Source organism: Bradyrhizobium sp. 153 (genome assembly GCF_023073835.1).
GTDB lineage: Bacteria > Pseudomonadota > Alphaproteobacteria > Rhizobiales > Xanthobacteraceae > Bradyrhizobium.
The window spans coordinates 1-56,893 of sequence record NZ_JADPKH010000037.1; the positions used below are offsets into that span (position 1 = coordinate 1).

General features: G+C 64.3%; 49 protein-coding genes, 1 tRNA gene and 3 pseudogenes (1 of these 53 cut by a window edge). 21 read left to right on the plus strand and 32 right to left on the minus strand.

Translation table 11 applies throughout. The features are described 5' to 3' along the window. Window positions 1-129: 129 nt before the first annotated feature. Together IVA91_RS09825 and IVA91_RS09830 are read right to left on the minus strand one after the other, a co-directional pair. Complete coding sequence (locus IVA91_RS09825; protein WP_247282042.1) at window positions 130-1,044, minus strand: phosphoribosylaminoimidazolesuccinocarboxamide synthase; 915 nt, start codon at window positions 1,042-1,044, stop codon at window positions 130-132. Between the two features lie 63 nt (window positions 1,045-1,107). Beyond that, window positions 1,108-2,025, minus strand: coding sequence for a pirin family protein (locus tag IVA91_RS09830; RefSeq protein ID WP_247282041.1), 918 nt, complete (start codon window positions 2,023-2,025; stop codon window positions 1,108-1,110). Window positions 2,026-2,347: 322 nt separating this feature from the next. Between IVA91_RS09830 and IVA91_RS09835 the strand changes: the two genes are divergently transcribed. After that, entirely contained in the window at window positions 2,348-3,412 is a 1,065-nt protein-coding gene (locus IVA91_RS09835; RefSeq protein ID WP_247282040.1) for a helix-turn-helix domain-containing protein, read from the plus strand. 206 nt (window positions 3,413-3,618) lie between these two features. Further along, a pseudogene (locus IVA91_RS09840) lies at window positions 3,619-5,029 on the plus strand (serine hydrolase). Window positions 5,030-5,245: 216 nt separating this feature from the next. On the opposite strand, the gene IVA91_RS09845 reads toward IVA91_RS09840, so the two are convergent. Continuing rightward, window positions 5,246-6,616 (minus strand): MmgE/PrpD family protein, encoded by a 1,371-nt coding sequence (locus IVA91_RS09845; RefSeq protein ID WP_247282039.1) that lies wholly within the window; start codon window positions 6,614-6,616, stop codon window positions 5,246-5,248. Between the two features lie 122 nt (window positions 6,617-6,738). On the opposite strand from IVA91_RS09845, the gene IVA91_RS09850 reads away from it, so the two are divergent. Next, on the plus strand, window positions 6,739-7,854 hold the full coding sequence (locus IVA91_RS09850; protein WP_247282038.1) for an FUSC family protein: 1,116 nt from the start codon (window positions 6,739-6,741) through the stop codon (window positions 7,852-7,854). Between the two features lie 2 nt (window positions 7,855-7,856). On the opposite strand, the gene IVA91_RS09855 is transcribed toward IVA91_RS09850, so the two are convergent. The 10 genes and pseudogenes from IVA91_RS09855 to rpsT all read right to left on the minus strand — a co-directional run bounded on the left by IVA91_RS09855 (window position 7,857) and on the right by rpsT (window position 20,470). Further along, window positions 7,857-8,339, minus strand: a complete 483-nt coding sequence (locus IVA91_RS09855) for a DUF2867 domain-containing protein (protein WP_247282037.1) — start codon at window positions 8,337-8,339, stop codon at window positions 7,857-7,859. After that, window positions 8,336-9,727 carry an MATE family efflux transporter gene (locus IVA91_RS09860; protein WP_247282036.1) on the minus strand — a complete coding sequence of 464 codons (1,392 nt, stop codon included), beginning with the start codon at window positions 9,725-9,727 and terminating at the stop codon, window positions 8,336-8,338. Before IVA91_RS09860 ends, IVA91_RS09855 begins: the two co-directional genes overlap by 4 nt. Window positions 9,728-9,934: 207 nt before the next feature. Next, window positions 9,935-11,230, minus strand: a complete 1,296-nt coding sequence (gene murA, locus IVA91_RS09865; RefSeq protein WP_247282035.1) for a UDP-N-acetylglucosamine 1-carboxyvinyltransferase — start codon at window positions 11,228-11,230, stop codon at window positions 9,935-9,937. A gap of 117 nt (window positions 11,231-11,347) precedes the next feature. After that, a complete protein-coding gene (locus IVA91_RS36785; protein WP_256464605.1) occupies window positions 11,348-11,470 on the minus strand; it encodes a hypothetical protein in 123 nt (40 codons plus the stop codon). 96 nt (window positions 11,471-11,566) lie between these two features. After that, window positions 11,567-14,002, minus strand: a complete 2,436-nt coding sequence (gene gyrB, locus IVA91_RS09870) for a DNA topoisomerase (ATP-hydrolyzing) subunit B (RefSeq protein ID WP_247282034.1) — start codon at window positions 14,000-14,002, stop codon at window positions 11,567-11,569. A 479-nt stretch (window positions 14,003-14,481) separates the two neighbouring features. Continuing rightward, a complete protein-coding gene (recF, locus tag IVA91_RS09875; RefSeq protein ID WP_247282033.1) occupies window positions 14,482-15,618 on the minus strand; it encodes a DNA replication/repair protein RecF in 1,137 nt (378 codons plus the stop codon). Between the two features lie 89 nt (window positions 15,619-15,707). After that, window positions 15,708-16,072 (minus strand): annotated as a pseudogene (locus IVA91_RS09880) (DUF559 domain-containing protein). A 126-nt stretch (window positions 16,073-16,198) separates the two neighbouring features. Beyond that, the gene (gene dnaN, locus IVA91_RS09885; protein ID WP_247282032.1) at window positions 16,199-17,317 is read right to left on the minus strand and encodes a DNA polymerase III subunit beta; all 1,119 of its coding nucleotides are present in this window, start codon (window positions 17,315-17,317) and stop codon (window positions 16,199-16,201) included. Window positions 17,318-17,564: 247 nt separating this feature from the next. Beyond that, window positions 17,565-18,974 (minus strand): chromosomal replication initiator protein DnaA, encoded by a 1,410-nt coding sequence (gene dnaA / locus IVA91_RS09890; protein ID WP_247282031.1) that lies wholly within the window; start codon window positions 18,972-18,974, stop codon window positions 17,565-17,567. 1,229 nt (window positions 18,975-20,203) lie between these two features. Further along, the gene (rpsT, locus tag IVA91_RS09895) at window positions 20,204-20,470 is read right to left on the minus strand and encodes a 30S ribosomal protein S20 (protein ID WP_027549990.1); all 267 of its coding nucleotides are present in this window, start codon (window positions 20,468-20,470) and stop codon (window positions 20,204-20,206) included. Between the two features lie 402 nt (window positions 20,471-20,872). Here rpsT and IVA91_RS09900 point away from each other — a divergent pair, with 402 nt between their 5' ends. From IVA91_RS09900 to IVA91_RS09910, 3 genes are all read left to right on the plus strand, one after another. Further along, window positions 20,873-21,190 (plus strand): hypothetical protein, encoded by a 318-nt coding sequence (locus tag IVA91_RS09900; RefSeq protein WP_247282030.1) that lies wholly within the window; start codon window positions 20,873-20,875, stop codon window positions 21,188-21,190. A 125-nt stretch (window positions 21,191-21,315) separates the two neighbouring features. Further along, window positions 21,316-21,972: a peptide-methionine (S)-S-oxide reductase MsrA gene (gene msrA, locus IVA91_RS09905; RefSeq protein WP_247282029.1), complete on the plus strand. Its 657-nt coding sequence runs from the start codon at window positions 21,316-21,318 to the stop codon at window positions 21,970-21,972. Window positions 21,973-22,291: 319 nt separating this feature from the next. Beyond that, window positions 22,292-23,038 (plus strand): polysaccharide biosynthesis/export family protein, encoded by a 747-nt coding sequence (locus IVA91_RS09910; protein WP_247458696.1) that lies wholly within the window; start codon window positions 22,292-22,294, stop codon window positions 23,036-23,038. Between the two features lie 163 nt (window positions 23,039-23,201). Here the strand turns inward: IVA91_RS09910 and IVA91_RS09915 are convergent, their stop codons facing one another. The 4 genes from IVA91_RS09915 to IVA91_RS09930 form a co-directional block, all read right to left on the minus strand. Continuing rightward, window positions 23,202-23,684, minus strand: coding sequence for a hypothetical protein (locus IVA91_RS09915; protein WP_247282027.1), 483 nt, complete (start codon window positions 23,682-23,684; stop codon window positions 23,202-23,204). A gap of 208 nt (window positions 23,685-23,892) precedes the next feature. Next, window positions 23,893-24,564 (minus strand): dienelactone hydrolase family protein, encoded by a 672-nt coding sequence (locus tag IVA91_RS09920; RefSeq protein WP_247282026.1) that lies wholly within the window; start codon window positions 24,562-24,564, stop codon window positions 23,893-23,895. Between the two features lie 158 nt (window positions 24,565-24,722). Further along, window positions 24,723-25,064, minus strand: a complete 342-nt coding sequence (locus IVA91_RS09925; RefSeq protein ID WP_247282025.1) for a hypothetical protein — start codon at window positions 25,062-25,064, stop codon at window positions 24,723-24,725. A gap of 25 nt (window positions 25,065-25,089) precedes the next feature. Next, window positions 25,090-25,854: an alpha/beta fold hydrolase gene (locus tag IVA91_RS09930; RefSeq protein WP_247282024.1), complete on the minus strand. Its 765-nt coding sequence runs from the start codon at window positions 25,852-25,854 to the stop codon at window positions 25,090-25,092. 625 nt (window positions 25,855-26,479) lie between these two features. Between IVA91_RS09930 and IVA91_RS09935 the strand changes: the two genes are divergently transcribed. The 3 genes from IVA91_RS09935 (at window position 26,480) to IVA91_RS09945 (ending at window position 30,677) form a co-directional block, all read left to right on the plus strand. Continuing rightward, a complete protein-coding gene (locus IVA91_RS09935; protein WP_247282023.1) occupies window positions 26,480-26,968 on the plus strand; it encodes a (2Fe-2S)-binding protein in 489 nt (162 codons plus the stop codon). Next, on the plus strand, window positions 26,965-29,247 hold the full coding sequence (locus IVA91_RS09940; RefSeq protein WP_247282022.1) for a molybdopterin cofactor-binding domain-containing protein: 2,283 nt from the start codon (window positions 26,965-26,967) through the stop codon (window positions 29,245-29,247). The genes IVA91_RS09935 and IVA91_RS09940 overlap by 4 nt, the downstream gene beginning before the upstream one ends. A gap of 335 nt (window positions 29,248-29,582) precedes the next feature. After that, complete coding sequence (locus IVA91_RS09945) at window positions 29,583-30,677, plus strand: HD domain-containing phosphohydrolase (RefSeq protein ID WP_247282021.1); 1,095 nt, start codon at window positions 29,583-29,585, stop codon at window positions 30,675-30,677. A gap of 63 nt (window positions 30,678-30,740) precedes the next feature. Here IVA91_RS09945 and IVA91_RS09950 read toward each other — a convergent pair whose 3' ends face one another. Together IVA91_RS09950 and IVA91_RS09955 are read right to left on the minus strand one after the other, a co-directional pair. Next, window positions 30,741-32,321: an ATP-dependent acyl-CoA ligase gene (locus tag IVA91_RS09950; RefSeq protein ID WP_247282020.1), complete on the minus strand. Its 1,581-nt coding sequence runs from the start codon at window positions 32,319-32,321 to the stop codon at window positions 30,741-30,743. Between the two features lie 137 nt (window positions 32,322-32,458). Next, window positions 32,459-32,869: a VOC family protein gene (locus tag IVA91_RS09955; protein WP_247282019.1), complete on the minus strand. Its 411-nt coding sequence runs from the start codon at window positions 32,867-32,869 to the stop codon at window positions 32,459-32,461. Between the two features lie 124 nt (window positions 32,870-32,993). Between IVA91_RS09955 and IVA91_RS09960 the strand changes: the two genes are divergently transcribed. The 5 genes and pseudogenes from IVA91_RS09960 to IVA91_RS09980 all read left to right on the plus strand — a co-directional run bounded on the left by IVA91_RS09960 (window position 32,994) and on the right by IVA91_RS09980 (window position 36,063). Continuing rightward, window positions 32,994-33,968, plus strand: coding sequence for a tripartite tricarboxylate transporter substrate binding protein (locus IVA91_RS09960; protein WP_247282018.1), 975 nt, complete (start codon window positions 32,994-32,996; stop codon window positions 33,966-33,968). 146 nt (window positions 33,969-34,114) lie between these two features. Then, window positions 34,115-34,417 (plus strand): DUF3551 domain-containing protein, encoded by a 303-nt coding sequence (locus tag IVA91_RS09965; RefSeq protein ID WP_247282017.1) that lies wholly within the window; start codon window positions 34,115-34,117, stop codon window positions 34,415-34,417. Window positions 34,418-34,501: 84 nt separating this feature from the next. Beyond that, the gene (locus tag IVA91_RS09970) at window positions 34,502-34,960 is read left to right on the plus strand and encodes a metalloregulator ArsR/SmtB family transcription factor (protein ID WP_247282016.1); all 459 of its coding nucleotides are present in this window, start codon (window positions 34,502-34,504) and stop codon (window positions 34,958-34,960) included. 11 nt (window positions 34,961-34,971) lie between these two features. Next, window positions 34,972-35,238, plus strand: a pseudogene (locus tag IVA91_RS09975) (SRPBCC domain-containing protein); the annotation flags it as partial. A gap of 87 nt (window positions 35,239-35,325) precedes the next feature. Continuing rightward, entirely contained in the window at window positions 35,326-36,063 is a 738-nt protein-coding gene (locus IVA91_RS09980) for a DUF899 domain-containing protein (protein ID WP_247282058.1), read from the plus strand. Between the two features lie 78 nt (window positions 36,064-36,141). Here the strand turns inward: IVA91_RS09980 and IVA91_RS09985 are convergent, their stop codons facing one another. After that, window positions 36,142-37,389, minus strand: coding sequence for a serine protease (locus tag IVA91_RS09985; protein WP_247282015.1), 1,248 nt, complete (start codon window positions 37,387-37,389; stop codon window positions 36,142-36,144). A gap of 198 nt (window positions 37,390-37,587) precedes the next feature. Between IVA91_RS09985 and IVA91_RS09990 the strand changes: the two genes are divergently transcribed. The 5 genes from IVA91_RS09990 (at window position 37,588) to IVA91_RS10010 (ending at window position 40,689) form a co-directional block, all read left to right on the plus strand. Then, the gene (locus IVA91_RS09990) at window positions 37,588-38,205 is read left to right on the plus strand and encodes a hypothetical protein (protein ID WP_247282014.1); all 618 of its coding nucleotides are present in this window, start codon (window positions 37,588-37,590) and stop codon (window positions 38,203-38,205) included. Then, window positions 38,192-38,566, plus strand: coding sequence for a transcriptional regulator (locus tag IVA91_RS09995; RefSeq protein ID WP_247282057.1), 375 nt, complete (start codon window positions 38,192-38,194; stop codon window positions 38,564-38,566). Before IVA91_RS09990 ends, IVA91_RS09995 begins: the two co-directional genes overlap by 14 nt. Window positions 38,567-38,593: 27 nt before the next feature. Further along, window positions 38,594-39,382, plus strand: a complete 789-nt coding sequence (locus IVA91_RS10000; RefSeq protein ID WP_247418271.1) for a di-trans,poly-cis-decaprenylcistransferase — start codon at window positions 38,594-38,596, stop codon at window positions 39,380-39,382. Window positions 39,383-39,491: 109 nt separating this feature from the next. Further along, entirely contained in the window at window positions 39,492-40,178 is a 687-nt protein-coding gene (locus IVA91_RS10005) for a DNA-3-methyladenine glycosylase I (RefSeq protein ID WP_247282012.1), read from the plus strand. A 217-nt stretch (window positions 40,179-40,395) separates the two neighbouring features. Beyond that, window positions 40,396-40,689: a hypothetical protein gene (locus IVA91_RS10010; RefSeq protein WP_018319488.1), complete on the plus strand. Its 294-nt coding sequence runs from the start codon at window positions 40,396-40,398 to the stop codon at window positions 40,687-40,689. Window positions 40,690-40,765: 76 nt separating this feature from the next. On the opposite strand, the gene IVA91_RS10015 is transcribed toward IVA91_RS10010, so the two are convergent. Beyond that, on the minus strand, window positions 40,766-42,202 hold the full coding sequence (locus tag IVA91_RS10015) for a HAMP domain-containing sensor histidine kinase (RefSeq protein ID WP_247282011.1): 1,437 nt from the start codon (window positions 42,200-42,202) through the stop codon (window positions 40,766-40,768). A gap of 105 nt (window positions 42,203-42,307) precedes the next feature. Then, window positions 42,308-43,408 (minus strand): DNA polymerase IV, encoded by a 1,101-nt coding sequence (gene dinB / locus IVA91_RS10020; RefSeq protein ID WP_247418284.1) that lies wholly within the window; start codon window positions 43,406-43,408, stop codon window positions 42,308-42,310. Window positions 43,409-43,628: 220 nt separating this feature from the next. Here dinB and IVA91_RS10025 point away from each other — a divergent pair, with 220 nt between their 5' ends. After that, on the plus strand, window positions 43,629-43,838 hold the full coding sequence (locus IVA91_RS10025; RefSeq protein WP_247282010.1) for a hypothetical protein: 210 nt from the start codon (window positions 43,629-43,631) through the stop codon (window positions 43,836-43,838). A gap of 27 nt (window positions 43,839-43,865) precedes the next feature. Here the strand turns inward: IVA91_RS10025 and IVA91_RS10030 are convergent. From IVA91_RS10030 to IVA91_RS10075, 10 genes are all read right to left on the minus strand, one after another. After that, window positions 43,866-43,942, minus strand: a tRNA-Arg gene (locus tag IVA91_RS10030). 60 nt (window positions 43,943-44,002) lie between these two features. Next, window positions 44,003-45,055 carry a diguanylate cyclase gene (locus tag IVA91_RS10035; RefSeq protein WP_247282009.1) on the minus strand — a complete coding sequence of 351 codons (1,053 nt, stop codon included), beginning with the start codon at window positions 45,053-45,055 and terminating at the stop codon, window positions 44,003-44,005. Next, window positions 45,055-48,165, minus strand: coding sequence for an EAL domain-containing protein (locus tag IVA91_RS10040; RefSeq protein WP_247282008.1), 3,111 nt, complete (start codon window positions 48,163-48,165; stop codon window positions 45,055-45,057). The genes IVA91_RS10035 and IVA91_RS10040 overlap by 1 nt, the downstream gene beginning before the upstream one ends. Before the next feature lie 135 nt (window positions 48,166-48,300). Then, entirely contained in the window at window positions 48,301-49,386 is a 1,086-nt protein-coding gene (locus tag IVA91_RS10045) for a branched-chain amino acid ABC transporter permease (RefSeq protein ID WP_247282007.1), read from the minus strand. Beyond that, window positions 49,383-50,393: a branched-chain amino acid ABC transporter permease gene (locus IVA91_RS10050; RefSeq protein ID WP_247282006.1), complete on the minus strand. Its 1,011-nt coding sequence runs from the start codon at window positions 50,391-50,393 to the stop codon at window positions 49,383-49,385. Before IVA91_RS10050 ends, IVA91_RS10045 begins: the two co-directional genes overlap by 4 nt. Then, window positions 50,390-51,112, minus strand: a complete 723-nt coding sequence (locus IVA91_RS10055; RefSeq protein ID WP_247282005.1) for an ABC transporter ATP-binding protein — start codon at window positions 51,110-51,112, stop codon at window positions 50,390-50,392. The genes IVA91_RS10050 and IVA91_RS10055 overlap by 4 nt, the downstream gene beginning before the upstream one ends. Next, the gene (locus tag IVA91_RS10060) at window positions 51,109-51,885 is read right to left on the minus strand and encodes an ABC transporter ATP-binding protein (protein ID WP_247282004.1); all 777 of its coding nucleotides are present in this window, start codon (window positions 51,883-51,885) and stop codon (window positions 51,109-51,111) included. The genes IVA91_RS10055 and IVA91_RS10060 overlap by 4 nt, the downstream gene beginning before the upstream one ends. A gap of 172 nt (window positions 51,886-52,057) precedes the next feature. Beyond that, complete coding sequence (locus IVA91_RS10065; RefSeq protein ID WP_247282003.1) at window positions 52,058-53,242, minus strand: substrate-binding domain-containing protein; 1,185 nt, start codon at window positions 53,240-53,242, stop codon at window positions 52,058-52,060. A gap of 240 nt (window positions 53,243-53,482) precedes the next feature. Beyond that, window positions 53,483-55,216 carry an EAL domain-containing protein gene (locus tag IVA91_RS10070; protein ID WP_247282002.1) on the minus strand — a complete coding sequence of 578 codons (1,734 nt, stop codon included), beginning with the start codon at window positions 55,214-55,216 and terminating at the stop codon, window positions 53,483-53,485. Between the two features lie 318 nt (window positions 55,217-55,534). Next, window positions 55,535-56,500, minus strand: a complete 966-nt coding sequence (locus tag IVA91_RS10075) for a sensor histidine kinase (protein ID WP_247282001.1) — start codon at window positions 56,498-56,500, stop codon at window positions 55,535-55,537. Between the two features lie 180 nt (window positions 56,501-56,680). Here IVA91_RS10075 and IVA91_RS10080 point away from each other — a divergent pair, with 180 nt between their 5' ends. Continuing rightward, window positions 56,681-56,893: the 5' portion of a glucose 1-dehydrogenase gene (locus tag IVA91_RS10080; protein WP_247282000.1), read on the plus strand. 627 nt of this gene lie beyond the right edge of the window; 213 of the gene's 840 nt are visible here — the first part of the coding sequence; the start codon lies at window positions 56,681-56,683; the stop codon falls past the right edge of the window.

Here is a 56,893-nt window from a genome sequence, read left to right on the forward strand (position 1 = left end):
TGCAGATAGTTGCGCTCAATCGTCCGGTCATAGCTGTTGTCGCGCATCGGATCGTCCTCCGCTGGAGCGATCCAATCAGCGAATTAGTGAACATGCACAGCAATGACGGAGCTGCGGTAACAGTCCCGCCTAAATCTTCAGCTCTTTCCCCGTCACGCGCCGATACGCTTCCAGATATCGCTTGCTGGTCGCCTCCACCACGCTCGCCGGCAGCGGGGGCGGTGGGGCGTCGCCGTTCCAGCGGCCGGCGCGGCGCTCGACGTCGAGATAGTCGCGCAAGGGTTGCTTGTCGAAGCTCGCCTGCGGCTGGCCGGGCTTGTAGGTATCGAGCGCCCAGAAGCGCGAGGAATCCGGCGTCATGACTTCGTCGATCAGGATGATGCGGCCGTCCTTGTCGCGGCCGAACTCGAACTTGGTGTCGGCGATGATGATGCCCTGCTCGCGGGCCAGCTCCTCGCCGAGCGTGTAGATCGCGCGCGTCATGCTCTCCAGCGTGTAGGCAACCTCGTCGCCGACCACCGCGCGCATCCTCGCGATGGTGATGTTCTCGTCATGGCCGCTCTCGGCCTTGGTTGCCGGGCTGAAGATGGCAGGCTCCAGCTTCTCGCTCTCGACGAGCCCCGTCTTCAGCTTCTCGCCGGCCAGCGTGCCGCTCGTGGCATATTCCTTCCAGGCCGAGCCCGAGAGATAACCGCGGATCACGCATTCGATCGGGAACACGGTGGTGCGCTTGCACAGCATGGCGCGACCGAGAATCTCGGCGCGGTGGGGCATCAAGGCCGGCACGGCCGAGATGATCGCGTCGGTGTCGGCGCTGATCATGTGATGCGGCACCACGCCCTCCAATTCGTTGAACCAGAACGCGCTGATTTGAGTCAGCACCGCGCCCTTCATCGGGATGGTCTCGCCCATCACGACGTCGAAGGCGCTGATGCGGTCGGTGGTGACGAGCAGCAGACGGTCGTCGTCGACGGCGTAGATGTCGCGCACCTTGCCGCGTCCGATCTTGGGGAGCGGCAGGTCGCTTGAGAGCATGGTGGTCATCGGCAAAGCCTTCGCACAAGGAATCCGGCCGCGGCTGACAGCGCGGCCGGAAACCGGGATAGCCTATTCCGGCAGCGGAATGAACTCATGTTCCTGCGGAACTGCGGCGAAGCGGCCGGTTTTCCAGTCCTGCTTGGCCTGCTCGATCCGCTCCTTGCTGGAGGAGACGAAATTCCACCAGATATGGCGCGGGCCCTCCAGTGCATCGCCGCCCAGAAACATCATCCGCGTGGCCTTCAGGGCCTTCACCGTAATGCGGTCGCCGGGGCGGAAGATTAAGAGCCGCGGCCCCTCGTAGCGCTCGTTCGCGATCTCGACCTCGCCGTCGACCACGTAGATCGCGCGTTCCTCGTGATCGGGATCGAGCGGCACGCTCGCGCCCGCTGCCGCCGTGACCTCGGTGTAGAACCAGGGCGACACCATCGTAACAGGCGAGGCGATGCCGAATGAGGAGCCCGCGATCACCCGCGCGGTGAAGTCGCGCTCGGAGACCATCGGCAGGTCGCCGGCGGCATAGTGCTGGAATGACGGCGCGATCTCTTCAGATCCGGCCGGCAGTGCGATCCAGCTTTGCAAGCCGAGCATCTTCTGACCCGAGGCGCGCTGCGCGTCGGGCGTGCGCTCGGAATGGGCGATGCCGCGCCCTGCGGTCATGAGGTTCATCGCGCCAGGCGCGATCTCCTGGACATTGCCTTCGCTGTCGCGATGCATGATCGCGCCGTCGAACAGATAGGTGACGGTGGCAAGCCCGATGTGCGGATGCGGCCGCACGTCCATGCCCTTGCCGGAGACGAACTGCACCGGCCCAAAATGATCGAAGAAGATGAAGGGCCCGACCATCTGCCGCTTGCCATGCGGCAATGCGCGCCGCACCGCGAATCCGTCGCCGAGATCGCGCGTGCGCGGCACGATGACGAGATCGAGCGCATCGCAGGACATGGGATCGCCGAGCACGGGATCATTGGAGGGTTGCCAGCTCATGGGTGGGCTCCTTTTGACTTTCTTCGGCGCGATCGTAGCACGATTTCGCATCGCCGTCGCGTCAGAGCCTGCTGTCATGCCCCGCGAAGGCGGGGCATCCAGTGCGCTGCAGCCTTTCGGTTGAATCGCAACCGTCTCGGAGTACAGGATCGCCCGGTCCCGTCTCCGCAACGCTGCGCCGGGCCCACAGCAATGCTCGGCCGGCGAAGCTGGAGCGAAGACGGCAAGCCGGCCGATGACAATTGTGGTGCGAATGGTCCTTGAAAAAATATGCCTGACGAAAGATGTTCGCCTGATTTCAACCGCGACCGTCGCATCGCCGATGACATTTACCGCAACAGAACTAGCCTTTTGCGCCGCGTCCGTGGCGCTGCTGCTTGTGCTTGGGGCCTCGCTCGTCGCGGATTTCCGCAACGTCCTCGCGGCCCGGCTTGGCGCGGCCTTCGCGCTTGGATCGGCCGCGCATGCGGCGAGCTATTCGGTCGGCGTGTCGTCGCTGGCGCCGGCCTCGCATGCGCCGCTGATTGCATTGTCGACGGGCAACATCGTGGTGTTCTGGCTGTTCACGCGCGCGCTGTTCGACGACGAGTTTCGCCTGCGCTGGTGGCACGGATTGATCTGGGGACTGGTGACCGCGTTCAGCTTCGCTAACTGTCTCTGGATCGTAGCGGGCGGAAGCGTTCGGCTCGCCGTCACCATTGTCAATCTGATCGTGCTCGGTTTCATTGCGCTCGCGGTGGTGCAGACGATCAATTCGTGGTCGACCGATCTGGTCGAGCGCCGTCGCCGCGTTCGCGTCTTTATCGTCTGCGCGGCCGCGCTCTATGGCGGGGTGAACGCGCTGCTCCAGATTGGCGTGGCCGGCACGGAGGTTGGCGATATCGCCGACACGGTCAATGCGGGCGTGCTCGCCTGCATCGTTGCGGCCATCGCCTATGCGATGATGCGCGTCGATGGCGCCGGCCTGTTTCCTCTTGCCGCTGAAACAGCGCGGCCGATTATTTTGAGCCAATCCCCAGCGGCAGAGCAAGCCTCCGACCAGAAGCTCATCGATGCCCTGATGCGGCTGATGGCGGACGAGCGGATCTATCGCCAGGAGAACGTCACAATCGGCGCGCTGGCGAACCGGCTGAAAATTCCCGAATACCGGCTGCGCCGGCTGATCAACCAGCGGCTCGGCTATCGCAACTTCAATGTATTCCTGAATAATCATCGGATCGAGGAAGCCAAGGCCGCGCTCGCCGATCCCGCCCAGGCCGAGGTCCCCGTCATCACCATCGCCATGGATGCCGGCTTCCAGTCACTCGGTCCCTTCAACCGCGCCTTCAAGGCGGTGACCGGCGTGACCCCGACGGAATATCGGCGGCTCAAGGCCAGCCCGGCGTGATGGGCTCTTCGCCTCTCCCCGCAAGCAGGGCGAGGGGACTGAGCGCCGTTGCCGCAGCATTCCCTATAATTCTGAAATAGCTCACTTATTTCAAAATCGGCCAGCCCATGCGCAATTCCGGCGAGGTCGTTTTCCAAATCCGGCGAGCAGTCCTCCCACGCCTCCTGCTTCGTCTCCGGCACACGCCCCCAAGCCGGAGACAGCCCGTGACCTGCCGCCACAACATCGTCCTCCTCACCACCATCGCCTGTGCCGGCCTCGCGCTCGGTGCTGCGCGCGCCCGCGACGTGCCGAAGGTCGCCACCGGCTTTGTCGCCGGCATCCTGTGCTCTGAGACCTTCGTCTCCGACCTCGATCCGCGGCGCACCTTCACCGAAACCAACGATGCGATGCCCGGGACCGGCCTGATCAGCTGGGCGATGGACTACCGGATCGATCGCGTGCGCAAGGACGTTACGGTGACACTGTTTGGCCTCGGCCGCAGCCATGCCGTCTATCGCGAGGGGCTCGGCTGCACGCTCGCGCATGGCGAGCCGCTCGCCGAAGTCATGCCGCCGCTGGACGACAGGCAGCCCGCGCTGCTTCCAGAGATCGCCGGCCCCGCGATCGTGCCGCCGCAAAGTCCCGAGGTTGCTGCCGCGCTCGACCGCGCCTTTGCCGAGCCGGCGCAGCCGCCCTATCGCCGCACCCGGGCGGTCGTCGTGGTGAAAGCGGGCCGCGTCATCGCCGAGCGTTACGCCGACGGTATCGGACCGGAGACGCCGCTGCTCGGCTTCTCCATGACCAAATCGGTGATATCGGCGCTCACGGGCGTACTGGTGCGCCAGGGCAAGCTGAAGCTCGACGGACCTGCGCCGGTCGTCGCCTGGAACGATCCGGATGATCCGCGCCATGCCATCAGCGTGGATCAATTGCTGCGCCACACCGCAGGGCTCGCGCTCGGCAGTTCGTTGCAGGCCTCGCTCGGCTCCGCCTTCGAGCCGGTCAACCGCATGAAGTTCGTCGAAGGCGACATGGCGGCCTATGCCGCGAGGATGCCGCTGGCAACCACGCCGGGCGCGGCGTGGAATTATCACGACGGCAACACCATGCTGCTCTCGCATCTGATCCGCAACGCGGCCGGTGGAACTCCCGCAGATGCACTGCGCTTCGCGCGCCGCGAATTGTTCGTCCCGCTCGGCATGCGCCATGTCACGCTCCAGCTCGACGGTGCCGGTACAATCGAGGGCTCGAGCGAGATGCTGGCATCGGCGCGGGACTGGGCGCGCTTCGGCCAGTTCTATCTCAATGACGGCATCGCCGGCGGCCAGCGCATCCTGCCCGAGGGCTGGGTGAGCTATTCGTCCTCGCCCACGCCGAAGGCCTGGGTCGGCATCGGCGCCGGCTTCTGGACCAACCTGGGCGACAGTTTCGGCGCGAAGTTTCGCATCGAGCGCGGCTGGCCGCGCGATGCCTTTTTTCGCCAAGGGCACGATTGGGCAGTACACCATCGTGATCCCCTCGGAGCGGCTGGTCATCGTGCGGCTCGGACGTTCGCCGAACTGGCCGCCAGAAGCGGATCGCGTGTTCGACCTCGTGCGCGACGTGGTGGACGCAACGCGCGAGAAGGGAAGGTAGCCGGGATGAATTGATGAAAGCAGAGCGAAGTGCCGCCTTTTCTTCCTTCTCCCCTTGTGGGAGAAGGTGGCGCGAAGCGCCGGATGAGGGGTCTGCATCCGCGAGTTCAACTGCTGAAGAGTTTGCGGAGGCAGACCCCTCACCCGTCTCGCCGCCGTCGCGGCGAGCCACCCTCTCCCACAAGGGGAGAGGGTGCAGCGTTCGTGTGGCGAGAGCTTACGACCTCCCCAGCTCGGTCGCCTTCGCCACCCGGTCGAACCGCTCCAGCGTCATGATCGCATCCGCAAACTTCTCCGCCCGTGCGTTCAGCACGGGCCGCGCCAGCGTCAAAAACTTCTGCTGCATCGCCTGCGTGTCGGGAAACGAATTCGGTTCGCCCGACGGGTCGGCATACAGTCGCTCATGCACGCCATCGTCCGTCGTGATGCTGACGCGGGCGCCGAACGGATGGGTGCGGCCGATTTCGAGCCGGTCGTCCTGCACGACGTCGAACCTGTCGGCGAGCGCGTCGATGGCGGCATCGCCCAGGCGGCTGTAGTCGTCCCAACCAAATGAGCCCTGGTCCAGCGCGAGCGCGCCGGTGAAGAACATCGAGAACTGACCGCCGACGATCGAGGTCGGATGCCGCTTGGTGGCGGCATCGCCGGTCAGCGTGATGCCGTTGCGATGCAGGCCGATCTCGACGCGCTTGACCTGGTCCGGCGTCAGATTGTGCTCGCGCCGCATCGCGATCAGCGCGTCGATCGCGGCATGGGTGTAGCGGCAGCTCGGATAGGGTTTGACGCCGATCTTCATGGTCTCGTAGCTCTTGCCGAGCTCGGCGACCGCCTTGCCCGGATGCGCGTCGTCAGTGTAGCCGGCGAGCAGGCCGTGCCTGCCCTCGACCGATTCCGTCGCGCCGACGAAATCGTTGCGCGCCAGTGTCGCGGCGATGACGCCGTTCATTGCGGCGGCGCCGACCTGGTAGCGCTTGTTCCAGGCGCCGTTGACCAGGAATTGCAGCGATCCGGCGGCCTGGCTGCCCGAGACGCCGAAGGCGGCGATGATCTGTTGCTCGGAGAGGCCGAACAGTTTTGCGGCGGCCGCGGCCGCACCATAGGTGCCGGCGGTCGCAGTCGGATGGAAGCCGCGCGCATAATGCGAGGTCGAATCGAGCGCATTGCCGAGCCGGCAGCAGACCTCATAGCCCGCGACGATCGCCGTCAGCACGTCGCGGCCCGACGCGCCGACCATCTCGCCGACCGCGAAGGCGGCCGGCACCACCGGAGCGCTCGGATGCAGCGAGGAATCGGCGTGGGTGTCGTCGAAATCGAGCGAATGTCCCAACGCGCCGTTGAGCAGGGCCGCCACCGCTGGCGTCCAGGTCTTGCTGTCGCCGAATACGGTGGCCTCGCCCTTGGTGTCGAGCGCGAGGGCTTCTAGCGTCTTCAGCATCGACGGGGTCGATTCCGCCTCGTTGCGGGCGCGGATGGCGCTGCCGAGGAAATCCAGCGTCAGCACTTTGGCGCGATCCAGCACCTCCGCCGGAATATCCTGGTATTTCAGATTGAAGACATAAGCGGCGAGCGTTGCGGTTTCGTGGGCCATCGTGTTTCCTCGTTTTGGCCGGCAAGTTAGGCGGGCTGATTTCGCCTTTCAAGCGGCCATGCCGGGGCGGGCATCAGCCATGCTTTTGCCTGGCTCAAGAGGATCTGACCGGGACGTTGACGATGACACGCGTAAGAGAGCTGTTCGACCAGATCCGGGCGCGACGGACGCAACTGGGGCTGGCGATCCGGGTCACCGTGGCGGCCGTCGCGGCCTATGCCATCGCCACCGCGCTGCATCTGCTCTTGCCGCTCTGGGCAGTGCTGACCTCGCTGATCGTGACCCAGATGAGCGTCGGCCGCTCGCTGAAGGCGACGCGCGACTACATGCTCGGTACCATCGGCGGCGCCATCTATGGCGGCGCCATCGCGATCCTGATCCCGTACTCCAGCGAAGCGGGCCTGTTGGGGCTTCTGGTGCTCTCGGTCGCCCCGCTCGCCTTCATCGCCGCGATCAATCCGAGCCTCAGCGCCGCGACGGTCACGGCCGTGATCGTGCTTCTGGTTCCGACCATGCATCACTCCGATCCCATGACCTCGGCGATCGATCGCGTCAGCGAGGTCGCGGTCGGCGCCATCACGGGGCTGCTCGTTTCGTTTCTGCTGCTGCCGTCGCGCGCGGTGCGGCAGATCCGCGCCAGCGCAGCAAAACTGCTCGAGCTGATCGCCGATGCCTTTACCGAGCTGCTCGCGGGCCTCACGCGCGGGCGCGACAACGATGCGCTGCACCGGATCCAGGACGGCATCGGCGCTGCCATGGTCAGCCTCAACGCGATTGGCGCCGAAGCCGAGCGAGAGCGCGCCGCGCGCCTGTCGAGCGGGCCGGACACCGGTCCCTTGCTGCGAACCATCCTGCGGTTACGGCATGACGTCGTGATGATCGGCCGCGCCACCGTGGTGCCGCTGCCAGCCGAAGTGCAGACGCGGCTCGCAGCCCCGCTGACGGAGGTCTCGACGGTGATCGCGCGTTTCCTGCGCTCGGCCGCCGCAGCCTTGCGGGAGGGCGCCGGTGCGCCGCCGATCCATCCCGTTCACGTCGCGCTCCAGCACTACGCCGAGGCCGTCGCCGCCGTTCGTCACGACGGTCTGATCCGCGGCCAGCCCAGCGACACCGCCGAGCGCTTCTTCGCGCTCGGGTTCTCGCTGGAGCAGATGCACCAGAACCTCTGCGACCTCGATCGCGTCGTCGGCGAATGGTCGGAAGCGGCGGCCGACAAGCCGGCGCGGTTGGCGGAGTGAAGCTAGCGCGTCACGATCCGTCCCATCATGCTGCGGACCACGAGCTTGTGAAAGGGCATGATGAGGCCGAGATAGGTCCTGCCCAGGAGATTATGCGTCCGCACCAGCGTTGTGGATGTTACCCACCGGCCGTCGGCATCGCAGGCAACATCGACCACGATACGGAAGTCGAGATGATGATCGTTGAAGCCAGCGATCAGCCGCTCCGGTGTTTCGCTCAGCACCGGAAAAAGGCCGATCATCCCGTGCGGTGCCGGTGCGCCTTCGCCGGATGTTTTCAGCCCGAACGGCGTCACCAGGATGTTGCGCAGGCGAATCAGCACATCGATCCAGCGCGGCCCGTGCAGCACCATCCGCATGCAGGCCTCACGGGCATTCACGGTCGCAGCGCCGATCTCGACGCGAAACGCGTCGACGAACTGCGCGCCTGCTAGCAGCGTGCCGGCATCGACATTGGGGGTGACTTCGCGGACGGTCCCGATCATTCCGCCAATCTGCGCGTCAGCGTGCGGAAGCGCAAGATCAGGAGACCGGCGTAGACGAAGGTCCCGACCGAGAAACCGATCCAGACGCCGACTGCGCCAAGGGCGGCGTTGAAAGCCAGCAGCCAGGCGATCGGGAAGGCGACGCACCAATAGCCGATCACCGCGAACAGCAGCGTCATCTTGGTGTCGTTGATGCCGCGCAGCGCGCCGCCCATGATGGTCTGGAGGCCGTCGGCGATGAAGAAGGTCGCGCCGACCACCAGCAGTGTCGCCGTCAGTTCGACGGTTGCCGCGCTTGCCTCGCTGCTGCCGAAGAACAGCCGTCCGAGCTGGTAGCGGCCGAGGATGATGGCGACCGTCAGCGCGGAGATCAGGACGATTCCGAGCACGGCCGCGACCAGCCCTGCGCGTTTCACTGCGGCCGGCTCGTTGCGACCGAACGCGTGGCCGACCCGTACGGTGGCGGCCATGCCGATGCCGAGCGGCACCATGAACAGCACGGCGGTGACCTGGAGCGCGATCTGATGCGCGGCGAGCGCGGTGGTCGAGATCAGCCCCATCAGCAGCGCCGCCGAGGAGAACAGGCCGTATTCCATCAGCAGCGCGAACGAGATCGGCGCGCCGATCGCGATGAGCTGGCGCATCAAGGGCCAGTCGATCCGCCACAGTCGGGCGAGCGGTTGATAGTTCGCGAACGGTTTTCGCCATGCGGCAATGGCGAGCGCGGCGAGGAAGGTGCCGAGATTGACCAGCGTGGTCGCAAGCCCCGCGCCGAACAGGCCGAGCTTCGGCAGGCCGAACAGACCGTGGATCAGGACATAGACCAGTGCGGCATTGGCGGGGATCGCGGCGAGCGTGATCCACAGCGGCGCCTGCGGCCGGTTCACCGCGCTCATCATGCTGCGCAGCGCGATGAAGCCGAGCGCCGGCGCAATGCCCCAGGCCAATCCGTTGAGGTAGCGCTGCGCCAGCGCGGCCGAGTCCGGCGCTTGCCCGAGCGCGAGCAGGATGTGCTCGCCATAAAGCGGCGAGGCCATCATCGGCAGCGAGATCAGCAGCGCGGCCCACAGCCCGACGCGCAAGGAGCGGCGTATCAGCCTGACGTCGCCGGCGCCAAACGCCTGCGCGGCGAGCGGCGACACCGCCGACATCAATCCGAGCCCGAAGGTGAAGCTGACGAAATAAACCGTATGCGCGAGCGCCGCCGCGGCCACGGCGTCCTCGCCAAGCCGGCCGATCATCGCGAGATCGGTCGTGATCATCGCGATCTGCCCGAGCTGGGTCAGCATCAGCGGAACAGCCAACCGCAGCGTCTCGGCGAATTCCACGGCGAGATGATTTGACGGCACGCCGGCTTGCGGCTGCGAATGATGGACGGTGTCGAGCATGGCCGGTCCTTAGCACAGCCACACGTCGAAAACATGGCCTGCGTTTTTCCCCTCTCCCCTTGTGGGAGAGGGTGGCTCGCCGCGATAGCGGCGAGACGGTGAGGGGTTCTCTCCGCGAATTCAAATCAGAGCTTAGTTCGCGGATAGAACCCCTCATCCGGCGCTTCGCGCCACCTTCTCCCACAAGGGGAGAAGGGAAGAAAAAACTCACCCCTTCCGTTCCGGCACGCGCTTGATCTTCGCGCCCAGCGCGTTCAGGCGTTCCTCGATGCGCTCGTAGCCGCGCTCGATCTGGTCGGCGTTGTTGATGGTGGAGGTGCCCTCAGCGCAGACGGCCGCGAGCAGCATGGCCATGCCGGCGCGGATGTCGGGCGAGATCATCGATGCGCCGCGCAGGCGGCTAGGACCGGCGATGATGGCGCGGTGCGGATCGCACAGCACGATGCGCGCGCCCATCGCGATCAGCTTGTCGACGAAGAACATCCGCGATTCGAACATCTTCTCGAACATCAGGATCACGCCCTCGCATTGCGTGGCGGTGACGATCGCGATCGACATTAGATCGGCCGGGAAGGCCGGCCAGGGCTGGTCCTCCAGCTTGGGCACGTGGCCGCCGAAATCGTCCTGGATCTTCAGCGTCTGGTTCGAGGGCACGATGAGGTCGTCGCCCTCGACGCGGCAGAGGATGCCGAGCCGCTCAAACCCCATCCGGATCGAGCGCAGATGCTCGACGCCGGCGCGGGTGATGCGTAAGGGCGAGCGCGTCACCGCCGCAAGCCCGATGAGCGAGCCGACCTCGATATGGTCGGGCTGGATCCTGTAGGTCGCACCGCCCAGCGTGGCCTGACCGTGCACGACCATGGTATTGGTGCCAATGCCCTCGATCTTTGCGCCGAGCGCGACCAGGAAGTTGGCGAGGTCCTGCACATGCGGCTCGGACGCGGCATTACGCAAATAGGTGACGCCGCCGGCGGCGACCGCCGCGACCAACGCGTTCTCGGTCGCGGTGACGCTCGGCTCGTCCAAAAATACGTCCGCACCGGCGAGCTTTGGCGCGCGGAATTCGAGCCGGTCGGTTGCGGTCACCTTGGCACCGAGCTGTTCCAGCGCCAGCACATGGGTGTCGAGCCGGCGCCGGCCGATGACATCACCGCCGGGCGGCGGCAGCATCACTTCGCCGCAGCGGGCGAGCAGCGGACCTGCGAGCAGGATCGAGGCGCGGATGCGCACGCACAGCTCCGGGTCGAGATCGGCGGCACGGATGCTCTTGGCGTGGATGTGCAGCGTATTGCGCTCGGTCCACTCCGCCGCGGCGCCGACCGAGCGGACCAGCTCGACCAGTGTCTCGGTGTCGCGGATCCGCGGCACGTTCTGAAGCGTCACCGGTTGTTCGGTGAGCAGCGCGGCCGCAATGATCGGCAGCGCCGAGTTCTTGTTCCCGGACGGCTCGATCGAGCCCGAGAGCCGGTGACCGCCCTCGACGATGTATTGGATGGGCGCCAAATGGGGTCTCGCTGTCTTGTTGGTGGGGGTGGTTTTCGAGCCGGAAACTACAGAGAATTGAGTGCGGGAGCAATTGCGCTTGCTGCCGCTGACGTCCGTCCGTCAGCCCCGAAAGGCTCAAAGCAGGCCGATGATATTGCCGACCACATGGAGAATTGCGATCAGGATCAGCGCGCCGATCACGACGAAGGAGATCTCGATCGCAATGGCGCCGGTGCCGAGAATGGCCGAACCGGCCAACGGGGTTCATGCCACTTCGTCGCGATGGCGGTTGGGCAGGTTCACCTTTCCCGCCGGGGAGAGGTGAGCCCGCAGAGCGCCAAAGCGCAGCACGCCTCAGATATCGATCGTCGCGCTGAGCGAATGTTCCTGGATAAAGTCGCGGCGCGGCTCGACCACGTCGCCCATCAGCTTGGTGAAGATATCGTCGGCCTCGTCGACTTCCTTGACCTTCACCTGGAGCAGCGAGCGCCCGTCGGTGTTCAGCGTCGTTTCCCAGAGCTGTTCCGGGTTCATCTCGCCAAGGCCTTTGTAGCGCTGGAGCGTGATGCCCTTGCGGCCGGCGTCGGTGACGGCCTCGAACAGATCGACCGGACCGTAGACCATGTGCTCGACATCTCTGCGCCGCAGCTTGCCTGGGCGGGCATAAACGTCTTGAAGCTTTACCGTGTACTCGTCGAGCTTGCGGGCCTCGGCGGACCCCAGGAAGGCGTCGTCGATCACAGCGGCCTCCTTGACGCCGCGCACCGTGCGCTCGAACTGAAAGCCCTGGCCCTCGACATATTGCCCGACCCAGCCGCGCTCGACCTCCTCGGCTTGGTTGTCCAGCCGGCCTGCGATGTACTGCGCCGCAGCCGCGGCCTTCTCGGGATCGCCGTAGATCGCCTTGTTCAGCACGCCAGTGATGGCGGCCTGCTCGATGACCTTGCGGTTGTAGCGGCTGTGCAGGTTGCGCAAAATACTGCGGACCACGCGGGCGTCGTCGACCAGCGAGCGCAGGTCGCGGCCCGTACGGTCGCCGCCGGTTCCGGGAACGAAGACGCAATCATCGAGACCGGTGTCGATCAGATAATCCTCCAGCGCGCGTTCGTCCTTCAGATATTGCTCGGACTTGCCTCTGGAGACCTTATAGAGCGGCGGCTGGGCGATGTAGAGATAGCCGCCGTCAATGATGTCGCGCATCTGCCGATAGAAGAAGGTGAGCAGCAGCGTGCGGATGTGGGCGCCGTCGACGTCGGCGTCCGTCATCACGATGATCTTGTGATAGCGCAGCTTCTCGATCGAGAACTCGTCGCTGATGCCGGTGCCCAGCGCGGTGATCAGCGTGCCGATCTGCTCCGACGACAGCATCTTGTCGGGACGCACGCGTTCGACGTTGAGGATCTTGCCGCGCAGCGGCAGCACCGCCTGGAACTCGCGGTTGCGGCCCTGCTTGGCGCTGCCGCCTGCCGAGTCACCCTCGACGATGAAGAGTTCGGATTTGGCCGGGTCCTTTTCCTGGCAGTCGGCGAGCTTGCCGGGCAGCGAGGAGACCGACAGCGGGCTCTTGCGTGTCAGCTCGCGCGCCTTTCGCGCAGCCTCGCGGGCCGCGGCCGCCTGGATCACCTTGCCGACGATCACCTTGGCTTCGCTCGGGTGCTCCTCGAACCAGGCCTGGAGCGCCTCGTTGAGGATGTTCTCGACCACGGGACGCACCTCCGAGGACACCAGCTTGTCCTTGGTCTGCGACGAGAATTTCGGGTCGGGCACCTTCACCGACAGCACGGCGGTGAGGCCTTCGCGGCAATCGTCGCCGGTCAGCGCGATCTTTTCCTTCTTGGCGTTGGCCTCGGCATAGCCGTTGACCTGGCGCGTCAGCGCGCCGCGGAAACCGGCCAGATGGGTGCCGCCGTCACGCTGCGGGATGTTGTTGGTGAAGCACAGCACATTCTCGTGGTAGCTGTCGTTCCACCACAGCGCGGCCTCGACGCCGATGCCGTTGGCTTCCGCGCGCACCATGATCGGCGCCGGCACGATCGCCTTCTTGTTGCGGTCGAGATATTTGACGAACTCCTCGACGCCGCCGGAATAGTGCATCTCCTCGCGCTTCTCGACCGCGTGGCGCATGTCGGAGAGGGCGATGTTGACGCCGGAATTGAGGAAGGCGAGCTCGCGCAGCCGGTGCTCGAGCGTGGCGAAATCATATTCGATGTTCTTGAACGTCTCGGTCGAGGCGAGGAACGTCACCTCGGTGCCGCGCTTGCCCGGGGCATCGCCGACGACCTTGAGCGGTGCGACGGCATCGCCATGGGCGAACTCGATATAGTGCTCCTTGTTGTCGCGCCAGATCCGCAAGCCGAGCTTGCTGGACAGCGCGTTGACGACGGAGACGCCGACGCCGTGCAGGCCGCCGGAGACTTTGTAGGAATTCTGGTCGAACTTTCCGCCGGCATGGAGCTGGGTCATGATGACCTCGGCCGCCGAGATGCCTTCGCCCTTGTGGATGTCGACCGGAATGCCGCGGCCGTCGTCGCGCACCGTGACGGAATTATCGGCATTGAGGATGACGTCGACGCGCGTCGCGTGGCCCGCGAGTGCCTCGTCGATCGCGTTGTCGACGACCTCGTAGACCATGTGGTGCAGGCCCGAGCCGTCGTCGGTGTCGCCGATATACATGCCCGGGCGCTTGCGGACGGCGTCGAGACCCTTGAGCACGCGGATCGATTCCGCGCCGTAATCGCTCGCGTTGGAGAGCTCGTTTTCGGCAGCGGGCTGCCGAGCAGGTTCTGTCATGAGAGGCCTTCGAGATGTCGCCCGAATCAGCGGCGCAAAAGGCGCTGATTTGCAGGCTATTTGTGCCATGAAAGAGAGTTTGCGCCTAGCGCAAAGTATCTCCTTGCAACCCTTTGGGAAGATAGGGTTTTTGGACCGATTTTCAAGGCTTCCGAAAGCCGATTCACGGCGGTGCAAAAAGCGCGATTCGAAGGCGCGTTTTGGGTCTCGAAGCCCTGGTTTTCGCGGCTTGGAGGAGTGGTTCCGGGGCGTCTTGGAGTTGCTTCGAAATGGCTCGGTGACGCTTTACTCTCTCAATTCCGGCGCACCGGCGACACTGCTGCGCGCGCGGCATCAGCGCCGGGGCAGGGTGAGACTGTTCGTGGTGGCTGAATGACCCGGCACGCTCAGTCTATAGGCGTATTGGCCTGGCAGGTCCGGCGCTAGCGGCCTCAAGCAGCTAATTGCTGATGGAAACGGCCGGGGTTCAATGTGGCGGTCTACCTTCGGGCAGAAACTCGTCCGCTTTCGACGTCAAAGACTTCGCCGCTGGCGCCGATCTCGGCGAAGGCAGCGGGGTCCGCGCCGGTCAGCCAGACCTGCGCGCCGAGCTTCTTCAGCTCCTCGAACAGCGCCGCGCGGCGGTTCGGATCGAGATGCGCGACGACTTCGTCGAGCAGCAGCAGCGGCGCGATGCCAGTCATCTCGGCGACCAGACTCGCATGCGCCAGCACGAGGCCGATCAGCAGCGCCTTCTGCTCACCGGTCGAGGCATCGCGCGCCGGCATGCTCTTTGGCGCATAGACCACCTGGAGGTCGGTGAGATGCGGGCCGTCGGTGGTGCGGCCGGCGATGGCATCGCGCGGACGGTTATCGCGCAGGATCTGGCGGTAGCGGTCCTCGACCGACGTCGCGGTCTCGTTAAGCAGCGCGTTCTCCATCCAGCCGTCGAGCGCGATGTGCGCCGACGGGAAGGCGGAGGCCTGCGCGCGCGTATTGAGCATGCCGGTCAGCCGTGCCGCGGTCTGGCCGCGCGTTGCGGCGACCGCGACCGCAAGCTCGGCGGTCTCGCGCTCGATCGCGTCACACCAATGGTCGTCGTAATTGCGCGTCTCCAGCAGGCGGTTGCGCGAACGCAAGGAACGCTCCAGCGCCGCGATACGGCTGGAATGGTCGCTGTCGATGGCGAGCACCAGGCGGTCGAAGAAGCGACGTCGCTCGGAGGCCGCGCCCATGAACAGGCCATCCATCGCCGGCGTCAGCCACACCATGCGGATGTGGTCGCCGAACGAAGCGGCGGAATTGACCGGCTCGCGGTCGATACGGCAGCGCCGGCTCACGGGGCTGTCAGGCCGCGGCGCATCGATGCCGGTGCCGAGCGTGGCGAGCCCGAGCGCGCCCTCGACCTGCGCCGACACCGCCCAGGAGCCGTCGCCCTGGTTGTCGGCGACCTCTTCCAGCCTCGCCCGCCGCAGGCCGCGCCCCGGCGACAGGAACGAGATCGCCTCGATGCAATTGGTCTTGCCCGCCCCGTTCGGCCCGACCAGCGCCACCATATCAGCCGCCGTCTCGAGCCCCGCCGCCCGGTAATTGCGAAAATGCGTCAGGGTCAGGCGATGAATGCGGGAGGGGGTCATCAGTTCTTCGTCGTGAACGGGATTCTTCCCCTCTCCCCTTGTGGGAGAGGGTGGCGCCTCACGTAGTGAGGCGACGGGTGAGGGGTATGTTACCGCCCGGCAAGCTTTGCAAGGATGTCCTCCAATACAGAGGCGGACTGCTGAAGCACGTCATTATTCCAATAGCGCGCTATAGAGAAACCTTCTGCGGAGAGCGCGGCTTCACGAGCTGCATCGCGTTGCGATTCAACGTGCTGGCTTCCGTCGATCTCGATCACAAGACGCTTCTCGAAGCAGACGAGTCGAGAATGTAATTCTTGAACGGGACTTGCCGGCGAAACTTGAAGTCCGACAGGCGTCGCTCCCTGAGCAGCCGCCACATCGCGCCTTCCGCATCGGTCGGCTCGCGCCGCATATTCTTCGCAAACGCGCGGAGATGTTTGGGGACCGGCCGATGGGACGGCTCTTGCGGCACTAACCCCTCACCCGATCGAATATATATCCGCCAGCGGAGCTGCCCTCTCCCACAAGGGGAGAGGGCGCAATAATGCGCATCGCGCCTGGCTCACGAAGGATTGCTCGGGGCCGAGAGCCACCTCCCTCACACCCGCATCGGCATCAGCACGTACAGCGCGCTCTTGTCGTCGCGGTCTTGCACCAGGGTGGGCGAGCCGGGGTCGGCGAGCCGGAGCGTTGCGACGTCGCCTTCGATCTGGGCGGCGATGTCGAGCAGGTAGCGGGAGTTGAAGCCGATATCGAGGGCATCGGAGGCGTATTCGACCTCCAGCTCCTCGGTCGCGCTGCCGGAATCCGGATTGGTCACCGACAGCACCAGCTTGCCCGCCGACAGCGACAGTTTTACCGCTCGCCCGCGCTCGCTCGAAATCGTCGAAACACGGTCGACCGCGTTCTCAAAATCCTTCTTGTCGACGATGAGCTCCTTGTCGTTGCCTTGCGGGATGACGCGTCCGTAGTCGGGGAAGGTGCCGTCGATCAGCTTCGAGGTCAGCACCACGTTGCCGATCGTGAAGCGGATCTTGGCCTGTGACAGCTCGATCGTCATCTCGGCCTCGGTGTCCTCGATCAGGCGCTGCACCTCGCCGACGGTCTTGCGCGGCACGATCACGCCGGGCATGCCCTCGGCCCCCTTGGGCTGGACCAAATCGAGCTGGGCGAGGCGGTGGCCGTCGGTGGCGACGCCGCGCAGGGTCGCGGCCTTAGGCGTGCCGGCCGCATGCAGATAGATGCCGTTGAGATAGTAGCGCGTCTCTTCCGTCGAGATCGCGAACTGGGTGCGGTCGATCAGCCGCTTGACGTCCTTGGCGGCGAGCGAGAACGAGTGCGACATGTCGCCGGCGGCGAGATCCGGAAAGTCGTTCTCCGGCAGGGTCTGCAGCGTGAAGCGCGAGCGGCCGGCGCGGATCGCCAGCACCGCACGGTCGCCGTCGGCCTCCAGCACGATCTGCGAACCGTCCGGCAGCTTGCGCACGATGTCGTAGAACATGTGCGCCGGCACGGTGGTGGAGCCCGCGGTTGCGGTCTCCGCCGGCAGCGTCTCGGTCACCTCGAGGTCGAGGTCGGTCGCCTTCAGCGACAATTTCGCGCTCTCGGCGCGAACCAGCACGTTGCCGAGGATCGGGATCGTGTTGCGGCGCTCGACCACGCGATGGACATGGCCCAGCGACTTCAGGAGTTGCGCGCGTTCAACCGTAACCTTCATTGCACTACTCGCCCGATCCCCAAGATGAGAAGGCCGGGCGGCGGGACGCGCGCCACGGCACCGAAGACCCCAAAAAGCCGGATCATCCTGCCGATATGACCAAAGCTGCCAGGGTCGCGCAAGGTGGCGCGGATGGCCTCCGGATTCAAGGGATCGGAGGCAGTTCCCCCACGATTTACCGCCCAGAACGAAAGCCGCCGCCCAGGCCTGGCCGGGGCGGCGGGAGCATGGCGGGAGCTCTAGGCGTTTATTCCTGAAGCTGGCGCTTCAGCGATTCCACTTCCTCGGACAGCGCGGTGTCCTTGGAAACCAGCGCCTCGATCTTGCGCACCGCATGCAGCACCGTGGTGTGATCGCGTCCGCCGAAGCGGCGGCCGATCTCGGGCAGCGAGCGCAGGGTGAGCGTCTTGGCGAGATACATCGCCACCTGGCGCGGGCGGACCACGTTGGCGGTGCGACGCGAGGACAAGAGATCGGAGCGGCTCACGTTATACTGCCGCGCCACCACGCGCTGGATGTCCTCGATCTTGATCCGCTTGGGCTCCTGCGGCCGGACCAGGTCGCGCACCTCGTGCTCGGCCATTTCCAGCGTCACCGGGCGGTTGTTGAGTTTCGAGTGCGCCAGCAGACGGTTGATCGCGCCTTCGAGGTCGCGGCCGTTATGGGTGATGGTGCGCGCCAGATAGTGCAGCACCTCCTCGGGCACCTCGAAAGTTGCATGGTGGGCGCGGGCCGCCGCGACACGTGACTTGAGAATGCCGTGCCGCAGCTCCTCGCCGAGCGAGCCCATCTCGACCACGAGGCCGCCGGCGAGCCGCGAGCGGACGCGATCGTCCAGGCTCTCGAGGTCGGACGGCGGACGGTCGGCCGCGATCACGACCTGGCGGCCGGCGTCGATCAGCGCGTTCAGCGTGTGGCAGAACTCGGCCTGGGTCGACTTGCCTTGCAGGAACTGGAGATCGTCGATGACGAGCACGTCGATGCCGCGCAGCGCTTCCTTGAAGGCCAGCGCCGTCTGCGTCTTCAGCGCGGCGACGAAGCCGTACATGAATTTCTCCGCAGTGAGATACAGCACTTTGCGCTCGTTGCCGGAATTGCCGGCCCAGGTCACCGCCTGCAGGAGATGCGTCTTGCCGAGGCCAACGCCGGCATGGATGTAGAGCGGGTTGAACATCACGGGGTCGCCGCGGCGTCCTTCGGCGACCTGGCGAGCGGCTGCATGCGCCAGCGTGTTGGAGCGGCCGACGACGAAGCTCGCAAAGGTCAGGCGCGGATCGAGCGGCGAGCCGCCGAGCGCATCGTGATTGGCCGAGACTGGCGCGGTCGCGGTCGAGCGCAGCTCCGGCGCCGGCGTGCGGCGCGCCTCGACCGGGGCGGGCGCTTCCTTCGGCTGGGCGAGCGGGCGCACCGCCGAGCGGACCGTGAGATCGATGCGATGCACTTCCGGCATCTCGGCCTGCCAGCACGACAGCACGCGCTCGGCGTAATGGGCCTGAATCCAGCTCTTCAGGAAGCGGGTCGGGACCGAGAGCCGCACGCTCTCGTCCTGCACGCCTTCCAGATCCATGCGCGCAAACCAGCTCGTGTAAACGTCTTCGCCAACGCTTGAGCGCAGCCGACCCTTCACGCGTGACCAGCGATCCTGTTCCATTGTCATCGTCTGAAAAACTTCTCTTGAGAGATAAGGTTGCGTTGTGAGCGCCATGCAGGGTTCCTGCCGGGATCCCTGGAATGGCACGACCTCAAGCGAGTCCATCGTCAGGCATGGCTCGACCGTCCGGCGAGAACGCCGCGTCCGATCAGCGATGTCAGAGATGAAGGGGTCGCGAGGTCAGCGCGTACTCTGCGCGCTCTCACACGTGGGAGGCTGGCCGTATGACGGATCGGAGACGGCATCGCCGAAAGAAGGACACTGTGTCAATACCGCGTTGAATCCGTAGGACATGATACCTCCCCGTCCCGCCGTGATTGCTCACGACAAGGTCCTGCGTGTGAAAGACAGCCGCACCTGAAAGCCCCAGTCGCGGATGCCCTGCCCGTCTATACTCGTCCGCTCGACTTCGCCGCCTTGCGAGCCGGGGTAGCCTTGCGATGTCTCTCGTGAGCGCTTGGCGCGAGGCGGGAAGATCCACTTGGAGACATTCAGACAAAAAACTACCATTCCCATATTGCTATGGGTTTTGAACCGACATCGCTTGTTGAAGCGTCGCCTACGTGCACATCGCCGCCGATTTGCACGCTCGCCCCGTTTCCTAAACCGCGCTGGTCTGAAGATCGTGGGCGCCGCTGACGACTTAAGGAATACACTAAGCGGAAAGACTCGCAATCGAATTGATTCACACTTGAGGCATCAAAAAACTTGATCTGCGTTAATGGCGCGCCCGAGTTGTTCACAGGCTGCGAAGCAAGTTTTTGGATTCGTGCACAGAATCGAGAACGCCGCGCCTCATGTGACAAATTCTCCGCCACCGCCAATATTTTTTTACAAATTCGTCACGCCCCTGACGTGCCGGCGATTTTTCCAAACGCTTGCGATCACTATGTCGATAAGTGATTAGCGAGACATCGTTTTTTGAGTCTCGTTTTGCAGGGTAACTCCACGCCGACGTGCGTTCCTGTGAATCTACGGTGTGTAGAACTTTCGTCACTCGCGGATTCAATTCAAGCCGGCAGCGCAGGGGTTTTTGCAACGCGGTGAAAGTTTCCGCTGTTGCAGAACATCTGCAGGTAGAATTACGGTACGAAGAATAGTGCAGACGATCCAGATCTTCCAATGCGAAGATCGAGCAATGGCGTCACTGCTTGCGTGAATCAACAAAAAAGCCCGGCGCGATGCCGGGCTTTGTTTGACGTGCTGATCGGGTCGGGCCGATCAGATCACGCCGATTACTTCGCGAGCTTGGCGATCTGCGCGGTGAGGCGCGAGACTTTGCGGCTGGCGTTGTTCTTGTGAATGATGTTGCGCTGCGCGGCACGCATCAACGCCGGCTCGGCATTCGCCAGCGCCTTCACGGCAGCGGCGCGATCGCCGGTCTTGATGGCTTCCTCGACGGTGCGCACGGCACCGCGCATCTGAGTGCGGCGCGACTTGTTGACGGCGGTGCGGCGGGCGATCTTGCGCGTCGCTTTCTTGGCGGAAGTGGTATTGGCCATGGTCTCAATGTCCTTTGCGGTACCGGTCGCGTCTTGGTCGGGTAGCGCCGGCTGCTTGACCGCTTAATCGACGCTCGGATTTAGGGTGTTCGGTTGCTGGGCCGTTCCCGGAACATGAGCGACGGCCTTGCGGTCGTCTCTGAGGCTCCAAAGAGTCTTAAGCTCAAGGTGCCTGCAATTGCTCAAAGAACAGCGGCGGCAGGATTGCGCCCACCGCCAGTTGGCGTCCTTATAGAGAGGGTCTTCGGCACCGTCAACGCTTTCGGGAGTTGGAAAAGCGGCCGCGAACGGGCTGGAGGCGGGCCCTAACGCTCTGAAGAGGTTGAATTTCTGCCGTCGCCCGGCTATTGGCTGGCGACGTTCCGCAAGGCCGTCCGGTCGGACGACCATCGTAGGTGAGGCATGATCCGCGGCTTTTTCCGACTTATTGGGCTGTTGCTGCTCGCCGGCGGGTTCATCTTCATGGTCTATGACGGCGCCCGCTGGGTGGCCGACCAGACCCTCAAGTTCACCCGGTTCGACCAGTTCTGGAACGATATCAATCAGGCCAGCCAGACCGCGTTCCGGACCTGGGTCGAGGCCAAGGCGCCTTGGCTCTGGACCTCGGTGATCCGCCTGGTGCTGGATCAGCCGGTGTTCGCCGTTCTCGGCGTTCTCGGCATCCTGCTGATGATCCTGTTCCGCCCCCGGAAACCGCTGATCGGCTATTCTCGGGATTGAGCGCGCGCGGGCCACGTAACAGAGCTACCTCTCGCTGCGTAGATGCTTATATTCCCCACTGATCGCGAGCTCGCCGCCTGAGCGCTTGTCTCATGGACCGGACGGCTCGTTGCGGAGACCCAATCATGCTGTTCATGCGCAAGACCACCGCATTGCCGAGCGCAACTGAGGCGCTGCCGGGCCGTGCGCAAGCCATCCCGACTGCGACCACCCATTTCGTCAACGGTGCGAAGCTGCAGCCGCCTTATCCCCCCGGTCTCGAGCAGGCGGTATTCGGCCTCGGCTGCTTCTGGGGCGCCGAGCGCAAGTTCTGGGAGCTCGGCGATGGCGTCCATGTGACTGCCGTCGGCTATGCCGGCGGCCACACGCCGAACCCAACTTATGAAGAGGTCTGTTCGGGCCGCACCGCCCATACCGAAGTGGTGCTGGTCGTGTTCGATCCCAACAAGATCTCCTACGACAGGCTCTTGAAGACATTCTGGGAGAGCCACAACCCGACGCAGGGCATGCGCCAAGGCAACGATGTCGGCACGCAGTACCGCAGCGCGATCTACACCTTCAGCGACGCGCAGAAGAAGGCCGCCGCGGAATCGAGAGCGCTCTATCAGAAGGCGCTTACCGCAAAGGGTCTCGGCGACATCACCACCGAGATCGCGCCCGCCGGCGCATTCTATTTCGCCGAGGACTACCATCAGCAATATCTGGCGAAGAATCCCGCCGGCTATTGCGGCTTAGGGGGCACCGGCGTGTCCTGCCCGATTGGAGTCGGTGTGAGCGCGTAATTGAAAGTGGTCGAAGCGTGCTGCGCTTACCCGCCCTCTGGAGGGTAGAGCATCGCATATGACTTCTCGCAACGCCGGAGCGCAGGCCTCGTCCTTCGAGACGACCGCTTCGCGGTCTCCTCTGGATGAGGCTAAGCAGCACGGCCCGTTGACACTGCTGCCACGCATTCCGTCCTTATCCTGAGGCGCCCGCCTAAAGCGGGCGTCTCGAAGGATGGCCACAGGAACCCGCTCTCAACCTCCAGGCGAGGGTACGAAACGCTTTATTAACCATAACCGGTGCAAGACTGGAGCTGTCTCGTTTCGAGGGATGGGTCCGGTGCCGGTTGCACGCGCGTTTCGACGGTCGAGTTTGGCAGCGTCCCTGGCAGCGTCCGCGGCGCTTGCCCTTGGCGGCTGCATGCAGACCGCCGGCCCGGTCGCGGTGATGCAGCCGCGCCCCGATCTCGACTCCATGGCCTACGGCCAGCCCTATGGCGCGCCGCAGCCCGTTGTCGTCGCCGACGGTGGCGGCGCCATCGGCGCGCTGCGCAATTCCTTCGCCTCGTCGCCCGCGCCCATGCCGGTCGGCTATGCCGTGCCCATGGCGGCGCCGGTGCGCTATGACTCTTCCTACCATCTCGATGCTGGCGACAAGCTGCGCGTCGTGGTCTACGGCCAGGAAGGTCTCACCAACAGCTATGCGATCGATGCCGGCGGCTCCATCACCATGCCGCTGATCGGCGCGGTGCCGGCGCGCGGACGCACCACGGCGGGCCTTGCCGGCGAAATCGCCGCACGCCTGCGCAACGGCTATATCCGCGAGCCCTCGGTCGCCGTGGAGATCGAGGCCTATCGCCCGTTCTTCATTCTCGGCGAGGTCCTCGCGCCCGGCCAATATCCTTACGTGCCGAATATGACGGTCGAAAGCGCGGTCGCCATCGCCGGCGGCTTCTCGCCCCGCGCCAAGCGCGATGTGGTCACGGTCACGCACACCGAAGCTGGCGGCGCTATGCGCGCCGTCGTCCCGCTCGGCACGCCCTTGGCGCCGGGTGACACCGTGTTCGTCGGCGAGCGCTGGTTTTAGGTTTCAGCCGACTATCTCCGTCATCATTCCGGGGCGCACGTGAGCGCGAGTCCGGAATCCATTCCTCCACCAACTCTGTGGCAAGATGGATCTTTCCGGGTCTGCGCCTGTCGGCGCGTCCCAGAATTGACGAAGGTGAGAGTGGGGGCGCTACGTCCGCATTTCACCTTCGGAAATCCAGCCGCCCGTTCGGAAAACACCCGTCGATCCGCGTATCGTCGACCACGCGCCCGACCCATGGCCGTGTGATCGCCGGCGTGGTCAGGTTGATGTACTTGCCGACCAGGCGATCCGCGCCCTCCCGCGCCGCATCGATCAGCCCGTGCCGGCGGCCGTTGTCCCAGTCGAAGCGCAGGTAGATGCGGCCTCCCGTGATGCGGATTTCCGCGCGCCCTTCTTTCCATCTGTCCGATGTATCGCCGGCAATGGTCGGATCGGCGCCGCCATTCCAGCGGCTCTGCCAGCAGCCCTCGAGCGGATCGGAGGGCGAAGCGGCTATTGCCCACGCCGCCGCGTTGGCGTCCGCGGCATCGCCGGACAGCGTGGCCGTCGCGGCATAGTTCCTCACTTCGGAATCATCGGGCTCTGGCACGTCCATGGTTCCGAACGGATTGCGACGGATGAGGTGCGTGATGGCTTGCTGCATGGCGAAGCTCCGGAGCGAGTTGGCTTGATCGGCCAGCTCTATCGCCGCGCGGCCTGATGCAGCCACCCGATTTCCGCTCTCTCCGTCATGTCCGCGGCGCAACGACGTCGCGAGCGCAAAATCCATTCTTCCACTAACCCTGACGCACAATGGATACCGGGCTCGCGCTCCGCGCGCCCCGGGATGACGGAGAGAGAAATGCTGTGCTCTACTTCAAATGCTTTGCGAAAAAATCCATGCTGCGCGGCCAGGCGATGTCGGCGCTGGCCTTGTCGTAGCTTGCCCGCTCGTCGCAATGGAAGCCATGCTGCGCGCCCGGATAGACGAAGACTTCGACATCGGGCCGCTTCGCCTTGATGGCGTCGACGTCGGTCAAGGAAATGCCGGCATCCTTCTCGCCGAAATGCAGCTGCGTCGGCACCTTCGGCGTCTCGTCCGCGAAGCGCACCACCGCGCCGCCGTAATAGCCGATCGCGGCCTTGAGGCCCGACAGCCGCGTCGCCGCGAGGAAGGCGATGCTGCCGCCAAGGCAAAAGCCGATGATGCCGACCGGGCCAGCACCCCGCGCCGCATCGATCGCCGCCTGGGTGTCGCGCAGCATCGCGGCCCAGTCCGGATTGGCGACGAATTTGCGCGCCTCCGCGATCTCGTCGGGCGAGTAGCCCGATTGGAAATTCGGCGCGGTCCGATCGAAGATCGACGGCGCGATCGCGACATAACCCTCCTTGGCGAGCCGATCGCAGACCGAGCGGATGTGGTGATTGACCCCAAAGATCTCCTGGATCACCACCACCGCGCCCTTCGCGGTGCCTGCGGGATCGGCGCGATAGGCGCCCAGCTGGAAATTGTCCGAAGCCGTCAGCTTGATATCTTGTCCCACGCAGGTTGTCCTTCTTGGTTGGTCTTCGATCCGAAAGCTATTTCCCCTCATCTGAGGAGCGCGTCAGCGCGTCTCGAAGGATGCCAGGCCGAGATGTCGCCGCGGGGCCTTTAGTTCGAGACACGGCTTCGCCGCTCCTCACCACGGGGAGGTCCACCTCACTCCCACATCCAGTTCTCGCCGTAATCCTCCTTCCATCCTGCCAGCCGGCCGTGACGGAATTGCAGGAACAGGCGGTGGCGGTTGGGGATCAAGCGGCTGCCGCCGATGTTGCGCAAAGCAAGATAGATTTCGTCGCCAGGACGCCCGCGCACATATTGCAGCGGCTGGCCGAGGGCACGGGCGGTCTGTTCGGCATCCATGCCGAAGGCGAGCGGCGTGTTGTTCGACAAGGTTGCGAGGAACGGTCGGCGCGGCGGCACGGTGCCGAACGGCTCGGCCTGCGCCGCCGACGCCAGCAGCGACACGACTGCGCCCACCGCGAAGATCCCTCGCATCATGGTCTTGCGTCTTCGATTGACCGGCCTATCCCGGCAAGTTCTTCAGGAAAGGCGCGACCGCGTCAACAAAAGCCTCGGGCTGATCGATGTTGACGGCGTGTCCGGCGGCCGGGATCACGACCTTTTGTGCGCCGGGGATCTTTGCCGCCATGTAGTCGGACGCCGCCAGGAACGGCGTGTCGTCGGCGCCGACCACGATCAGCAACGGCACCGTGATGTCGGGCAATAGCTCGATCACGCGCGCGTCGCGCTGGGTCAGCATGCCGCGTGCGGCGAGCGCCAGCCCGTTGGCGTTGCGATGGCTGGCGGTGGCGCGCTCGCGCGTCGCCGATTTGAGGACGTCAAGGCCTTCGCGGTCGAGCCTGTCGGCGGTGGCAAGCGCGCGCGCGTTCCAGGCCTCGCGCGCATCGTCTTTCTTGAAGCCCGGGCCAGTGTCGATGATCAGCAGCGCGCGGGCGCGCTGTGGGTAGGCGCGATAGAACGCAAGCGACATGTAGCCGCCGAGCGAGAGACCCCCGATGATGGCGCGCTCAGTGCCGACAGCATCGAGGATCGCCGCCATGTCGCCGACCGTGAGTGCTTCACTGTAGGCGTCGGGATCATCGGGGTAATCGGACTGGCCGTGGCCGCGCATGTCCCACAGCACGAGCTTGTGGTTTTTCGCGAGCGCATCGATTTGCCCATGCCACATCGCCGATGTCGATGAATAGCCGTGAGTGAGCAGCAACGGCGGCCCCTCACCATGAACCTCGTAGTAGATTCCGACGCCGTCTCGATCGATCCTTGGCATTGCTCCCGCCCTGTTGTTTCTGGTTTCGTCGCCGCGATAACGGTGCACCCTCTCCCCTTGTGGGAGAGGGTGGCTTCGCGCAGCGAAGCCGGGTGAGGGGTTCTCCCCTCACAAACAGTCTCGCGAGCCGAGAGATACCCCTCATCCGGCGCTTCGCGCTGAGCAACCGGCGACATGGGTAACAGTTCAAACCGACGACATGGGTAACACAATTCTCGTTTCGTTCAGGCCTGCTGTTGTTGGGGCTGTGGACCCTGGGGGCAACGCGCAGCGTTGTCCCCAAGGTCCACAGCGCTTTGGCGTTCTTAATTGATCCGCCCGATAAGCAATGGTGCCGAGCGTGACCGGGCCGTAGGTGACCGTTTGGCCATCCTCGGACGCCACCAAGCCTACGGGCTCGCATGTCGGATGCGCTTGCTGTTGTGTCCAGTGGCTGCACCGCGTCCTTGGCGCGGCGCACAACGAGCAAGTGCAGAGCTGGTTTTTTCGACCCATTCCAAATTGCATTTGCCTCCGCGCGTTAACGCGATCATGCTCGCCGTCAAGGTCGACGCCAGCCCGGTGGGCGTCCGCCGCACAAGTTGCCGCCGTAAGCGGCTTCATGCACCGGCAGGGGAAGACGCCTATGCCAACACTCACCATCAACGGGCGGAGTCTGTCCGTGGATGCGGCGAACGACACGCCGCTCCTCTGGGCGATCCGCGAGCAATTGCAGATGACCGGCACCAAGTTCGGCTGCGGCGCCGGGCTGTGCGGTGCCTGCACCGTGCACGTCAACGGCGAAGCCGTGCGTTCGTGCCAGACCATGGTCGGAGACGTCGCCGGCAAGAAGATCACCACCATCGAAGGCCTCTCCGCCAAGGGCGATCATCCCTTGCAGAAGGCGTGGATCGCCGAGCAGGTGCCGCAATGCGGCTATTGCCAGTCCGGGCAGATCATGCAGGCAGCCTCGCTGCTGTCGAAGAATCCCAATCCGACCAAGGAAGAGGTCGTCGCTCACATGGATGGCAATCTCTGCCGCTGCATGACCTATTCGCGGATCCAGAAGGCGATCATGCGGGCCGCGTCCGAGATGCGCACCGCATCCACGGCCACCGAACGGAGGCCCACATGAATAAGCACGTGAACAACGTCGTCCCAGAGGCGACCGATCTCAGCCGCCGCTCCTTCCTCGTCGGCACCGCCGCGACGGGTCTCGTGCTCGGTTATTCCGGCGTGCCCGGCATCAGCGACGCGCTTGCGGCGCCTTCGAACTTCGAGCCGAGCGTCTGGTATGCGATCTCGCCGGACGGTCTCGTCACCGTGACCTGCGGCAAGGCCGATATGGGCCAGCATATCGCCTCCACCATGGCGCAGATCGTCTGCGAGGAACTGGGCGCGAAGTGGAGCGACATGCGCGTGTCGCTTGCCTCCAACGACCCGAAGTTCAATGATCCCGTACTGGGCGCGCAGATCACCGGCGGCAGCTGGTCGACGATGATGAACTTCGACGCCATGAGCCGCGCGGGCGCCGCGGGCCGCATGGCACTAACGGAAGCCGCGGCTGCCGCCATGGGTGTGCCGGCCTCGGAGCTCGTGGTGCGCGATTCCATGATCGTGCATCCGAAGTCGAAGAAGCAAATGTCGTTCGCCGATGTGGTGAAGAGCGGCAAAGCGACCAAAACCTTCACGCCGGATGAGCTGAAGGCGATCAAGCTGAAGACGCCGGATCAATACACCATGATCGGCGTGTCGGTGCCGCAGCTCGACATCCCCTCAAAGACCAATGGCACGGCAAAGTACGGGATCGATGTGATGTTGCCGGGCATGGTCTATGGCGCGGTGGTCACGCCTCCGGTGCGCTTCGGCGCCACGGTGACATCGGTCGACGACAGCGGCGCCAAGAAGGTGCCGGGCTTCATCAAGGCCGTCACGCTCGACGACAAGACCGGAACGACGTCGGGCTGGGTCGTCGCGGTGGCCGGCACCTACGCCAACGCCAAGAAGGCGGCGCAAGCGCTGAAGATCGCCTATGACAATGGTCCGAACGCCAAGCTGTCGAGCCAGTCGCTGCTCGATGAAGCCAAGCGGCTTCAGATGTTAGAGGATTCCGGCCAGTTCTTCGTCAAGGACGGCGATCCCAATGCAGCCCTCGGTTCGGCGGCCAAGGTGGTGGAGGCCGAATACACCACCAGCATCAACATCCACGCGCCGCTGGAGCCGATGAACGCCACAGCGGAGTTCAAGGGCGACATCCTGCACATCTATTCCGGCAACCAGTTCGCGACGCGCTCCGGCGCGATCGCTGCAGGTGCAGCCGGGATCGATCCGAAATTCGTGGTCATGCACCAGATGTGGCTGGGCGGCGGCTTCGGCCGGCGTCTCGATGCCGACATGATGATTCCGGCGGTGCAGGCGGCAAAGGCGGTCGGCAAGCCGGTGAAGGTGATCTATTCGCGCGAGAACGACATGACGATGGATTTCTCGCGCCCGCTTACCTATCAAAAGGTCAAGGCCGGCGTGGACGGCGATGGCAAGCTCATTGCGATCAGCCACGACGTGGTCTCGGCCTGGCCGACCGCGCGCTGGGGAATCCCCGACTTCCTGACGCCGTCGGTCGACAAGAAGGGCCCGCTCGATTCCTTCACGGTGAATGGGGCCGACTTCTTCTACACCGTGCCCAACCATTATGTGCGCGCGATCAAGAACGAGCTCGCGCACAACGCCACGCCGTCCGGCCAGCTCCGTTCGGTGGCGCCGGGCTGGACCTTCTGGGCGGTCGAAAGCATGATCGACGAGATCGCGGCGGCCACGGGCAAAGACCCCGCGCAGTTCCGCATCTCGCTGCTCGATGGCGCCGGCAAGAACGACGGCGGCGCGCAGCGGCTGCGCAACACGCTGCTCGCCGCGATGGGACTGTCCGGCTATGGCACCAAGCAGCTGCCGAAAGACGAGGGCATGGGTGTGGCCTGTGTATCGTCGCAGGAGCGTGCGACTGCGAGCTGGACGGCCTGCGTCGCCCATGTCGCGGTGGCGCCATCGGGTGAGGTGACGGTGAAGAAGCTCACGGTCGCAACCGACGTCGGCACCCAGGTGCATCCCGACAACATCCGCGCCCAGGTCGAGGGTGCGGCGCTGTGGGGCCTGTCGCTGGCGATGTACGAGAAGGCGACACTCAAGGACGGTGGCATCGAGCAGACCAATTTCGACAGCTATACGCCCTTGCGCATGAGCCAGACGCCCGAGGTCGCCGTCGCCGTGATCGCCAACGGCGAGAAGGCAACTGGCGTCGGCGAGCCCGCGGTGACGGTGGTGGCGCCCGCCATCGGCAATGCCATCTTCAACGCCTCCGGCGCCCGCGTCCGGGCGCTGCCGATCACGGCCGAAGCCGTGAAGGCGAGCATGAAGGCGTAAGGCTGGCCAAGACAGCTTGAGACGATCCGCCGGAGGGCAACCTCCGGCGGATTTGTTTTGGCGCCGCCTCCACACTGTCGCTGTCAAGCCGGGCGATGACAGCGGAGGGTGTGGCTATGGCGCCCAAAATTCCCCTTATTCCTCAATGGCCCGCTACTGTGCATGGGGTTGTTTTTCGACTTTTTTGTTTGGAGCCGCCCCACAGCGGAAATTCCTCAAATTGCCTCCAATTGCGCAGGGTTCCATTGAGGACGCCTCTTAAGGGCCAGAGAACCTGATCCGGCTTAGGCTTAAGGCCAATACGCACGTGCTCTCGGTACCCTTTTGGGGAAGTCATGAACGCCTCAGCCAAACCTGCCGCCAAACGCCGGCTTCTGCTCGCTTCCGACCGGAGCGACGAGAGCAGCGAGCTCGTCAGCATCCTGAAAGCGGTCGGCGAGGTCTCGACGGTGACGACCCAGGACATCCCCGACAGGCCGTCGCGGGATCTCTCCGGCCTCGTCGTCGACATCAATCTGCGCTCGCCCGAGAGCGTGCAGCGGGTGCGCAACAAGCTGCGCGGCGACGCCTATCGGTCGATGCCGCGCCTGTTCGTACTCGCCGATGCCCTCCACCACGGCACCATGCAGGCCTGGGCGCTGGGCGCCACCGACACCATCTCGCGCCCGCTGCAGGCGGACGCCATCCTTCAGCGCATCCGCTCAGCGTTCCCGGACACCGCCCTCTATGACGCGACCGACCGCGGCAAGACGCTCAACCGCGGCGTCGAGGCGGCGCATGCCGTCCTGGCAAAGATGTTCGAGAAGCTTCCGCTCGGCGTGCCCCTGACCTTCGACGACGTCATTGCCGCCGAGAGCAAGATTCTGAAAGCGATCAAGCACTCCTCGTTGCGCGAATGGCTCACCACGGTCGGCTGTCACCATGTCGGCAGCTATCGGCATTGCCTGTTCGTCACCGGCTTTGCCGTCGCCTTCGCGCAGCATCTCGGCATGCGCGAGGACGACCAGCGCCGCCTGACTCGCGCCGCGCTGCTGCACGACGTCGGTAAGGCCTTCGTTCCCTCCGCACTGCTCGACAAGCCCGGCAAGCTCACCGACGAGGAGATGACCGAGGTGCGCCAGCATCCCCGCCGTGGCTATGACGCGCTCGCCGCGCAAGGCGGCTTCCCGCCGGAGATGCTCGACGTGGTGCTGCATCATCATGAATTCCTCGATGGCTCCGGCTATCCCAACGGCCTGTCGTCGAACCAGATCAGCGACATCGTGCGGCTGACGACAATCGTCGACATCTACGCCGCTCTCGTGGAGAAGCGCGCCTACCGCATGCCATTCACCCACTCGCGTGCGTTCACGATGATGGAAGGCATGGGCGGCAAGCTCGACCAGCAGCTGTTGCAGGCGTTCCGCCCGGTGGCGCTGGGATCGTTCTAAGCGAGACGCTGCAATTCCAGAGGCGCGCGGCCTGCTTACCCTCCCCTCCAGGGGAGGGTGAAGTCACTCCACCATCTTGCGCAGCTCCGCCTTCGCCACCTTCTCCAGCGTCGAGCGCGGCATGTCGTCCACGAACCTGATCTCGCGTGGCACCTTGAAGTCGGCGAGGCCGGCGCGGCAGGCCGCCATCACGCGATCATGCAGATCGCGTACCGCACCGGCGACGCCGCCCTGCGGAATGATGAAGACGACCGGCACCTCGTCCAGCATCGGATGCGTCTTCGCCACCACCGCCGCCTCGCGCACGCCGGGAACGAGCGCGATCACCTGCTCGATCTCGGAGGCCGCGACGTTCTCGCCGCCGACCTTCAGCATGTCCTTGGCGCGGTCGCCGAACTTGATGTAGCCGTTCGCCAGCCGTTCGACACGGTCGCCGGTAAGGAAGAAGCCGTGCTCGTCAAAACTCTCGCGCGTCGCCTTCTCGTTGTGCAGATATTCGGCGAACAGCGATAGACCGGGGATGCCCTTGATCGAGAGATTGCCGGTGCCGCCGACTTCCGTCGGCCGGCCGTCGTCATCGGTGATGCGGATCTGGTACTCCGGCGCGGCGCGGCCGATCGACATGGGTATGTTGGGCTGGTCGACCTCGCCGACGATGCCGTGGGTGATGGTCTCGGTCATACCCCACCAGCCGATGATCTTGACGCCGAACGCGGCGAACGCCGGCGGCTCGTTGATCGCGCTGCCCCACAGGCGGAATTTGTGATCGTGCGGGATCTCCTGCTCGAGCAGCGCTTTCATGCAGAACGGAATCGTCGAGGTCCAGGTCGCGCCGTGCTCGCGCGCGACGTGCCAGAACCGGCTGGCGGAGAAGCGCGGTTGGATCACGCAAGTGGCGCCGACCCACAGCGTCGCCAGCATGGAATAGGCCAGCGCGTTGGTGTGGAACAGCGGCAGGTAGGTCTGGTGCACGTCGCCGGCATGAAGGTCTTCATGCGCGGCGTTGATCTTGGCGCCCCACAGTGTGTTGGCGTGGGTCCACAGCACCGCCTTGGGGCGCGACGTCGTGCCCGATGTGTACTGCACGCTGCACGGCGCGAGCGGATCGGGGGCGCGCCTGGGACGGTCGGCACTGTCGGCGAACAGGGATTCAAAACTGTCGCCGCGTGCGACCGCTTGCGCAGGCGCTGTGCCCGCATCGTGTGAGGTCACCGCCATCCAGCGGATGTTGCGGCAATTCTGCGCGACGACTTCCGCATAGGACGGCTGAGTGATCGCGGCGGCCGCGCCGCAATGATCGGCGAAGTACGCGATCTCGGCTGGCGCCGAGCGGGTGTTGGTGGTCACCGCGATTGCGCCCAATTCGACGCAGGCGAACCAGGCCAGCATCGCCTCGATGCAATTGTCGAGATGGATGAGCACATATTCGCCGGGCTTGACGCCGCGCTTGGCGAGGCCCGCCGCGAGCGCGCCGACCCGCTCGTGAAACTCGCCATAGCTCCAGCGCCGCGCCGGCGCATCGAACGGCGCCCAGATCAGGAACGGATGTGAGTGGCGCACCTCGGCGCGCAGCTTCAGCAGCCAGGGCACGTCGAGCCCGTCGAAAGGGCCTATGATCCCGGCGGCGGTCTGTGGATTGGTCATGTGTCCTCCCGTGCAGCCCTGCATCTTGATGGCGGCTGTCTTTGGATGATTGCGTCTTCCTGCCATTGGACAGCGCGGGGAGCAACTCGGCGGGGCGGCATGGAACAGCCAGCGCTCGCTCTCTCGACGAGCGCGCCCTATTCCGCGTAAGACGAGATCTCGATCAAGCTGCCGTCGGGATCCCGGCAATAGACCGAGCGCAGCGTGCCGCGGGCACCTTGCCTCGGGCCCGGCCCTTCCTCGATCGCAACGCCGTGCGCCTGCAAATGCGCCATCACCTCTTCGGGCGTGGAGGAGGTGAGGAAGCACAGATCCTCGCTGCCGGCGGTCGGGTGGTCCGCGGTGAACCACTCCACCTTATCGCCATCGCGCGGCCGCACGTTGATCTTCTGGTCACCAAATACGAGCGAAGTCCGCGGCGCTTTGCCGCCGCCGGGGTCGAACACCTTGACTTCCATGCCGAGATTCCTGCGGTACCACTCCGCAGTCACTGCGACATCGGCGACATTGATCACGAGATGATCCAGGGCATGAACCTTGACCGGCATGTCTTATCCTTTCGTCGTGATGCGCCCCGTGCACTTTCCGCCTGCGGCAAGCTTTGTTACAACCGCGCCGACGCCACTTTCAAGATATCCGTCTTTCAAGAACAACACTGGGAGAACCCTTGAGATGATCACTCGCCGTACCGCGCTGGGCCTGCTCGCCGCCAGTCCGCTTGCAGCCGCCCCGCTGTCCAAGGCCCTTGCCGCCGATTATCCGGCCCGTCCGGTGAAATGGGTGGTCGGCTATCCGCCGGGCGGGGCCACCGACATCCTGGCGCGGCTGATCGGCCAGCGGCTGTCGGAAAGGCTAGGCCAGCAATTCGTGATCGAGAACAAGCCGGGCGCCGGCAACAATATCGCCACCGAATCGGTCGTCAACGCCGAGCCCGACGGCTACACGCTGCAGCTGGTCAACCCGGCCAACTACATCAACGCCTCGCTCTATACCAACCTGAAGTTCAACTTCGTGCGCGACATTGCCCCGGTCGCCTCGTTCCAGCGTGTGCCGAATGTGATGACGGTCAACAAGGACGTGCCGGCCAAGACCGTCGCCGAGTTCATCGAATATGTGAAGGCCAATCCCGGCAAGGTGAACATGGCCTCGTCCGGCAACGGCACCTCGGTGCATCTGTCCGGCGAGATGTTCATGGCCATGACCGGCTGCAAGATGCAGCACGTGCCGTATCGCGGCGCGGCGCCCGCGATCACCGACATGCTCGGCGGCCAGGTGCAGGTGATCTTCGACAACATGCCCTCGATCATCCAGCACATCCGTTCCGGCAGCTTGCGTGCAATCGGCGTCACCACCACGGAACGCTCTGCGCAATTGCCCGACGTGCCCGCGATCGCCGAGACCGTCAAGGGTTATGAGGCCAGCGCGTTGTTCGGTATGGGCGCACCCAAGAACACGCCCAAGGAGATCATCGCCAAGCTCAACAATGAGGTCAACGCGCTGATGAAGGAGCCCGACATGACCAAGCGTCTGGTCGAGCTCGGCGGCGAGCCGCGGGTGCAGACGCCCGAGGCGTTCGGTGAGGAGATCAAGGCCGAAACCGAGAAATGGAAGAAGGTCGTCGAGTTCGCCGGCCTGAAGGTCGAGTAGATATCTTGTGATCAACGCGCTTGAAGCCCTGCCGTCCGGCAGGGCTTTTTTCTTACGCGCGCTACACTCGATCTGGAATAAATTGGCGCGACCAAACCTGATGAGGATGGTGGCGTATCTCACGCCAGCAGGAGAGGAGTTGGATCATGCGCAATATCCGATTGGCGCTGCTGACGCTCGGCGTGACGGTCCTTGCCGGTTTCGCCGCCATTCCTCCAGCCGCCGCGCGCGACTATCCCTGGTGTGCCCAGGGCGGCGAGTATGACTATCCCGGTGAATGCGCCTACAGCACCTATGAACAATGTCAGGCCAGCGTCTCCGGCCGGCTGCTGTTCTGCGATCGCAATCCCCGTTTCGGCTACGGCCAGCTGCAGCCGCTGCAACCGCAGCCGCGGGTGCACCGCAGGCGGGCCGTCGCGCCGTACGAGCCGCGCCCCACGTCCCACTGACCGCTGCCTGATCACGCGCTCGTGCAGAACCGCGTGCGGGCTTTCTCGCTTGACGCGTCACCGTTCGCGGCTATACTAAACCTAATGGTTAAGTATCAGGACGAGACGCTGGACCGGACCTTTGCGGCGCTATCCGACCCGACGCGGCGTGCCCTGCTGGCGCGGCTCGGCGAGCAGGACGCCCTGTCGGTGAGCGAGCTGGCCGCACCGTTCCCGATCTCGCTGCCGGCGATCATGAAGCATCTCGACGTGCTCACGGATGCGGGTCTGATCGTGCGGGAGAAGACCGGGCGAACGGTCGCCTGCCGGCTCACCGCGCAGCCGATGGAGCAGGCGATGAACTGGCTCAATCGCTACGCCCAATTCTGGTCCGACAATCTCGATCGCCTCGCCGCCTTTGTGGAGGAAGAGACATGGCCAACGCAGCCGCCGCCGAATGCTCAACCGAACGCCCAAAGGAAAGTCCAAGCCTCACGCTCACGCGCCGGCTCCGCGCGCGGCCGGAAAAGGTCTACGCGGCCTGGACGCAAGCCGAGCAGCTAGCGCAATGGTTCGGGCCGCCGAACATGAAGCCGGCGACGCTTCGGGCCGAGCTCGACGTTCGCACCGGCGGCAGCTTTCGCATCGGCTTCACCCGTGACGACGGCGAATATTTCGAGGCCGGCGGTACCTATCGCGACGTCGTGCCGAACGAGCGGCTGGTCTTCACCTGGGCCTGGCATTCGACGCCGGAACGCGAATCGCTGGTGACGATCACGCTGAAGCCGGACAGCGCCGGCACCTTGATGGTCTTCCATCATGCCCAGTTCTTCGACGAAACCGCCCGCGACAATCATTTGCGCGGCTGGAGCTCGTTCTTCGACAAGCTCGACGCCTTCGTCGGCTCACCCCGATCAGAGGAGGATACCATGCAGCAACATCAGATCGTCTCGCGCGAGCAATGGATCGCCGCCCGCAAGGTTCATCTGGCCCATGAAAAGGAGCTCACTGCCGCCCGCGAGCGTCTGGCCGAGGAGCGCCGTGCATTGCCCTGGGTCAAGGTCGACAAGAACTACGTGTTCGACGGACCGAACGGCAAGCTGACGCTCGGCGATCTCTTCAAGGGCCGGCCGCAGCTCGTGGTGCAGCACGTGATGTTCGCACCCGATTGGGACGCCGCCTGCAAGAGCTGCTCGTTCTGGGCCGACGGTTTCGAGCGCATGGTGCCGCACCTGGCGGCGCGCGACACCAGCATGGTTGCGATCTCGCTCGCGCCTGTTGCCAAGCTCGACGCGTTCAAAAAGCGGATGGGCTGGACCTTCGACTGGGTCTCCTCGGGAAGCAACGACTTCAACTACGATTATGAAGTCTCGTTCACGCGCGAACAGATCGACAAGGGCGTGCCGAAGTACAATTTCGGCACCACGCCGTTCTATGGACCCGAGCTGCCCGGCATCAGCGTGTTCTTTCGCAACGAGGCGGGCGAGATCTTCCACACCTACTCATGCTTCGCCCGCGGCCTCGATATGATGAATGCCGCCTATCAGTACCTCGACCTTACGCCGCTCGGCCGTCACGAGGACGGTTTGCCCTATCCGATGGACTGGGTTCGCCTGCGCGACGAGTACGAACCGCAGGCGGCGAAGGAGGCGTGCTGTCACGGCTGAGAGGCCGCCTCGTTCAGCCATGTCGTCCTGGCTTTCGTCGGGACGATGGCGGCGTGTGGGACGCCGCCAGCCGCCGTTCTACCGCTTCGCGTCGGCCTGCTCGGTCGCATTGCACGAGATCAGCATCGTGTAGGCGCGGGCATTGCCGGCGATGTCGGTGGTCTTGAGCTCGCCCTTCGGCTCGGCGGTCTGGTAGGGCACCACGGAATTGTCGAGGAAATCGCGTAGCGCGCCGGTTTTGATGGCGAAGTTGATGTTCTCGGGAATATCGCCGGTCGCAGCGGCGATGCGCAATCCGGGGATCTTGCCGGTGACCACGCCCACAATCTGGCCGGTGGTGTCGAACAGCGGGCCGCCACTATTGCCGGGTTGCACGGGTGCACTGATTTGCAGAAAACGCGTGTCATTGCGCATGCCGCTGAGCGAGCTCACGATACCGGTCGTCACGGTGAAGTCCGAGCTGAGCAGTCCGTGGTAGGGAAAGCCGATCGCGACGACGGAATCGCCGGAGTGAAACGAGCGGTCGCGGATCCGGGCAAAGTCCTTGAATGCCGTCGGCGACGGCGCCTGAAGGAGAGCAAGATCATTGTTGGCGTCGGTCGAAACGACGCGCAGCACCATTGCGGCCTCGCCGGTGAGATTGCCCCTGATGTCGCCGACGCAGCCATTGATCACGTGATTGTTGGTGACAACATGCCCGCTGGCGCTGACCACAAAGCCGGTGCCGCTCCTGGCCCTGGCAACTTTGCTTCCAGCCGGCGGAGACGCCTGCTTCTCCGCCGTGGCCGCCGGCTTGGCCGCACCCTTGGTGAAGTCGCCGGCCTTGTCGAGCCCGTCGGCCTTCACCTTGCTCACGCAATTGGCCAATGCCGCGATGACCGGCCCGGTCGATGTCAAATCGAAATTCAGTACGGCGCGGCCGGCTGTTGCCACCATAAGGCTCGCCTTTTGAAACGTACGCACGACATTGAGCGGCATAATGGCCGTGAGCATGTTGGACTGATACGCCGTAGCGTACAGCCTAGCTTGCTCCTGCCCGTCAAAGGTCACGTCGATCGCGGCGTTCTCGCCCTTGTTGAAGCGGTAACCGGGACTCGCAAAGGCGAGCGACCAGGTGCCGGCGGCGTTTTGGCTGACGACGAGGATGACGCCGTTCGCATAGGGCGTCGTCGCAGCGCAATGGGAGAAGCCGCCCGTTTGGTCATTGCTGAAGGCGCCGCCGATCCAGTTGCCGACATTGACGGAGCCGAACGGTCCCGCCGCACGCGCGGCGTTGATGACACCCACTTGCAACAAAGACGCAACGACAAACGATTTAAGCCACATACCAGCCCCCGGGAATGCTTTGGCTGCATCTTAGCCGTGGCGGGATCGGCAACGCAACCGGCAGTTGCCCGCGCGGACAAGATCTCCTTGCCGCGACATTCGGGCTTGCCTTTACTTTGCAGTGCCATATACTTTGCAATACAAAGCGGCGGGAATGATCCCGGGAAGCATGAGCGGAACGAGATTTTGGCATTGCCAATGCGCGATCTCGACAAGGCACTGGCCGATATCGTGGCGATCCGCAGCCAGATCGCGGCGGGCACCGCGTTCCGCGGCTACGGCCCGGCGACTATGGCGGCGACAGGTGCCGTCGCGCTCATCACTGCGATCCTGCAATTCTGGCTGATCGGCGATCCCACCAGCCAGCCGCTCGCCTTCTTCACCGGCTGGTTCATTGCCGCCGCGCTCTCCGGCCTCCTGATCGGGATCGAGATGCGCGCACGCTCGCGCCGCCATCATTCCGGTCTTGCCGATGCCATGATCTACCAGGCGGTCGAGCAGTTCCTGCCGGCAGGCGCTGCCGGCGTGCTGCTTGCGGTGGTGATGTGGAAGTTCGCGGCCGAAACGCTGTGGCTGTTGCCCGGCTTGTGGCAGATCCTGGTGTCGCTCGGCATCTTCGCCTCCGTCCGCACGCTGCCGCGCACCGTCGCGCTCGTTGGCGCCTGGTATTTCGTGTCCGGCTTTGCGGTGGTGACGCTGGCGAGCCAGACCAAGATGCTGTCGCCATGGACCATGGGTCTGCCCTTCGTGATCGGACAGTCGGTGATGGCTGCCATTCTGTATTTCGCATCCGGAGACCATGATGTCGAAGTCTGACAGCGCGCCCTTCTCCTATGAGGGGCTTGATCGCGTCATCCACGAGAAGGCGAGGCTCGGCCTGCTGACCTCGTTGATGGCGCACCCCAAGGGGCTGGCATTCGCCGACCTCAAGCAGCTCTGCGGCCTCACCGACGGCAATCTCAGCCGGCACATCGCCGTGCTCCAGGAGGCCGGCCTCGTCGAGGTGACCAAGGGTTATGAGGGCAATCGCCCGCACACGACCTGTCGTCTTACCAAGTCCGGCCGCCGCCGTTTCCTCGATTATCTCGCCGTGCTCGAACGCCTCGTGCGCGACGCCGCCAAGGCCGCCGGCCGCGAGGCCCCGCCGCTCGGCCGTCTCGGCTTCGCTTCGGCTTGATCCCCTTTTTTGACCGGAGACTTTGTAATGCAAAGTAAGCCTGTGTTCGACGACAAGCTTCACGTTGGCATCATCATGGACGGCAACGGTCGATGGGCGACGCGGCGCGGCCTGTCGCGCCTGCGCGGCCACGAGGCCGGCGTCGAGACCATCCGCCGCATCGTCGAGGCCGCGCCAAAGCAGGGCATCGGCACGCTGACGCTCTACGCCTTCTCCACCGACAATTGGCGAAGGCCCAAGGCCGAGGTCGCCGCGCTGATGACGTTGCTGCGCTTCTATCTTTCCAATGAAGTGCAGAGCCTGGTCAAGAACGGCGTGCGCCTAACCGTGATCGGCCGTCGCGACCGTCTGCCCGACGGCATCGCCAGCGCGATCGCGCGTGCCGAAGAGGCGACCGCCCATGGCAGCACGCTGCATTTGCGCATCGCCGTCGACTATTCCGCGCGCGATGCCATCCTCAATGCCGCGGCCAAGGCAGCGGCGCTGACCAGCCTCACCCGCGAGGCGTTCTCGCAACTGGTCACCGGCGAGGCCAGCCTGCGCGACGTCGATCTCATCATCCGCACCTCGGGCGAGAAGCGGCTGTCGGACTTCCTGCTCTGGGAAGGCGCCTATGCCGAGCTGCACTTCACAGAGCGGATGTGGCCCGAATTCGACGCGGGCGATCTCGCCGAAGCGCTCGCTGCTTTCCACGGCCGCGAACGCCGTTTCGGCGGCCTCCAGGCGATCATGCCCGAGGAGTGCCCGCGCTCTCGCGAGCATGATGGGACGCGCGTGATCGATCTTGGCCTGAGACGATCGCCGGCGGTGCCATGATCATCGGTGCGAGAGCACGCTGCGGCACGCATGGCGACCGGGTCGCGCAGGACTGGACCAGATCATCGAATTCTGATCTCGTGACGCACCCTCAACCGCTCTTGTCCGCATGACCTCCTTCAAGACCATTCGTGCCCGCGCCGAGAAACGCAAGGGTGGGCCCAAGGCGCTGGAGAAGTTGATGCCGGCAAGACCAGACCTCAAGCGGCTGGCGAAGCTCGGCGACGACCGCATCCTCGCCGAGATGACGAGACGGGTGTTCTGCGCCGGCTTTGCATGGAGCGTGATCGAGTCGAAATGGACCGGTTTCGAAGCCGCCTTCCTGCATTTCCAGCCGGCCAAGCTCAGCTTCCAGCCCGAGGATTATTGGGAAGGCCTGCTGCGCGATACACGCATCGTACGCAATGGCGCCAAGATCATGTCGGTGCGCGACAATGCCGCTTTCGTGCAGGAGATCGCGAAGGAGCACGGCAGCTTCGGCAAGTTTCTGGCGAAATGGCCATCGTCCGACGAGATCGGCCTGCTCGATCTCCTCACCAAGCGCGGCAGCCGGTTAGGGGGCAACACCGGCCAGATGCTGCTGCGCTTCGTTGGCTGGGACGGTTTTGTGACCTCCAAGGACGTTGTCGCCTGCCTGCGCGGTGCAGGTCTCGACATTGCCGAAGAGGTGAGATCGAAGGGTGATCTCGCCAAGGTGCAGGCGCAATTCAACGCCTGGGCCGAGGAGACCGGCCTACCCTACACCTATCTATCACGCATCTGCGCGCTGTCGGCCGGCGGAGACCGGAGCGAGTAGCGGGTTAGTGGAAGGCCGTCGGGTCGCTGGATCGTGTGGTTCCTGTGGCGATCTCGTGCCGCGAGCGCGGCAGATGCGGCGCGCGATCACGAAATACATTTCTCAGGAACAATTGTGCGCAGCACTTGTTCGGACGTTTGAGCCAGGCGCATCGAGGCAGGGAACGTCCGCTCTGGCTCAGCTCAACGAAACCCGACGTGACAGAACGGAGCAGCTCATGAAGCTCACATCCGAACAGGTGAAGCAGACCGTCAACCAACTCGGCGCTCAGGTGCTGCCCGACGAGCATCCGGCCATGCCGCAGCTCAACAGCATGTTCGGCGAGCACACCTTCTTCGTCGACGAGATGGGCCTCAAGGTCCTCGAACCCACACCGTCGCTCGGCGCCGACCGCCAGAGTGGCGAGGTCGTCAGCCTCGCCGATTGGGGCGATTCCGACCTGACCCGCCTCATGGCGCACGAGCCCGAGCCGACCGGCGTGATCGTGGTGTTCGAGCACGTGAGGCATTGATCGGCCCGAGCGGATCGACTTTCATGGGTGGCGGGATTTGAAAAAATTCCGTCACCATCAGTCGCGCGCGAGCGCTCTATGCCCAGGCGGCTCCAAGGTGGTCGCAGGAAACTGGAATCTCGATGGCGATCTGAGTTCCCGGACCCGCCTTGCTCTCGAGGCGCAAGCGCCCGTTGAGCGATGAGACAACCAAATTGAACGCGATGTGGAGCCCCAGGCCGGCGTTGCCACGCTGCCGGCTGGTCGTAACGAACGGATCGAAGATGTGAGCCTGCAATGGCTCGGGGATTCCGATGCCTTCATCGGCGCAGACCAGGCGGACTGACGTCGGGTCCGGTTGGCTAACGGTGATGACAAACCTGCCGCCTCTCTTGTCAGGGTACGCGTGCGCGGCACTGTTGAGAGCGAGATTGCTGATCACCTGAGCGAGCGCTCCGGGATAGCTGTTGAGCGTGATTCCGGCCGGGCATTGCACGTCGACCGTCAGGGCGTGGTGCGACAATAGCGGCCCGAGTTTGGACATCAACTCTGACAGCCAATCCTTGAGCTCGAAGGTGCGCCGGTCCTCATCGGCTTGATGCACCGCGACCTGCCTGAAACTATGCACCATTTCGGATGCGCGGTGCAGGTTATCGAAGGTCAGACCGAGCCCCTGCTTGAGCCTGTCAATTCCCTTGGTCAAATCGGATCGCCGGACCGACACTCCACCTAATGCCTCAGCCATTGCTTGGAGATCAGTCTGCATGGCCGTCGAGGTCGTCAAGGCCAGGCCGAGCGGGGTGCTGACTTCGTGAGCGACGCCTGCCACCAATTGTCCGAGCGAGGCGAGCTTTTCTGCCTGCACAAGGTGCTCCTGGGCCGCACGTAGATCGCGCAGCGATTTCTCCGAGCGTTCTTTTTCCCGTTGCAGCGCCTCGGACGTTCGGAATTGCTTTCGCGCCCGGTACTCGCGCGCCGCTACGGCATAGAGCGACAATGCGTAAGCGTTTCCGACGAGAGAATGATTGATGAATCGCAGGCCCGTCGGCATCGCCAGCGCGAACGTCTCGGCCACCAGCAGCGCCACCCAGGAGAGCAAACAGAAAATAGCCAGCGAACCGATCCGCAACGGCAGCATGGTCGAGACGAACAGGATGATCATCATCATGCCCGGAGCGGCAAACGTGAAGCCCGACGGCAGGACGAGATAAATGCTCGGCAGGATACAGCCGGGAATGACACAATAGACCAGGAAGATCGTCTCGGCCCACGGCTTCATCCATCGCCGTGACAGCAGCGCGGTCAGTGGTAGCAGCACGAACAGAGCCGTGCCGCCGCGGATGGCCAGCGTGGTCGGAACGACTTCGGGGTAGAGCACCCAATCCCAGATGGTGTAGCCGGCATAGGTGGCGGCACCGAGCAGCATCGCGATCTGCGTCCACCCGAGATTGCCCCGGACGTATTGGTCGACAAACCGCCGCTCCTCGATGCGGTCTTCGAAGCGCAGTCCAAGGCGTATCAATAGGGCAAGCATTCCAACATCAATCGCGAAAAGTCGTGTTTTGCTGTCTCTACGACAGGTTTGGAGGCGCGTCGCGGACAAAGATGTCGCGTTTGCCGGGATCCCCGCCGGTCTCGTTCAAATGCCCAATGTCAGCTGCGGCTGCGCATCGTCCCCGGCCTGGAGCGAAGACAGCGAGACCCCCAGCAGCCTGACGCGCTTGGGCAGCGGCATCTCGATTTTGAGCAGGCCGCAGGCCAGCCGCTCCAGTTCGTCTCGTCCCGCAACCGCCCCCGGGACGGACCTGCTGCGCGTGATGATCTCGAAGTCGGCAAACTTGATCTTCAGAGTGACGGTGCGGCCGCGGTTGCCGGTGGCCTCGCAATGGTGCCAGACCTTGTTAACGAGAGGTCTGAGCTCGGCGACCAGCGCATCGAATTCGGTGAGATCGCTTGAGAACGTGTTCTCAGCGCCGATGGACTTGCGGATCCGGTCGGCCCGGACTGGACGTTCGTCCACCCCGCGTGAGATCCAATAATAGTACGCGCCCGACTTGCCGAAATTCGCATTCATGAACTCCAGCGTCTGGTTGCGGATGTCGAGACCGGTGAACATGCCGAGCGCGTTCATCTTCGCGCGCGTCGCCGGGCCTATCCCGTGGAACTTGCCGACGGGCAGCGTCTCGACGAACGCGGGTCCCATCTCTGGCGAGATCACGAACTGGCCGTTGGGCTTGCGATGATCGGAGGCGAGCTTCGCCAAAAACTTGTTGTAGGAGATGCCCGCCGACGCGTTGAGGCCCGTCTCGGCCTTGATCTTCTCGCGGATGCGCAGGGCGATGTCGCGCGCGAGCGGAATGCCTTGCAGGTTTTCGGTGACGTCCAGATACGCTTCGTCGAGCGACAACGGCTCGATGATGGGCGTGTGTTCGGCAAAGATGTCGCGGACTTGCCTGCTGATTGCCTTGTAGACCTCGAAGCGCGGCTTGACGAAGATCAGATCGGGGCACTGCCGCTTCGCAGTCACGGATGGCATGGCAGAGCGAACACCGAACTTGCGTGCTTCATAGCTGGCGGCCGCGACGACGCCGCGTTCCGCAGAGCCTCCGACTGCGACCGGCTTTCCGTGCAGGTCCGGATTATCGCGCTGCTCCACGGACGCATAGAAAGCATCCATGTCGATATGGATGATCTTGCGGATGGGCGAGGCTTCGCCGGTCATCGTGTCGGATCCGGTCATGGAAGGATAATACATTTGAGAGACGTCAAGCGCGAGATGATGGACGTTTCAGTTGTCGCTCTTCGTCGCCACCGGGGCCGGCATCGTCTGGCTGAACTCAGCCGCATGGCCCGACGCTGCGCGACGCTCTGGAATGTATCGGATCATCAACCGGCAATCTCACGCTTGTGAGTGGCGAGCGCGGGCCTGCAATCTAATATAAGCCCGCGGAGGACAGCCAATGCAATACAGCTCCGAACTCATTCAGACGATGCGGCAGGCGCTGGAGGCCGTGATGGCGAGCGTACCGGCCGATCAGTCGGTGTTCGGCCTGAAAGCGGCCGTAGCGGAATACATCTTGAAGGCTGCGGCACATGGTCAGACGTCATATGACGGGCTGGTCTCGTCCGCCTCCGACCAGATCCAGACGATCGTCTCGATGCTGACCTAAGCGCCGGCATGAAAACGGCGACAAGGCTGGCGCACCCGACACGATTCGAACGTGTGACCTTTGCCTTCGGAGGGCAACGCTCTATCCAGCTGAGCTACGGGTGCAGTGAGGCTTCATGTAGCCGATTGGCGAGGGGCGGGCAACCGCTTCTCACCGGCTCGCGATTAAGCCGATTTGCGCCGGACCGGGGCCGGAACCGGCTCGTCCTCCCGGGCAAGGTCGGCGAATTCGGCGAGCAGCCGTTCGGCGCAGATGACGCGGTTGCGGCCGAGCCGCTTCGCCGCATAGAGCGCCTGATCGGCCGCGCCGAGCAGCCGGTCCGGCCCGCCATCGGCTTCGCCGGGAATGTGGCTCGCGACGCCGACGCTGAGGGTGACGTGGTCGCCGGCGCCAGTGGCGCCATGGGCGATCCGCAAGCTCATGACAGCGCAGCGGATCTCGTCGGCGACGACGCAGGCGGCGTCGCAAGTCGTGTCGGGCAGGATCAGCGCGAACTCCTCGCCGCCATAGCGGCTGGCAAGATCGAGCGGCCGCACGGCGTGCCGGCTGACGGCAGCGGCGACCGCGCGCAGGCATTCATCGCCGGCCTGATGGCCGTGGCGGTCGTTGAACAGCTTGAAATGGTCGACGTCGACGAACAGCACTGCCAGCGGCTTCTGCGTGCGCTGGGCGCGGGCCCATTCGCTCATCAGCATCTGGTCGAAGGAGCGGCGGTTCGACAGGCCGGTCAGCCCATCCTTGGTGGCGAGCTCCTTCAGCGCCATCTCGGCGCGCTTCTGGTCGGTGAGGTCGCGCAGCGTTTCCACCACGGCGATCAGTTGGCCGGCCTCATCGTGGATCGGGCCGGCGTCGATGGCGAGATAGAGCTGGCTGCCTAGCTTCGGCATCACGCACCAGTTCTCCGCGGAAAAGCCGAGGCCGTTATGACCGCGCGCCGCATATTCCGAATAGAACTCGGGCAGCTGCTCCGGACGGTCGAGAGCGACCAGGTCGGCGAGACAGGGACGCTTGGTCTCGTAGAAGGCCTGCCAGTGCTTATTGGTGCCGATCACCTCCGAGGCGGCGACGCCGGTCAGCCGCTCGCAGGCACGATTCCAGATCACGACGCGGCGCTTCGGGTCGATCACGAAAGTCGGCACCACAAGATGCTGCATCAGCCGCACCGCGTAGGAGTCCGCGACATCGACGGTCTTGGAAGGACTCTTTGACTTCGTCATCACGCCACCGCCGCCACCGGTGCGGCATCGCCTGTGCGAAACAGTTTTCGCACCTCGCTGGCCGGCTTCGGCGCGCTGAAAAGATAGCCCTGCATTTCCGTGCAGCCGAGCTTGCGCAGCATCTCGCGCTGGGCTTCGGTCTCGACGCCTTCGGCGACCGTGGTCATGCTGCTGGCGGCCGCGATGTTCACCACGGCCTGCACGATGACCGGCGCACCGTTCGTCTCCGCGATGTCGGCGACGAAGCAGCGATCGATCTTGATCTTGTCAAACGGGAAGCGCTTCAGATAGCTCAGCGAGGAATAGCCGGTGCCGAAATCGTCGAGCGCGATGCGCACGCCGATGGCGCGGAGCTGGTGCAGGATCGAGAGCGCCGCCTCGTCGTCGCGGATCAGCACGGCCTCGGTGATCTCGAGCTCGAGCCGGCGCGGGTCGAGCCCGGAGGCGGCGAGCGCGCCGGCGATCCGCAACGCCAGCGTGTCGCATTTGAGCTGCACCGGCGAGACGTTGACCGCAACCCGCACATGCGCCGGCCAGGTCGCGGCCTCGTTGCAGGCCATGCGCAGCACCCAGTCGCCGAGCTCGTTGATCAGGCCGGTGTCCTCGGCGATTGGAATGAATTCGGCGGGCGACACCATGCCGCGCTCGGGATGGCGCCAGCGCAGCAACGCTTCGCAGCCGGAGACCTCGCCCGAGCGTAGATCGACCAGCGGCTGGTAGTGAATCTCGAAGCCGCCGTTCACCAGGGCCTGGCGCAGATCCTGCTCCATGGTCAGACGCGCCTTGGCGCAGGCGTCCATCTCCGGCTCGAAGAAGCGGTGGGTGCGACGTCCTTCGGCCTTGGCGCCGTACATCGCGAGGTCGGCATTCTTGATGAGCTGATCGAGATCGGAGCCGTCCTGCGGTGCCAGCGCGATCCCGATGCTCGCGTCGGTGGAGAGCTGATGGCCCAGACAGTGATAGGGCTGCCGGATCGCTTCGTACATCCGCGTCACGAACGACACCACGTCGGCGGAGGACTGGATCCCGGTCTGGATGACCGCGAATTCGTCGCCGCCGAGCCGCGCGATCAGATCGCCCTGCTTGAGGCAGCCGCGGAGACGGCCCGCGATTGCCTTCAACAGCTCGTCGCCGACATGGTGGCCGAGCGAATCGTTGATGCCTTTGAACTCGTCGACGTCGATGTAGAGCAGCGCGAACTGCCCGCCGCCGGCGACCTCCGCCAGCTCGCGTTCGATCTGCTCGCGAAACAGCGTGCGGTTCGGTAGATCAGTCAGCGCATCGTAATGCGCCATGTGCGCGATCTTCTCGTCGGCGCGACGCCGCTCGGTGACATCATCGATGACATGAATGAGATAGCGCGGCTCGCCGGCTTCGTCACGGATGCCGATCCGGGTCGAAGTAATGTAGCGAAGCCCCATGCCTGGCATCTGCCAGGGGTGTTCGTCCTTGAACAATCCCTTGGCCGATTTCAGCGCGCTGCTGTCATCTTCGGTGATACGGGCGGCAGGCGCCTCAGGGAAGATGTCGAAAGCGGTCTTGCCGACGACATCCTGGCGAGACTGGCCGAACAGTTGTTCGGCGACGCCATTGAGCAGCAGATATTGCCGCGTGCGCGCATCCTTCACCGTGATCTGCGAGGGAATGTGGTCGATGATCTCGCGCAGGAAGGTGTGGTTGCGGTCGCGCTCCTGCTCCAGGTTGCGACGCTCGGTAATGTCTTCGATCGTGGCAACCCATCCGCCTTGCGCCAGTGGCGTGTTGATGACCTGGAATGCGCGGCCGTTGGCTAGCTGATGAGTTCGCGTGGAGACCGTGCCTTCCGCCGCGATCCGCATGACCTCGGCGCAAAATTCCTCGACATTGCCATCGAACGCGCCGCGCTCCTTGCGGTGATACATCGCCTCGCGGATGTGGCAGCCGGGTTTGATGACGTCGTGCGAGAGACCGAACATGTCCGCGTAGCGGCGGTTGCAAATGACGATATATCCGGCGGCATCGTACAGGATCAGCCCCTGCGACATGTTGTTGAGGGCAGTGTCAAGCCGCTGCCGCTCCAATTCGATTCGCTCCTGGGCCTCGCGGCTCTGCCGGTTGATCTGCCGGATGATCAGATACAGGATCAGCGCGATCATAGCGGCCGAAAGCGTCGCGGTCGTGACCATGAAGCCGGTCTGCTGCCGCCAGTCGGCAAGCGCAGCCGACATCGTATTGGTCGCGACGATGACCAGCGGAAAATGATTGAGGGACGCGGCCGAGCCGAGCCGCTCCTCGCCGTCGATCGGACTCCTGACGCGAAGCGTGTGCTGACCGCCATTGGTCAGCACCTTCCGCATCAGCGGGGCATCCTTGAAGCTCCGTCCGATCAATTCTTCGACGTGCGGATAGCGCGCCAGCATCTTGCCTTCGCGATCGAACAGCGAGATCGCCGTCCCCTCGGCAAGCGCGACAGATGCAAAATATTGCCGGTAGCTGTCGGGATCAATTCGCCGGACCATCGCGCCGAGGAAGGAGCCGTCGGCGCCGTTCAGCCGCCGCGCGACGACCGTGGTCCATTTACCAATGATGTAGCTGCGGACGGATTCCAGGATGACCGGCTCGGCCTTGGGATCGGATTTGAACGACTGGAAGTAGGCGCGAGAAGAGATGTTGATCTTCGGCAGCGGCTGGGCCCGCGACCAGTTGATCAGCTCGCCGTCGGCGTCGTAGATCGCGATGTCGCCAAGATTGGACACCGAACTGATCTTGCTGCGTAGCATCTGGTTCGTCGCGAGCCCGGACATGTGCTCGCGGAACATCGCGGGCGAGCTGATCTCCGGCAGGTTCATCTGCGCGATTACATCGGTGGCGACGACGTCGGAATCCTCGAATTGCTGATCGAAGTGTCGAGCGATCAGTTGCACGGTGTTTTCCAGCTCGCGTTCGCGGTTGGCCAGGGTTCGCTCGCGAAACTCGCCGACGGCCATGGCGGTCACGGTGAAGATGCCCGCGACCAGCAGCACGCCGCACAGGGTCAGCCACAGCACTGGCCCGCGCCGAATGGCCGCCCTCCGGCCGTTGCTCGCGGCCTGCGACATTCCGGCAGCGATCGTTGCAAATACCTGGCGCATTCCCCCTCCCGCAACAGCAGGAATACACCACACAAATGGCCTAAAGCTTAGGAAAGCCAGTTACCTGAGCATTAATCCCGTCGCGCGATCGCGTCTGTGTGCAGCGAACCGCTGCGCTGCATCACTAACAGCGGCTTAATGCGAGGCGCTGCCGCTCTTGGCGCCGCCGGCATTGCGCAGCCGTCCGACCACGCCGGTCGGGAAGAAGTACACGCTGGCGATGAACAGCAGCCCGAGCCACAGCAGCCAGCGGTCGGGATGCAACAGCCCCGGCAGCAGCGGTAGCCCGGCTTCCGACGCCGCCTTGGACGCGACGCCCATCAGCGACTGCAAATAGTTCTGCGCGAGGATGAAGATGGCAGCCCCGATGATCGCGCCGTAGATCGTGCCCATGCCGCCGATCACGACCATCAGCAGGATGTCCAGCATGATCGAGAAGCTGAGGGAGGTGTCGGGCCCGGCATAGCGCAGCCACAGCGCATTCAGGATGCCGGCGCTCGCAGCGACCGATGCGGCGATGCAGTTGGCGTAGGTCAGGTGGAAGACGGTGCGGAAGCCCAGCGCCTCGGCGCGAAAACGGTTCTCGCGGATGGCCTGGAGCACGCGTCCGAACGGTGAGTTCACCACCCGCAGCAAAGCGAGGATCATCAGGGCGGAGATGGCGAATACCAGGTAGTAGGTGAGGATGCGGCCGTTGATCTCGAAGCCGAACAGGTTCTTGGAGACCAGCACCGTGCCGGGCCGCAGCAGCTCGGGAAGCTGAAAACTGCGTCCATCCTCGCCGCCGGTCAGCCAGGACAGCTGCGAGGCCAGCACCTGGAAGGCGGAGGCGACCGCGAGCGTGATCATGGCAAAGAAGATCGCGGCCACCCGCAGTGAGAACAGCCCGATCGCGAGCGCCAACAGGGCCGCGAGCGGCAGGCCGATGACGATGCCGGTCGCGACCGCGGCCCAGTTCGGGCCCATCCCGTACAGCGCGATCGCGATCGCGTAGCTGCCGATGCCGTAGAACATGGTGTGGGCGAACGACACCGAGCCGGTATAGCCGAGCAACAGGTCGTAGGATGCGACAAGGGCGGCGAAGACGCAGATCTTGGCTGCGACGTTGAGCGCCTTGGCGCCCGGGAACAGGAATGGCGTCGCCGCCAGCGCCAGGATGATGAGGACGAGAACAAGCGTGAGAACACGGCTGCGCGGCGGGTCGCCTGAGAGGATCATCATCGGCTGGTCACCGCATAGAGGCCGCGCGGCCGCCACATCAGAATGGCGACCATCAGCAGGATGTTGGAGACGAGGGCGAGCTTCGGCACCAGGAAACCGCCGTAATTGGCAACCATGGCCACGAGGATGGCGCCGATGAAGCAGCCGCCGATCGACCCGAGCCCGCCGATGATGACGACGATGAAGATCAGCACGGTGAGCTCGTCGCTCATGGAGGCATGGACCTGCTCGCGATAGAGCGCCCACATCACACCGCCGAGGCCCGCGAGCGCCGATCCCGTCATGAACACGCCCAGGAACAGGCGGCGGATACGATAGCCGAGCGCCTCGACCATCTCGCGGTTCTCGACGCCGGCGCGGATCAGGAGGCCAAGCTTGGTGCGGTTGAGCACGAGCTGGATCGCGATGAAGACGGCGAGGCCGATCAGCATCGCCAGCACGCGGTATTTGGCGATCGCGACGTCGCCGAGAATGAAGGAGCCGCGCAGCGAGGTGGGCAGCGGCATCGGGATGATCTGCGGTCCCCACAGCGCATACAGCGTCTGCTCGGCGACGATCAGGCCGCCGGTCGTCATCAGGATCTGCTTCAGATGCTGGCCATAAACAGGAAGGATCAGCACGCGCTCGACGACCAGGCCGAGCGCGCCGGACACGGCCATCGACAGCAGCGCTGCTGGCGCCAGCACCGCGAGGTTCACCCACAGCGAATCGGCCTGGATCGAGGCTGCAAACGGCGCCAGCACCAGGGTCGCGACATAGGCGCCGACCGCGATGAAGGCGCCGTGGCCGAAATTGAGCACGTCCATCAGGCCGAACACCAGGGTTAGACCGGAAGCCATGATGAAGATCATCATGCCCATGGCGAGGCTGGCGGCGGTCAAGGTCAGCCAGGTGCTGGGCGAGCCGATCAGCGGGATCATGACAAGCGCGAGCGCGACCGGCAGCAGGATCGGTGCGATGTCGCGCTTCGGCTTCGGCAGCGGATCATTTGCGGCGAGTTCAGTCACTGATGCGCCTCCAGGCTCAGGCCGAGCAGTCGCTCTTGCAGCGGCATGTCGGCGGCCAGCGCCGCCATCTCGCCGCGATGGACGATGGTACCGTTGTCCATCACCAGCACGTTGTCGCCGAGCTCGCGGGCGGCAAAGAAATTCTGTTCGACCAGCAGGATCGTCGCGCCCTTGCGCTTGATTTCCTTCAGGCACTCGATCAGCGCCATGACGATGGCAGGCGCGAGGCCCTTGGTCGGCTCGTCGATCAAGAGAAGCTTGCGCGGCTCGATGATGGCGCGCGCGATCGACAACATCTGCTTCTGCCCGCCCGAGAGGCTTCCCGCACGCGACAGCCAGAAGCGGCGCAGCGCCGGGAAGAAGCCAAAGATCCAGTCGAGCTGGGCATCGTCCAGCGGACCATCGCGCGCCGCCAGGACCAAATTCTCTTTCACCGTGAGGTCGGAAAACACGGCCATGCTCTCCGGCACGTAACCGACGCCGAGCCGCGCGATGTCGGGCGTGGCGCGGCGCTCGATCCGCTGCCCGGCGAAGCTGATCTCGCCGTGCGAGGCCTGCCACAGGCCCATGATGGTGCGCAGCGTCGTGGTCTTGCCGGCACCATTGCGGCCGAGCAGCATCGTGGTCTGCCCCTGCGGAACCGCGAGATCGATGCCCTGGAGAATGTGATAGCGGCCGATATGGGTGTGCACGCCGGAGAGTCTTAAAAGGTCGGTCATGCTGCACTCCCTGCAGCCGTCTTGGGCGCCACGCCGAGATAGGCCTCCTGCACGATCGGCGAGGCGATCACTTCGGCAGGCCTGCCGTCGGCGACGAGCTGGCCGTTATGCAGCACGATGATGCGGTCGGCGAGCGAGCGCACCACGTCCATCTTGTGCTCGACGAGCAGGATGATCTTGTTTAGGTCCTGTTTGAGCTGCGCGATCAGGTTCAGGACGACGGGCACCTCGTCGATGCTCATGCCGGCGGTCGGCTCGTCGAACATGAACACCTTCGGCTCCAGCGCCATCATCAGCGCCACCTCGAGCTTGCGCTGGTCGCCATGCGACAGGGCGGTCGCGGCGACGCCGCGCCGGCTGCCGAGCGCGACCTGGTCGAGGATGCCGTCTGCGCGGGTGATCAGGTCGCGGCGGACCATCCAGGGCCGCAGCATATCGTAATGAGTGCCGTTCGCAGCCTGCACCGCGAGGCGGACGTTCTCCTCCACGGTGAGGTTCGGGAAAAGATTCGTGAGCTGGAAGGCACGCCCGAGGCCTGCGCGCGTCCGCATCGGCGCGGACTGCCCCGTGATATCAATGCCGTCGAACAGGATGCTGCCGCTGGATGCGCGCAGCTGACCCGAGATCAAATTGAAATAGGTGGTCTTGCCGGCGCCGTTCGGCCCGACGATGGCGGTGAGCTCGCCCGGGCGGAACGTGCAGGTGACGTTGTTGACCGCGACATGGCCGCCGAAGCGGATGGTGAGGTCGCGGGTTTCGAGGGTCAGCGGCATTGGAGTCCGGCGAATGATGGAAACGGAGATATATCCGCGATCACGCTGCGCTCCCTCCCCCGCTTGCGGGGGGAGGGCTGGGGAGAGGGCTGTTTCGACAATCGAGAATCCCCAAGAGGAAAAACCCTCTCCCGGCCTCTCCCGCAAGCGGGAGAGGTGAAGCACCACCGCCCTACCGCTTGTTGCGGACCGGCACGTCCATGTCCTCGATCTTCAGCTCGCGCACCGGCTCGAGCACGGCCCAGGCGACGTTCGGATCGACCTTGACCTTGAAGTGATACATGCTCTGGAGCGCCTGATGGTCCTCTTTGCGGAACACCATCTTGCCCTTCGGCGTATCGAATTCCAGGCCTTCCATTGCCGTGATCAGCTTCTCGGTGTCGGTCGACTTCGCCTTGGTGACGGCGGCGACGACGGACATCGCGGCGGCAAAGCCGCCCGCGGTGAAGAAGTCCGGCGGCGCTTTGAAGCGCTTCTGGTGCTCGGCGACCAGCCAGTCGTTCACCGGGTTCTTCGGGATTTCGTAGAAATAGTAGGTCGCGCCTTCCATGCCGGGCAGGCCCTTATAGGCGGCGAGCGCCGGCAGGATGTTGCCGCCGGTCGACAGCTCGATGCCGTAGCGCTTGGGATCCATGTCCTGGAGCTTGGCCAGCGGATTGCCCGCGCCGGCCCAGATCACCCAGATCACCTTGCGGCCTGGCTTGTCCTTCAGCGCGTCGAACAGGCGCTGGCCGACGGCGGTGAAGTCGGTGGTCGAGGTCGGCGCGTATTCCTCGGCGGCCAGCGTCGCGCCCGTCTTGGCGAGCGCCTCCTTGAAGGCGGCGACGCCGTCACGGCCGAAGGCGTAGTCCTGCGCCAGCGTCGCGACTGTGACGCCCTGCTTGCCGATGGCGACCGCGTTGGAGATCGCGTCCTGCGAGGAGTTGCGCGCCGTCCGGAAGATGTAGCGATTCCACTTCTCGCCGGTAATCTGATCCGCGACCGCAGGCTCGACGATCAGAATCTTCTTGTTCTCCTCGGCGACGGGAAGAATGGCGAGCGCCGCGGCCGACGAGGTCGTGCCGATCGCGATGTCGGCCTTGTCGTCCTGATAGGCTTCCGCGAGGGCGGCCTTGGCGAGATCGGGCTTGCCCTGGTCATCCTTGGTGATGACGACGATCTTGCGGCCGTCGAGCGTCATGGTGCCCTTGGTGGCGTATTCAAAGCCCATTTGCAGGCCGGTCTCGGTCTGCTTGGCATAGGCCTCCAGCGGACCGGTCTTGCCATAGATAAGCGCGATCTTGAGATCGTCGGCCCGTGCGGACGCGCCCGCGGCGAGCGCGAGGACGGCTGTTGCCATGATAAATGATCGACGCACGATATTCCCTCCTGATTTAAAGCTTCTGGCAACAGCGATTTGCACACGCCGAGAAACTTTGCAATTCCACCTTACGGTGGTCTGGCGCGTGAGACCATGTGTGACAGCTGTGACAGCGTCTTGTCTTGATCGCCGGTTGCCGCCTGCCCAGGAAATCGGCAGAGCAGATCTTGCAGGTGCGCCGCAATCATCACAGGATCGGGTTACCAGGCTTTGAATCTACCTGCCTGAAAGGCAACCCTATCGCCGGTACCCGCTCGCCCGCGAATAGCCTTGGCGGTTCTGCTGCGTCGGGCGGCTCACCATGTTGACGCGCGCTTCGCTGGAGATTGGTGTTACGAGCTTCAGCTCCTCCAGGAAGATCGGCCGGGAGAAGTAATAGCCCTGCGCGTAGCGGATCTTGGTCGCGGCCTGGAGATAGGCGAGCTCCTCGTAGGATTCGAGGCCCTCGGCAATCACGGTCATGCCGAGCGCTTCGCTCAAGGATTCGATCGCGCGCAAAATGCCCTGGCTGCGCGGACGCTTATGGATGTCGGTGATGAAGGAGCGGTCGATCTTGATCTCGTCGGCAGTGATGTCGGCGAGCGCCGAGAGCGAGGAATAGCCGATGCCGAAATCGTCGATTGAGATGCCGACGCCGAGCTTGCGGAACGTCGGCAGGATTTCGGCCTGGAAATGATTCTTGGCGACAAAGGCGTCTTCCGTTACTTCGATCATGAAGCGGCTGGGAAAGCCAGTGTCGTCCAGCGCTTGCGCGAAGCTGCGCATGAACTCGGGGTTGCCGGCCTGCTTGGCGGCGACGTTGATGCTGATGGTTGCTTCGGCGCCGAAGGTCTCGTTGATCAGGTCGATCGACTTGACGATCTCGGCCAGCACGAGATGGGTCAGCTCATCGATCAGTCCGAGCTCGCTGGCGAGGTTGATGAACGAGCCGGGCGCCTGGATCACGCCTTCGTCGTCACGCAGGCGCACCAGGGCCTCGATGCCCGTCACGGCCTGCGTCCTGATGTCGACCTTGGATTGGAACGCGCAGCAGAAGCGCTTCTCCAGGATGGCAAGTCGTAGCGACTGCTCAACCTTCATTCGCGCCAGCGCCTCTCGCTCCATGCTGGAATCGAAGAAAGCCGCCGACCCCTTGCCATCGTTCTTGATGCGGTACATCGCGATGTCGGCGTTCTGGCGCAGAGTCTCGAAGCTGCGTCCGTGATCGGGGTAGAGGCTGATGCCGACCGAGGTGGAGGCGAAGACTTCCGAAGTGTCGATGAAGAACGGCGCGGTGAGCCGCTCCAGGGTCGATTGCATGAATTCGGCAACTTCCTCCTGGCTCTGGATCGGCGACAGCAGCAGCAGGAATTCGTCGCCGGAGATGCGCGAGAGCATGTCGGAATCGCGCAAGTCGCGTCCGAGCCGCTTCGACAGCTCGACCAGCAGCGCATCGCCGACTGCGTGGCCGTAATAGTCGTTGATGTGCTTGAAATTGTCGACGTCGAGAAAGGCCAGCGCGAACCGCTCGCCGCCATCGCGCGCGAGCAGGCCGTTGGCGTGATGCTCGATCACGCGCCGCGAGGGCAGCCCGGTCAGCTCGTCGAAATAGGCCGAGCGGAACAGCTGGTCCTCGAAATTCTTCTGCTCGGTGATGTCGGAGGAAGCCGAGATCAGGAGCTCGCGTCCGGCGAGGCGGACGGGACGATGGGTCGTGAGCAGCACCTGGCGCGCGGCGCCGTTGTGAATGGCTTCCTCGGTGACGACCGGCTGGCCGGCGCTCAGCGCCTGCCGACAGGCTTCGCGGCGCGGCGACAGATCGGGCGAGGGACGGCTGCCGTCGATGCCGAGCTGGGCAGCCGCGGCATCGTTAACCAGCAGCAGCTCGCCGTGCGCGTCCTGCACGGTCAGGCCGGCCGGCAGCATTCTAACGATTTCCTTGAGAAATCCGAGCTCGGCTTCGCTCGCGCCAAAATATTTATTGTCGTTCATAGAAGTCATGAATCTTGTTGTTTCAGCGCGCCTTTGCAATGGACGCGATCTTGCGCGGTTCCCTCTTAAGTTTGGTTAAGGGGTCCGAAGAAATACGGGGGTGTTTTGGCCGAAACTTGCGACCATGCGACGCGCGCCGCCGATCGTCATTAACAGAGCGTCAATGCGCCCAGGGAAACTGCGAGTGGAGCGCGCGTTCTCTTTCGCTTGTAACAATCCGGCGGCGCGATGAGCTTTGGCTGAACCGATGCGAGCCCCGGGCTCGATCACCTCTCTCTCCGGGGAGAGGTGACCCGATCGACCGAACTTTGTTGTCCGTCAGCCGCTCTTGGGGATACGGCATTGCATGATGCAATGGAGGCCGGTTTTCAAGAATGAGAGCTCGGTCTTGCCGTCGAAGGCGGTTAGCGCCGACTTCAGCAATTTGGTGCCGAAGCCCGGTGCCGACACCTCGCCGATGCTCGGCCCCTCGGTCTCATCCCAAGTGATGGTCAGGCGATCGCCGGTGACCGTCCAGGACACCTGCAACAATCCGCGCGGTGCAGAGAACGCGCCATATTTGCCTGCATTGGTGGCGAGCTCGTGAAACATCAGTGACAGCGTGACCGCGAGCTTCGGCGGCAGGAACAGCCGGTCGCCGTTGAGGGTGAAGCGCACATGGCCGTAAGGCCCGAGCTCCGCGATCAGGAGGTCGCGGATGTCGCAGCCCGCCTTGTCGATCCGTGAGATCAAATCGTCGGTGCTGGCCAGCGACCGCAGCCTCGGATCGATCCGGGCCCAGACCTGCGGCTGGTCGTGCAGCACCTGGTGCAGCACGGCGTGCACCGTCGACAGCTTGTTCTTGAGCCGGTGCTGGAGCTCGTCGACCAGCAGCTTGCGATAGTCTTCTTCCTCGATCAGGCGTTTGGAAATCCGGCGCTGCTCGATCAGCAGGGTACGATAGTGCTCGACACCCCAGATGGTGAGTGCACAGACCACCCAATAGAGCGTCAGCAGCGCAAACCGGGCGCGGTCGGCAGAGGCATCGCCGAAATTGACGATCACGCCGAGCACGCCGCCGAAAAGTGCGGTCACGATGCCGATCCGGAAGCCTCCGAACGCGGCGGCGAAGAACACGGCCGGGAAATACGGGGTGAAGTAGACGTCTGGCCGCACCTGGGCGAGAGCCCAGCGCGACAGCGTCGCGAGCAGCAGGCAGGCGACCGCGAAGGCGATGCTCAGACCGAGCGATGGCGGTGCCACGCCCTGCCAGCCCTTGCGGAACTCGTCGATCAGCTTCCCCATGCCCAGCCCGGTCGCGATGCCCGTCCGAAAGTCGAGCCATGGGTTCGAATGTTACGCATGTCGGACACGCAAGCAAAGCTTGCCTTGCCACGGGTCGGCGGGAATAGTGACCGTCGCGGCGCCGTCATCTGTCAGTGTCCGCCATCTGAAAATCAAATCATTCGAAAACGGGAACATTACATGGGCAGGCTGGACGGCAAGATTGCGATCATCACCGGCGCGACGAGCGGGATCGGATTGCGCACCGCGGAAGTCTTCGTTGCCGAAGGTGCCAAAATTGTGATCGCGGGCCGGCGCATCGCCGAAGGCGAGGCGCTGGCGAAGCAGCTCGGGCCGACTTGCGTCTTCCGCCAGACGGACGTGACGGTCGAAGCGCAGATGCAGGCGCTGATC

What these genes read in the sequence shown, in the direction of transcription:
- IVA91_RS09825 (WP_247282042.1), bottom strand. Translation starts at nt 1,044, where the DNA reads ATGACCACCATGCTCTCAAGCGACCTGCCGCTCCCCAAGATCGGACGC.
- IVA91_RS09830 (WP_247282041.1), bottom strand. Translation starts at nt 2,025, where the DNA reads ATGAGCTGGCAACCCTCCAATGATCCCGTGCTCGGCGATCCCATGTCC.
- IVA91_RS09835 (WP_247282040.1), top strand. Translation starts at nt 2,348, where the DNA reads ATGACATTTACCGCAACAGAACTAGCCTTTTGCGCCGCGTCCGTGGCG.
- IVA91_RS09845 (WP_247282039.1), bottom strand. Translation starts at nt 6,616, where the DNA reads ATGGCCCACGAAACCGCAACGCTCGCCGCTTATGTCTTCAATCTGAAA.
- IVA91_RS09850 (WP_247282038.1), top strand. Translation starts at nt 6,739, where the DNA reads ATGACACGCGTAAGAGAGCTGTTCGACCAGATCCGGGCGCGACGGACG.
- IVA91_RS09855 (WP_247282037.1), bottom strand. Translation starts at nt 8,339, where the DNA reads ATGATCGGGACCGTCCGCGAAGTCACCCCCAATGTCGATGCCGGCACG.
- IVA91_RS09860 (WP_247282036.1), bottom strand. Translation starts at nt 9,727, where the DNA reads ATGCTCGACACCGTCCATCATTCGCAGCCGCAAGCCGGCGTGCCGTCA.
- gyrB (WP_247282034.1), bottom strand. Translation starts at nt 14,002, where the DNA reads ATGACAGAACCTGCTCGGCAGCCCGCTGCCGAAAACGAGCTCTCCAAC.
- recF (WP_247282033.1), bottom strand. Translation starts at nt 15,618, where the DNA reads ATGACCCCCTCCCGCATTCATCGCCTGACCCTGACGCATTTTCGCAAT.
- dnaN (WP_247282032.1), bottom strand. Translation starts at nt 17,317, where the DNA reads ATGAAGGTTACGGTTGAACGCGCGCAACTCCTGAAGTCGCTGGGCCAT.
- dnaA (WP_247282031.1), bottom strand. Translation starts at nt 18,974, where the DNA reads ATGACAATGGAACAGGATCGCTGGTCACGCGTGAAGGGTCGGCTGCGC.
- rpsT (WP_027549990.1), bottom strand. Translation starts at nt 20,470, where the DNA reads ATGGCCAATACCACTTCCGCCAAGAAAGCGACGCGCAAGATCGCCCGC.
- IVA91_RS09900 (WP_247282030.1), top strand. Translation starts at nt 20,873, where the DNA reads ATGATCCGCGGCTTTTTCCGACTTATTGGGCTGTTGCTGCTCGCCGGC.
- msrA (WP_247282029.1), top strand. Translation starts at nt 21,316, where the DNA reads ATGCTGTTCATGCGCAAGACCACCGCATTGCCGAGCGCAACTGAGGCG.
- IVA91_RS09915 (WP_247282027.1), bottom strand. Translation starts at nt 23,684, where the DNA reads ATGCAGCAAGCCATCACGCACCTCATCCGTCGCAATCCGTTCGGAACC.
- IVA91_RS09925 (WP_247282025.1), bottom strand. Translation starts at nt 25,064, where the DNA reads ATGATGCGAGGGATCTTCGCGGTGGGCGCAGTCGTGTCGCTGCTGGCG.
- IVA91_RS09930 (WP_247282024.1), bottom strand. Translation starts at nt 25,854, where the DNA reads ATGCCAAGGATCGATCGAGACGGCGTCGGAATCTACTACGAGGTTCAT.
- IVA91_RS09935 (WP_247282023.1), top strand. Translation starts at nt 26,480, where the DNA reads ATGCCAACACTCACCATCAACGGGCGGAGTCTGTCCGTGGATGCGGCG.
- IVA91_RS09940 (WP_247282022.1), top strand. Translation starts at nt 26,965, where the DNA reads ATGAATAAGCACGTGAACAACGTCGTCCCAGAGGCGACCGATCTCAGC.
- IVA91_RS09945 (WP_247282021.1), top strand. Translation starts at nt 29,583, where the DNA reads ATGAACGCCTCAGCCAAACCTGCCGCCAAACGCCGGCTTCTGCTCGCT.
- IVA91_RS09950 (WP_247282020.1), bottom strand. Translation starts at nt 32,321, where the DNA reads ATGACCAATCCACAGACCGCCGCCGGGATCATAGGCCCTTTCGACGGG.
- IVA91_RS09955 (WP_247282019.1), bottom strand. Translation starts at nt 32,869, where the DNA reads ATGCCGGTCAAGGTTCATGCCCTGGATCATCTCGTGATCAATGTCGCC.
- IVA91_RS09960 (WP_247282018.1), top strand. Translation starts at nt 32,994, where the DNA reads ATGATCACTCGCCGTACCGCGCTGGGCCTGCTCGCCGCCAGTCCGCTT.
- IVA91_RS09965 (WP_247282017.1), top strand. Translation starts at nt 34,115, where the DNA reads ATGCGCAATATCCGATTGGCGCTGCTGACGCTCGGCGTGACGGTCCTT.
- IVA91_RS09970 (WP_247282016.1), top strand. Translation starts at nt 34,502, where the DNA reads ATGGTTAAGTATCAGGACGAGACGCTGGACCGGACCTTTGCGGCGCTA.
- IVA91_RS09980 (WP_247282058.1), top strand. Translation starts at nt 35,326, where the DNA reads ATGCAGCAACATCAGATCGTCTCGCGCGAGCAATGGATCGCCGCCCGC.
- IVA91_RS09985 (WP_247282015.1), bottom strand. Translation starts at nt 37,389, where the DNA reads ATGTGGCTTAAATCGTTTGTCGTTGCGTCTTTGTTGCAAGTGGGTGTC.
- IVA91_RS09990 (WP_247282014.1), top strand. Translation starts at nt 37,588, where the DNA reads ATGCGCGATCTCGACAAGGCACTGGCCGATATCGTGGCGATCCGCAGC.
- IVA91_RS09995 (WP_247282057.1), top strand. Translation starts at nt 38,192, where the DNA reads ATGTCGAAGTCTGACAGCGCGCCCTTCTCCTATGAGGGGCTTGATCGC.
- IVA91_RS10000 (WP_247418271.1), top strand. Translation starts at nt 38,594, where the DNA reads ATGCAAAGTAAGCCTGTGTTCGACGACAAGCTTCACGTTGGCATCATC.
- IVA91_RS10005 (WP_247282012.1), top strand. Translation starts at nt 39,492, where the DNA reads ATGACCTCCTTCAAGACCATTCGTGCCCGCGCCGAGAAACGCAAGGGT.
- IVA91_RS10010 (WP_018319488.1), top strand. Translation starts at nt 40,396, where the DNA reads ATGAAGCTCACATCCGAACAGGTGAAGCAGACCGTCAACCAACTCGGC.
- IVA91_RS10015 (WP_247282011.1), bottom strand. Translation starts at nt 42,202, where the DNA reads ATGCTTGCCCTATTGATACGCCTTGGACTGCGCTTCGAAGACCGCATC.
- dinB (WP_247418284.1), bottom strand. Translation starts at nt 43,408, where the DNA reads ATGACCGGATCCGACACGATGACCGGCGAAGCCTCGCCCATCCGCAAG.
- IVA91_RS10025 (WP_247282010.1), top strand. Translation starts at nt 43,629, where the DNA reads ATGCAATACAGCTCCGAACTCATTCAGACGATGCGGCAGGCGCTGGAG.
- IVA91_RS10035 (WP_247282009.1), bottom strand. Translation starts at nt 45,055, where the DNA reads ATGACGAAGTCAAAGAGTCCTTCCAAGACCGTCGATGTCGCGGACTCC.
- IVA91_RS10040 (WP_247282008.1), bottom strand. Translation starts at nt 48,165, where the DNA reads ATGCGCCAGGTATTTGCAACGATCGCTGCCGGAATGTCGCAGGCCGCG.
- IVA91_RS10045 (WP_247282007.1), bottom strand. Translation starts at nt 49,386, where the DNA reads ATGATGATCCTCTCAGGCGACCCGCCGCGCAGCCGTGTTCTCACGCTT.
- IVA91_RS10055 (WP_247282005.1), bottom strand. Translation starts at nt 51,112, where the DNA reads ATGACCGACCTTTTAAGACTCTCCGGCGTGCACACCCATATCGGCCGC.
- IVA91_RS10060 (WP_247282004.1), bottom strand. Translation starts at nt 51,885, where the DNA reads ATGCCGCTGACCCTCGAAACCCGCGACCTCACCATCCGCTTCGGCGGC.
- IVA91_RS10070 (WP_247282002.1), bottom strand. Translation starts at nt 55,216, where the DNA reads ATGAACGACAATAAATATTTTGGCGCGAGCGAAGCCGAGCTCGGATTT.
- IVA91_RS10075 (WP_247282001.1), bottom strand. Translation starts at nt 56,500, where the DNA reads ATGGGGAAGCTGATCGACGAGTTCCGCAAGGGCTGGCAGGGCGTGGCA.